The 55,580-nt window shown below is 63.0% G+C and carries 56 protein-coding genes and 2 tRNA genes (2 of these 58 running past the window's edge); 32 read left to right on the forward strand and 26 right to left on the reverse strand.

The annotated features are described in order from the left end of the window. Both BM059_RS14325 and ilvA read right to left on the reverse strand, forming a co-directional pair. Nucleotides 1–16, reverse strand: partial view of a DUF2269 domain-containing protein gene (locus BM059_RS14325; RefSeq protein ID WP_074939461.1) — the 5' portion only. Its footprint begins 425 nt before the window's first position; only the first 16 of its 441 coding nucleotides appear in the window; its start codon is at nt 14–16; the stop codon falls past the left edge of the window. Nucleotides 17–100: 84 nt separating this feature from the next. After that, complete coding sequence (ilvA, locus tag BM059_RS14330; protein WP_074939462.1) at nt 101–1,684, reverse strand: threonine ammonia-lyase, biosynthetic; 1,584 nt, start codon at nt 1,682–1,684, stop codon at nt 101–103. An 88-nt stretch (nt 1,685–1,772) separates the two neighbouring features. Here ilvA and rpiA point away from each other — a divergent pair, with 88 nt between their 5' ends. Beyond that, a complete protein-coding gene (rpiA, locus tag BM059_RS14335; RefSeq protein ID WP_037001222.1) occupies nt 1,773–2,444 on the forward strand; it encodes a ribose-5-phosphate isomerase RpiA in 672 nt (223 codons plus the stop codon). 83 nt (nt 2,445–2,527) lie between these two features. On the opposite strand, the gene BM059_RS14340 is transcribed toward rpiA, so the two are convergent. Both BM059_RS14340 and BM059_RS14345 read right to left on the reverse strand, forming a co-directional pair. Further along, nucleotides 2,528–2,863, reverse strand: coding sequence for a DUF3703 domain-containing protein (locus BM059_RS14340; protein WP_074939464.1), 336 nt, complete (start codon nt 2,861–2,863; stop codon nt 2,528–2,530). An 11-nt stretch (nt 2,864–2,874) separates the two neighbouring features. After that, the gene (locus BM059_RS14345; RefSeq protein WP_074939465.1) at nt 2,875–5,094 is read right to left on the reverse strand and encodes a heavy metal translocating P-type ATPase; all 2,220 of its coding nucleotides are present in this window, start codon (nt 5,092–5,094) and stop codon (nt 2,875–2,877) included. Between the two features lie 80 nt (nt 5,095–5,174). Here BM059_RS14345 and cadR point away from each other — a divergent pair, with 80 nt between their 5' ends. Then, on the forward strand, nt 5,175–5,627 hold the full coding sequence (gene cadR / locus BM059_RS14350; protein WP_074939467.1) for a Cd(II)/Pb(II)-responsive transcriptional regulator: 453 nt from the start codon (nt 5,175–5,177) through the stop codon (nt 5,625–5,627). Between the two features lie 61 nt (nt 5,628–5,688). Then, on the forward strand, nt 5,689–6,024 hold the full coding sequence (locus tag BM059_RS14355) for a YegP family protein (protein ID WP_074939468.1): 336 nt from the start codon (nt 5,689–5,691) through the stop codon (nt 6,022–6,024). Between the two features lie 185 nt (nt 6,025–6,209). On the opposite strand, the gene BM059_RS14360 is transcribed toward BM059_RS14355, so the two are convergent. The 5 genes from BM059_RS14360 to BM059_RS14380 form a co-directional block, all read right to left on the reverse strand. Then, nucleotides 6,210–7,124, reverse strand: a complete 915-nt coding sequence (locus tag BM059_RS14360) for an SdiA-regulated domain-containing protein (RefSeq protein ID WP_074939470.1) — start codon at nt 7,122–7,124, stop codon at nt 6,210–6,212. 71 nt (nt 7,125–7,195) lie between these two features. Beyond that, on the reverse strand, nt 7,196–7,543 hold the full coding sequence (locus tag BM059_RS14365; RefSeq protein WP_037001212.1) for a NirD/YgiW/YdeI family stress tolerance protein: 348 nt from the start codon (nt 7,541–7,543) through the stop codon (nt 7,196–7,198). Between the two features lie 102 nt (nt 7,544–7,645). Then, nucleotides 7,646–8,557 (reverse strand): SdiA-regulated domain-containing protein, encoded by a 912-nt coding sequence (locus BM059_RS14370; protein WP_074939471.1) that lies wholly within the window; start codon nt 8,555–8,557, stop codon nt 7,646–7,648. A 109-nt stretch (nt 8,558–8,666) separates the two neighbouring features. After that, a complete protein-coding gene (locus tag BM059_RS14375) occupies nt 8,667–9,332 on the reverse strand; it encodes a fumarylacetoacetate hydrolase family protein (RefSeq protein WP_074939473.1) in 666 nt (221 codons plus the stop codon). A gap of 126 nt (nt 9,333–9,458) precedes the next feature. Then, nucleotides 9,459–10,850 (reverse strand): FAD-binding oxidoreductase, encoded by a 1,392-nt coding sequence (locus BM059_RS14380; RefSeq protein ID WP_074939475.1) that lies wholly within the window; start codon nt 10,848–10,850, stop codon nt 9,459–9,461. Between the two features lie 181 nt (nt 10,851–11,031). Here BM059_RS14380 and serA point away from each other — a divergent pair, with 181 nt between their 5' ends. Next, entirely contained in the window at nt 11,032–12,261 is a 1,230-nt protein-coding gene (gene serA / locus BM059_RS14385; RefSeq protein WP_037001204.1) for a phosphoglycerate dehydrogenase, read from the forward strand. Nucleotides 12,262–12,503: 242 nt separating this feature from the next. On the opposite strand, the gene BM059_RS14390 is transcribed toward serA, so the two are convergent. Then, nucleotides 12,504–13,010, reverse strand: a complete 507-nt coding sequence (locus tag BM059_RS14390; protein WP_074939476.1) for a 2-thiouracil desulfurase family protein — start codon at nt 13,008–13,010, stop codon at nt 12,504–12,506. A 199-nt stretch (nt 13,011–13,209) separates the two neighbouring features. Here BM059_RS14390 and BM059_RS14395 point away from each other — a divergent pair, with 199 nt between their 5' ends. Further along, a complete protein-coding gene (locus BM059_RS14395; protein ID WP_074939478.1) occupies nt 13,210–13,746 on the forward strand; it encodes a DUF6160 family protein in 537 nt (178 codons plus the stop codon). Nucleotides 13,747–13,763: 17 nt separating this feature from the next. Here BM059_RS14395 and BM059_RS14400 read toward each other — a convergent pair whose 3' ends face one another. Next, entirely contained in the window at nt 13,764–14,387 is a 624-nt protein-coding gene (locus BM059_RS14400) for a 2OG-Fe(II) oxygenase (protein WP_037001199.1), read from the reverse strand. A gap of 121 nt (nt 14,388–14,508) precedes the next feature. Between BM059_RS14400 and BM059_RS14405 the strand changes: the two genes are divergently transcribed. Next, nucleotides 14,509–15,276, forward strand: coding sequence for a hypothetical protein (locus BM059_RS14405; RefSeq protein ID WP_074939479.1), 768 nt, complete (start codon nt 14,509–14,511; stop codon nt 15,274–15,276). A gap of 117 nt (nt 15,277–15,393) precedes the next feature. Here BM059_RS14405 and BM059_RS14410 read toward each other — a convergent pair whose 3' ends face one another. Continuing rightward, on the reverse strand, nt 15,394–16,335 hold the full coding sequence (locus tag BM059_RS14410; protein ID WP_037001194.1) for a phospholipase BipL: 942 nt from the start codon (nt 16,333–16,335) through the stop codon (nt 15,394–15,396). A 125-nt stretch (nt 16,336–16,460) separates the two neighbouring features. Between BM059_RS14410 and BM059_RS14415 the strand changes: the two genes are divergently transcribed. Beyond that, on the forward strand, nt 16,461–17,042 hold the full coding sequence (locus BM059_RS14415; protein ID WP_083413283.1) for a DUF6436 domain-containing protein: 582 nt from the start codon (nt 16,461–16,463) through the stop codon (nt 17,040–17,042). Nucleotides 17,043–17,047: 5 nt separating this feature from the next. Here the strand turns inward: BM059_RS14415 and BM059_RS14420 are convergent, their stop codons facing one another. After that, the gene (locus BM059_RS14420) at nt 17,048–18,076 is read right to left on the reverse strand and encodes an AraC family transcriptional regulator (RefSeq protein ID WP_074939482.1); all 1,029 of its coding nucleotides are present in this window, start codon (nt 18,074–18,076) and stop codon (nt 17,048–17,050) included. A 119-nt stretch (nt 18,077–18,195) separates the two neighbouring features. Between BM059_RS14420 and BM059_RS14425 the strand changes: the two genes are divergently transcribed. Next, nucleotides 18,196–20,574 (forward strand): penicillin acylase family protein, encoded by a 2,379-nt coding sequence (locus tag BM059_RS14425; RefSeq protein WP_074939483.1) that lies wholly within the window; start codon nt 18,196–18,198, stop codon nt 20,572–20,574. A 325-nt stretch (nt 20,575–20,899) separates the two neighbouring features. On the opposite strand, the gene BM059_RS14430 is transcribed toward BM059_RS14425, so the two are convergent. Further along, nucleotides 20,900–21,343: a hypothetical protein gene (locus tag BM059_RS14430; protein WP_074939485.1), complete on the reverse strand. Its 444-nt coding sequence runs from the start codon at nt 21,341–21,343 to the stop codon at nt 20,900–20,902. Between BM059_RS14430 and trmL the strand changes: the two genes are divergently transcribed. Next, nucleotides 21,342–21,809: a tRNA (uridine(34)/cytosine(34)/5-carboxymethylaminomethyluridine(34)-2'-O)-methyltransferase TrmL gene (gene trmL / locus BM059_RS14435; protein ID WP_037001181.1), complete on the forward strand. Its 468-nt coding sequence runs from the start codon at nt 21,342–21,344 to the stop codon at nt 21,807–21,809. The two genes, BM059_RS14430 and trmL, sit on opposite strands and share 2 nt — an antisense overlap. Before the next feature lie 97 nt (nt 21,810–21,906). On the opposite strand, the gene secB is transcribed toward trmL, so the two are convergent. From secB to BM059_RS14450, 3 genes are read right to left on the reverse strand one after another with little or no spacing between them, the layout of a single operon-like run. Further along, the gene (gene secB / locus BM059_RS14440; protein WP_074939487.1) at nt 21,907–22,392 is read right to left on the reverse strand and encodes a protein-export chaperone SecB; all 486 of its coding nucleotides are present in this window, start codon (nt 22,390–22,392) and stop codon (nt 21,907–21,909) included. A gap of 28 nt (nt 22,393–22,420) precedes the next feature. After that, complete coding sequence (grxC, locus tag BM059_RS14445; protein ID WP_037002286.1) at nt 22,421–22,681, reverse strand: glutaredoxin 3; 261 nt, start codon at nt 22,679–22,681, stop codon at nt 22,421–22,423. Between the two features lies 1 nt (nt 22,682). Beyond that, nucleotides 22,683–23,096 (reverse strand): rhodanese-like domain-containing protein, encoded by a 414-nt coding sequence (locus tag BM059_RS14450; protein ID WP_037002284.1) that lies wholly within the window; start codon nt 23,094–23,096, stop codon nt 22,683–22,685. A gap of 147 nt (nt 23,097–23,243) precedes the next feature. Here BM059_RS14450 and gpmI point away from each other — a divergent pair, with 147 nt between their 5' ends. From gpmI to BM059_RS14465, 3 genes are all read left to right on the forward strand, one after another. Next, on the forward strand, nt 23,244–24,776 hold the full coding sequence (gpmI, locus tag BM059_RS14455; protein ID WP_074939488.1) for a 2,3-bisphosphoglycerate-independent phosphoglycerate mutase: 1,533 nt from the start codon (nt 23,244–23,246) through the stop codon (nt 24,774–24,776). Between the two features lie 201 nt (nt 24,777–24,977). Further along, a complete protein-coding gene (locus BM059_RS14460) occupies nt 24,978–26,222 on the forward strand; it encodes a murein hydrolase activator EnvC family protein (RefSeq protein WP_037002279.1) in 1,245 nt (414 codons plus the stop codon). Nucleotides 26,223–26,270: 48 nt separating this feature from the next. Then, entirely contained in the window at nt 26,271–27,587 is a 1,317-nt protein-coding gene (locus BM059_RS14465; protein ID WP_074939490.1) for a S41 family peptidase, read from the forward strand. Nucleotides 27,588–27,757: 170 nt separating this feature from the next. Here the strand turns inward: BM059_RS14465 and BM059_RS14470 are convergent, their stop codons facing one another. The 9 genes from BM059_RS14470 to BM059_RS14510 form a co-directional block, all read right to left on the reverse strand. Further along, nucleotides 27,758–28,513 carry a substrate-binding periplasmic protein gene (locus BM059_RS14470; RefSeq protein ID WP_074939491.1) on the reverse strand — a complete coding sequence of 252 codons (756 nt, stop codon included), beginning with the start codon at nt 28,511–28,513 and terminating at the stop codon, nt 27,758–27,760. Nucleotides 28,514–28,647: 134 nt separating this feature from the next. After that, a complete protein-coding gene (locus BM059_RS14475; RefSeq protein WP_074939493.1) occupies nt 28,648–29,403 on the reverse strand; it encodes a substrate-binding periplasmic protein in 756 nt (251 codons plus the stop codon). Nucleotides 29,404–29,487: 84 nt separating this feature from the next. After that, entirely contained in the window at nt 29,488–30,222 is a 735-nt protein-coding gene (locus tag BM059_RS14480; protein WP_074939494.1) for a substrate-binding periplasmic protein, read from the reverse strand. 212 nt (nt 30,223–30,434) lie between these two features. Beyond that, on the reverse strand, nt 30,435–31,205 hold the full coding sequence (hisF, locus tag BM059_RS14485; RefSeq protein ID WP_074939496.1) for an imidazole glycerol phosphate synthase subunit HisF: 771 nt from the start codon (nt 31,203–31,205) through the stop codon (nt 30,435–30,437). A gap of 71 nt (nt 31,206–31,276) precedes the next feature. Further along, nucleotides 31,277–32,014, reverse strand: coding sequence for a 1-(5-phosphoribosyl)-5-[(5-phosphoribosylamino)methylideneamino]imidazole-4-carboxamide isomerase (gene hisA / locus BM059_RS14490; protein WP_074939497.1), 738 nt, complete (start codon nt 32,012–32,014; stop codon nt 31,277–31,279). Nucleotides 32,015–32,054: 40 nt separating this feature from the next. Further along, complete coding sequence (locus BM059_RS14495) at nt 32,055–32,309, reverse strand: DUF2164 domain-containing protein (protein ID WP_037002266.1); 255 nt, start codon at nt 32,307–32,309, stop codon at nt 32,055–32,057. Then, the gene (gene hisH, locus BM059_RS14500) at nt 32,309–32,947 is read right to left on the reverse strand and encodes an imidazole glycerol phosphate synthase subunit HisH (protein WP_037002264.1); all 639 of its coding nucleotides are present in this window, start codon (nt 32,945–32,947) and stop codon (nt 32,309–32,311) included. The genes BM059_RS14495 and hisH overlap by 1 nt, the downstream gene beginning before the upstream one ends. Then, a complete protein-coding gene (gene hisB, locus BM059_RS14505; RefSeq protein WP_037002262.1) occupies nt 32,948–33,541 on the reverse strand; it encodes an imidazoleglycerol-phosphate dehydratase HisB in 594 nt (197 codons plus the stop codon). Between the two features lie 146 nt (nt 33,542–33,687). Then, the gene (locus tag BM059_RS14510; protein WP_037002261.1) at nt 33,688–35,346 is read right to left on the reverse strand and encodes an OFA family MFS transporter; all 1,659 of its coding nucleotides are present in this window, start codon (nt 35,344–35,346) and stop codon (nt 33,688–33,690) included. A gap of 374 nt (nt 35,347–35,720) precedes the next feature. Here BM059_RS14510 and BM059_RS14515 point away from each other — a divergent pair, with 374 nt between their 5' ends. The 20 genes from BM059_RS14515 to BM059_RS14610 form a co-directional block, all read left to right on the forward strand. Next, the gene (locus BM059_RS14515; protein ID WP_074939499.1) at nt 35,721–37,946 is read left to right on the forward strand and encodes an AsmA family protein; all 2,226 of its coding nucleotides are present in this window, start codon (nt 35,721–35,723) and stop codon (nt 37,944–37,946) included. After that, nucleotides 37,943–39,010, forward strand: coding sequence for an A/G-specific adenine glycosylase (gene mutY / locus BM059_RS14520; RefSeq protein ID WP_074939500.1), 1,068 nt, complete (start codon nt 37,943–37,945; stop codon nt 39,008–39,010). The genes BM059_RS14515 and mutY overlap by 4 nt, the downstream gene beginning before the upstream one ends. Continuing rightward, nucleotides 39,007–39,279, forward strand: coding sequence for an oxidative damage protection protein (locus tag BM059_RS14525; RefSeq protein ID WP_037002256.1), 273 nt, complete (start codon nt 39,007–39,009; stop codon nt 39,277–39,279). The genes mutY and BM059_RS14525 overlap by 4 nt, the downstream gene beginning before the upstream one ends. A gap of 189 nt (nt 39,280–39,468) precedes the next feature. After that, nucleotides 39,469–39,544 (forward strand) — tRNA-Phe (locus BM059_RS14530). Nucleotides 39,545–39,962: 418 nt separating this feature from the next. Further along, nucleotides 39,963–40,736, forward strand: a complete 774-nt coding sequence (locus BM059_RS14535; protein ID WP_037002255.1) for an ABC transporter ATP-binding protein — start codon at nt 39,963–39,965, stop codon at nt 40,734–40,736. Nucleotides 40,737–40,751: 15 nt separating this feature from the next. Continuing rightward, the gene (locus BM059_RS14540) at nt 40,752–41,504 is read left to right on the forward strand and encodes an ABC transporter substrate-binding protein (RefSeq protein WP_037002252.1); all 753 of its coding nucleotides are present in this window, start codon (nt 40,752–40,754) and stop codon (nt 41,502–41,504) included. Nucleotides 41,505–41,558: 54 nt separating this feature from the next. Further along, nucleotides 41,559–42,254 carry an ABC transporter permease gene (locus BM059_RS14545; RefSeq protein WP_037002251.1) on the forward strand — a complete coding sequence of 232 codons (696 nt, stop codon included), beginning with the start codon at nt 41,559–41,561 and terminating at the stop codon, nt 42,252–42,254. Between the two features lie 77 nt (nt 42,255–42,331). Then, complete coding sequence (locus BM059_RS14550; RefSeq protein WP_037002289.1) at nt 42,332–43,021, forward strand: ABC transporter permease; 690 nt, start codon at nt 42,332–42,334, stop codon at nt 43,019–43,021. Nucleotides 43,022–43,073: 52 nt separating this feature from the next. Then, a complete protein-coding gene (locus tag BM059_RS14555; protein WP_074939502.1) occupies nt 43,074–44,288 on the forward strand; it encodes a methyltransferase in 1,215 nt (404 codons plus the stop codon). A 293-nt stretch (nt 44,289–44,581) separates the two neighbouring features. Further along, a tRNA-Thr gene (locus BM059_RS14560) sits at nt 44,582–44,657 on the forward strand. A 133-nt stretch (nt 44,658–44,790) separates the two neighbouring features. Further along, on the forward strand, nt 44,791–45,852 hold the full coding sequence (gene rfbB, locus BM059_RS14565; RefSeq protein ID WP_074939503.1) for a dTDP-glucose 4,6-dehydratase: 1,062 nt from the start codon (nt 44,791–44,793) through the stop codon (nt 45,850–45,852). 87 nt (nt 45,853–45,939) lie between these two features. After that, nucleotides 45,940–46,812 (forward strand): glucose-1-phosphate thymidylyltransferase RfbA, encoded by an 873-nt coding sequence (rfbA, locus tag BM059_RS14570; protein ID WP_074939505.1) that lies wholly within the window; start codon nt 45,940–45,942, stop codon nt 46,810–46,812. Continuing rightward, nucleotides 46,809–47,357: a dTDP-4-dehydrorhamnose 3,5-epimerase gene (gene rfbC / locus BM059_RS14575; RefSeq protein ID WP_074939507.1), complete on the forward strand. Its 549-nt coding sequence runs from the start codon at nt 46,809–46,811 to the stop codon at nt 47,355–47,357. Before rfbA ends, rfbC begins: the two co-directional genes overlap by 4 nt. Beyond that, on the forward strand, nt 47,354–48,217 hold the full coding sequence (gene rfbD, locus BM059_RS14580) for a dTDP-4-dehydrorhamnose reductase (RefSeq protein WP_074939508.1): 864 nt from the start codon (nt 47,354–47,356) through the stop codon (nt 48,215–48,217). Before rfbC ends, rfbD begins: the two co-directional genes overlap by 4 nt. A gap of 90 nt (nt 48,218–48,307) precedes the next feature. Beyond that, entirely contained in the window at nt 48,308–50,122 is a 1,815-nt protein-coding gene (locus BM059_RS14585) for a sensor histidine kinase (RefSeq protein ID WP_074939510.1), read from the forward strand. Then, a complete protein-coding gene (locus BM059_RS14590; protein ID WP_037000088.1) occupies nt 50,119–51,504 on the forward strand; it encodes a sigma-54-dependent transcriptional regulator in 1,386 nt (461 codons plus the stop codon). Before BM059_RS14585 ends, BM059_RS14590 begins: the two co-directional genes overlap by 4 nt. Before the next feature lie 306 nt (nt 51,505–51,810). Further along, nucleotides 51,811–52,800, forward strand: a complete 990-nt coding sequence (gene dctP, locus BM059_RS14595) for a C4-dicarboxylate TRAP substrate-binding protein DctP (protein ID WP_074939511.1) — start codon at nt 51,811–51,813, stop codon at nt 52,798–52,800. Between the two features lie 140 nt (nt 52,801–52,940). Then, nucleotides 52,941–53,570, forward strand: coding sequence for a TRAP transporter small permease (locus BM059_RS14600; protein WP_074939513.1), 630 nt, complete (start codon nt 52,941–52,943; stop codon nt 53,568–53,570). Beyond that, the gene (dctM, locus tag BM059_RS14605) at nt 53,567–54,847 is read left to right on the forward strand and encodes a C4-dicarboxylate TRAP transporter large permease protein DctM (protein ID WP_074939516.1); all 1,281 of its coding nucleotides are present in this window, start codon (nt 53,567–53,569) and stop codon (nt 54,845–54,847) included. The genes BM059_RS14600 and dctM overlap by 4 nt, the downstream gene beginning before the upstream one ends. A gap of 194 nt (nt 54,848–55,041) precedes the next feature. Next, a protein-coding gene (locus tag BM059_RS14610; RefSeq protein ID WP_074939517.1) for a DUF502 domain-containing protein crosses the window boundary here: on the forward strand, nt 55,042–55,580 show its 5' portion. It continues 133 nt past the right edge of the window; the window shows 539 of its 672 coding nt (coding positions 1–539); its start codon is at nt 55,042–55,044; its stop codon lies off the right edge, out of view.

The following is a 55,580-nucleotide window of genomic DNA, read 5'->3' on the forward strand; positions in this document are numbered from 1 at the left end:
GCAGATAGTGTTCCATCGAGGCTTCCTTTTATTCGGCTACTAAGTAGGGCGGGTGCAACCCGCCAGAACGCGGCGGCGGGTAAACCCGCCCTACCCGTGCTCAGCCGAGAAACAGCTTGTAGGCCGGATTCTCGCTTTCATCCCAGTAGGGATAACCGATGGCATCCAGCGCCGCCGGTACCAGGTGCCGCTCGTCTTCCGGCACCTGCAGCGCGGCCAGCACACGACCATCGGCAGCGCCATGGTTACGGTAGTGGAACATCGAGATGTTCCAGCGTCCGCCCAGCTTCTGCAGGAAGTTGAACAGCGCACCCGGCCGCTCGGGGAATTCGAAACGCAGCACCATCTCGTCACCCACGCCGGCAGCATGGCCACCGACCATATGGCGGATATGCAGCTTGGCCAGCTCGTTGTCAGTCAGGTCCAGTACCGGAAAACCCTGGGCGCGCAGGCCCTCGACCAGCGCGGCACGCGGATCGTTTTCCGGGTGAGTCTGCACGCCGACGAAGATGTGCGCTTCGCGGTCGGTATGGAAGCGATAGTTGAATTCGGTGATCTGGCGCTTGCCCACCGCTTCGCAGAAGGCTTTGAAGCTACCCGGCTGCTCGGGAATGGTCACGGCGATGATCGCCTCGCGCTTCTCGCCCAGTTCGGCGCGCTCGGCAACATGGCGCAGACGGTCGAAGTTGACGTTGGCGCCTGAGTCGATGCCCAGTAGCACCTCGCCGGTGACGCCCTGGCGCTCGACGTACTTCTTGATCCCGGCCACGGCCAGTGCACCGGCCGGCTCGGTGATCGAGCGGGTGTCGTCGTAGATGTCCTTGATCGCTGCGCAGATCTCGTCGGTGCTGACGGTGATCACTTCATCGACATGATCCTTGCAGATGTCGAAGGTGTGCTGGCCGATCTGCGCCACCGCTACGCCATCGGCAAACAGCCCGACCGTCGGCAGCACCACGCGCTCACCAGCCGCCATGGCGGCCTGCAGGCAATTGGAATCGTCCGGCTCGACGCCGATCACCTTGATCTCCGGGCGCAGGTACTTCACGTACGCCGCGATGCCGGCGATCAGGCCGCCGCCGCCCACCGGCACGAAGATGGCGTCGATACGGCCCTGGTGCTGGCGCAGCAGTTCCATGGCCACGGTGCCTTGGCCGGCGATCACCAGCGGATCGTCGTACGGGTGGATATAGGTGTAGCCCTTCTCTTCCACCAGTTTCAGCGAATGCGCCAGCGCCTCAGGGAAGGCGTCGCCGTGCAGCACCACCTTGCCACCGCGCGAACGCACGCCCTGCACCTTCAGCTCCGGGGTGGTGCGCGGCATGACGATGGTCGCCTTCACGCCCAGGTGCTTGGCGGCCAGGGCCAGGCCCTGCGCGTGATTACCGGCCGAGGCGGTGACCACGCCGCGCGCCAGCTCCTCAGGCGACAGTTGCGCCAGCTTGTTGTAGGCGCCACGAATCTTGAACGAGTACACCGGCTGCAGATCCTCGCGCTTGAGCAGAATCTGGTTGCCCAGTCGCTCACTGAGCTGACGGGCGGGTTGCAGCGGGGTTTCCACCGCGACGTCGTAGACGCGCGAGGTGAGGATCTTCTTCACGTACTGTTCGAGCATGGCGATTTCGCAGGCGTTCGGGCTTGGAGGGACTGCCGAGTCTACCCCAGCGTCACGCCGGGCGACCATACGAAACGCACGGGTTTTGCCCCGTCAGCACAGCACTTGCGGCTATAATTCGCGCCTTGTTCCCCATCCTCCCAGGCATTCCCCCGCGATGAACCAGGATCAGCTGAAACAGGCTGTGGCCCAGGCCGCCGTCGACCATATTCTCCCGCGCCTCGACAGCAAGAGCATCGTCGGCGTCGGCACCGGCTCCACCGCCAACTTCTTCATCGACGCGCTAGCCAAGCACAAGATGGAGTTCGACGGTGCCGTGGCCAGTTCCGAAGCCACCGCCGCACGCCTGAAAGGCCATGGCATCCCGGTATACGACCTCAACGCCGTCAGCGACCTGGAGTTCTACGTCGACGGCGCCGACGAGAGCGACGAACACCTGAACCTGATCAAGGGCGGCGGCGCCGCGCTGACTCGCGAGAAGATCGTCGCAGCCGTAGCCAAGACCTTCATCTGCATTGCCGACGCCAGCAAGCTGGTGCCGGTGCTGGGCGAGTTCCCGCTGCCGGTGGAAGTCATCCCCATGGCGCGCAGCCATGTGGCGCGCGAGCTGGTGAAACTGGGCGGTGATCCGGTGTACCGCGAAGGCGTGCTGACCGACAACGGCAATATCATTCTCGACGTGCACAACATGTCGATCGTCGACCCGGTGAAGCTGGAAGCGGACATCAATGCCATCGTCGGCGTGGTCACCAACGGCCTGTTCGCCGCCCGCTCGGCCGACCTACTGCTGCTTGGCACCGCTGACGGCGTGAAAGAACTCAAACGCTAGAACCTAGCCCGGATGAAATCCGGGGATGCCTGACGCAATGCTCCCGGATTGCATCCGGGCTACGGAGCCTGCCAATGCGCCGCCTACTCCAGCAAGCGGCGCAGTTCCTCGCTTATCGGCATCGGTTGAAACGCACTGACCCGCGCCCGCCCGGTGTTACCGATGGGCACCCAGATACGCGAGAACAGCAAGGCTGCGACGATCCTCGGAATCTGACCTGACACCTCGCGCATATCCCCCAGCTGCCAGCCAGCCCGCAGCATCAACCAATGCGAACGCGCATGCAGCCAAGGGCGACGCTGGGTGAGGATATGCGCGCGCTCCAGCCACATCAGGGCTTCGGCGTTGCGACGGTCACCAAGAGCCCGCGTCGCCTGGGCGAAGACTTCATCGATGGCCTTGCTCAGTTCCACATGCATGGTGGCCTCCCTCATTTGCGCAGCAGGCGCAGGCCGTTGAACACCACCAGCAGGCTCACGCCCATGTCGGCGAACACCGCCATCCACATGGTCGCCTCGCCTGCCAGGGTCATGCCCAGGAATATCGCCTTGATGCCCAACGCCAACACGATGTTCTGCAGCAGTATCGCGTGGGTCTGCCGGGACAGACGGACGAAGGCCGGGATCTTGCGCAGATCATCGTCCATCAGCGCGACATCTGCAGTCTCGATGGCGGTGTCGGTGCCGGCAGCGCCCATGGCGAAACCGATTTCGGCCTTGGCCAGCGCCGGGGCATCGTTGATGCCATCACCAACCATGCCGACGACCTTACCCTGCGCCTGGCGCGCCTCGACCCAGGCCAGTTTGTCCGCTGGCAGCAGGTCGCCACGCGCCTCGTCGACGCCGACCTGCTCGGCGATGGCCGCAGCGGTATGGGCGTTATCGCCGGTGAGCATACAGGTGCGCACGCCCAGTTCGTGCAGTTCGGCGACTGCCTCGCGGCTGGTCTGCCGCACCGTGTCAGCGACGGCGAAGAGCATCAACGCGCGCTGCTCGTTGCACAGCACCACCACGCTCTTGCCCTGGCGCTCCAGCGCCTCCAGACGCTCTTCCAACTGCGCGGAGCAGAGCCCGAGGTCTTCGACCAGGCGATGGTTACCTATATAGAGCAGCTTGCCATCGACTATGCCCTTGGTGCCGCGCCCTGGTAGCGCCTCGAAGCCCTCGACCTCATGCAGTGCCTGCCCCTGCTCTTGCGCGCGCAGAGCCAGTGCTCGGGAAACCGGGTGATCCGAGCGCGCGGCCAGGCTCGCTGCCCAGACGGCGTGGATCGGCTCATCCGTGTCCAGCAGATGAACACTGTCGGTCTGCACCGGCTTGCCGTGGGTCAGGGTGCCGGTCTTGTCCAGCGCCAGTTGGGCCAGGTGCCGACCGTTCTCCAGGTACACGCCGCCCTTGATCAGGATGCCCTTGCGCGCCGCCGCCGCCAGCCCGCTGACGATGGTCACCGGGGTAGATATCACCAACGCACAGGGGCAGGCCACCACCAGCAGCACCAGGGCGCGGTAGATCCAGTCGAACCAGGCGCCGCCGATGACCAGCGGCGGCAGCACGGCCACCGCCAGGGCGAAAGCGAACACCGCCGGGGTATAGATGCGCGAGAACTGATCGACGAAACGCTGGGTCGGAGCACGCGAGCCTTGCGCCTCCTCCACTGCATGGATGATTCGCGCCAGCGTGGTGTCGCGCGCCGCAGCGGTAACGCGAAACTCCAGTGAACCAGCTTCGTTGATGGTGCCAGCGAAGACCGGATCACCCGCACGTTTTTCCACCGGCAGGCTTTCTCCGGTGATCGGCGCCTGGTTGACCGTCGAAGAACCACCGACCACTTCACCATCGAGGCTGATGCGCTCACCAGGCCGCACGCGCACCACGGCGCCGAGGTCGATGGCCTGCACATCGACTTCCTGCCAGTTGCCGTCAGCCTGCTTCACCGTGGCACGCGGTGGCGCCAGATCCATCAGGCCGCGAATCGCGTTGCGCGCGCGATCCAGAGAGCGCGCCTCGATCAATTCCGCCAGGGTGAACAGCACCATGACCATCGCCGCCTCCGGCCACTGGCCGATCAACACGGCACCGGTCACGGCGATGCTCATCAGGGCGTTGATGTTGAGGTTGCGGTTCTTCAGGGCGATCCAGCCCTTTTTGTAGGTGTTCAACCCACACAGGCCGATGGCCGCGACGGCCAGCAGCGCCGCCAGCCAATCCGGACCTAGCGTGGCGAAATGCACGACCTCCGAAGCGGTTGCCAACACAGCGGCAAGCGTCAGCGGCCACCAGGGCTTTTTCGCAGGCGCAGCGACTGGCTGTGGCGCGGCGCTCTCACCCTCGACCTGCGGGGTAAAGCCCAATGCGCTGATGGCAGGTAGCACCTGCGCCAGGACGCCTTCGTCATGGCTCACAGTAAGCACGCGCTGCAGCAAGTTGAACTGCAGAGCGGCCACACCGGGCAGCCGGCCCAAGGCGTCGCGAATCAAGCGCTCCTCCGTGGGGCAGTCCATCTGCTCGATGCGGATGCGGGTATTCACCGCCCCAGCTAACGGCTCATCTGCCGACGGCGGCACGGGCTGGCGATCATGCTCACGGTGGTCGTGATCATGCTTGGCGTGTACGGGCGGCTGTTCGTGCGAATGGTCGCAGCAACGGCTCATGGCAAATCTCCCTGAGGTATCTGTTGCCGAGTACACACCCTGTAGTCACTATAGGGTCAAGCACCCAAGGAGGCGATTGAATGAAAATCGGAGAATTGGCGAAAAAAGCCGGCTGCCAGGTAGAGACCGTGCGCTACTACGAGCGCGAAGGCCTGCTACCGGCGCCCGCACGCAGCGAAGGCAACTACCGTCTGTACGGCGCCCCGCACCTGGAGCGCCTGGTGTTCATCCGCAATTGCCGCACCCTGGACATGACCCTGGAGGAGATTCAGCGCCTGCTGGCGCTGCGCGACCTGCCGCACGAGAGCTGTGCCGGCATCAACAGCCTGGTTGACGAACATATCGAGCACGTCGAGGCGCGCATCAACAGCCTGCTGGCTCTGCGCGACCAACTCGCCGAGTTGCGCGACCGTTGCAACGGCCCACAGGAAGCAGAGGACTGCGGCATTCTGCGCCAGCTCAATGTCAGCGGCGGCGTGCAGCCGTTACCGGACGACGGCCATACCCATGTCGGCAAGAGTCATTCACATTGATGGACTACGCTTGCAGAGCACCGCTTCGGCATACCGCCGGGCCCCCCGGGGAGAAATGAACATGTCTGGAAAGTTCGAGTTGAAACAGGCCAAAGACGGCCAGTTCCACTTCAACCTGCTGGCGAGCAACGGCCAGGTCATCCTCAGTAGCGAGATGTACAAGGCCAAGGACTCGGCGCTGAACGGCATCGAGTCGGTGAAGAAGAACTCACAACGCGAGGGCGCCTTCGAGACCAAGACCTCGAGCAACGACAAGCACTACTTCCTGCTCAAAGCCACCAATGGCCAGGTGGTCGGGCAGAGCCAGATGTATGCCAGTGCCGCCAGTTGCAAGAGCGGCATCGAATCGGTGCAGAAGAATGCACCTAATGCGCAAACGGATGACCAGACGGGCTAGCAGGCTGCTGAAAACGTAGACGAGGCAGGCAAGACAATACCGATGGCGGCCCCGCAAAAAACGGCCGAAAAACGGTCGGAGTCGCGCTCGACTTTACAAGCTGTAAATGAGCATTTTGACTGGGCTCGCACGCGAGGCCGTTTTTAACGCAGTATTGCCAACGCAGGCAGTTTTTCAGCGGCCTGCTAATCGTTCTGCTTCCTAAACACGTAGAACAGGTTCGGCTCGCTGATCAGGTAGAGGTTGCCGTCGTCATCGGTCGCCACACCTTCGGCCTGCGGCACACTGCGCTGCAGGCCATGCTGGCCACGCAGCAACGACAGGGTGCTGACAGGCTTGCCGTCGGCGTTTAATTCGATCACCAGGCGCGATTCATCCGACAGCGCCAGCAGATGTCCGGTCGCCGTATCGAAATCCAGGCTGGAGAGATCGCGCACGAACAACCGGGCGTCGCGCTTCGGGTCGGTATTGACCTGCAGCGCCAGCGGCTTGCTCTCGTCGACATGGGGGAAACCCAACACTTCGAAGATGCGCACCGGGTCGCGCTCCTTGGCTACCAGCAGACGCTGGTTCTTCGCATCGTAGGCCAGGCCCTCGAAACCCTTGTTGCCATTGCGGCCGATCCCCAGGGAAAGCTGCTGGAAGTCGGCGGCATCGATCACCCGCGTGGCGTCGTCTATACGTACCTTGACCAGACGCTGCTCGCGCTCGTCGGCGATCACGTAGACACCGGGCGCCACGTACTCGATAGCCTCGGGATCACCAAAACCCTCGAGGTCGATAGTGCGCTTGAGCTCACCGTCCAGGCTCATCTCGATCACCTTGGCCGGCTTGTTGGTAACGCTGAACAGACTGCGCCGATCCGGATCGTAGGTCAGCGCCGAGACATCACTGATATCGGCAATGGGCTTGGCCTCGATCACCACGCGGTAGTCGCCCAGCCACAGTGACTGCTCGCGCCACTGCGCACCGTGCTGCCACTCTTGCACGGAGAACCAGGCTCGCTCGAACAACCGATACTGCTGGCCCAGCACGGCTCCAATCAACAGCACGAACAACAGCAGATAAAGCCAGGGGTTGATGGAGAGCAGACGACGCATGATGAGTTTCTCTGACTACCACGGAAAAGCCCGCCACGGGCTTAACGTGGCGGGCGGGCGGAATATCGCGATCAGTTGATCAGTTCGACGCGATCGACATCGATCTCGCGGCTGTTGAAGTCCTTGTCGACTTCACCGGTCAGGCGCACCTTGGCGGTTTCCGAGACTTTCTGGCCCGGCCAGTCTTCATCATCGATTTCCACCTGGATGGTGCCGGTGGCGTCCTTGAACTCATAGAGTTCGTCCTGCAGACGCTTGACGATCTGGCCTTCCAGTACGACATGAGTGTCGTCGGCAGCTTGCAGTGCAGCAGATACGGTGGTGACCTGCGGGGTAGCACCCGGGCCGGTATAACCGGTGGCGAAAGCAGCAGTGCTGAGCAGCGGCAGAACCATCAGAGCGAGAGCGGTACGTTTCATGGTGTGAACCTCGTTGTTCGTAAGTGACGGGGTCAGATTAGTGCCGCTAGCTGAAGCCAGACTGAATCGACGCTTAAGCGAAACTGAATCCGTCACGGACGCTCAACCAGCATCCGGTGCCAGCTTGCTGAAGACATAGAACAGGTTGGGTTCGGCGACGATATAGATGTTGCCCTCCTCATCCATGGCTACGCCCTCGGCCTGCTTGATGCCTTGCTCCAGGCCGTTGAGACCGCCGGTAAGACTGAGAAAGCTGACCGGATGACCGCTGCGATCCAGTTCCAGCAGCATGCGCGACTCGTCGGACAGCACCAGCAGGTGACCCGTACGCTCATCGACGCTGAGCGAGGAAATGTCGCGCACGCCCAGATTGCCAGCCATCAGCGGCTGCAATTGACCTGCGTGACCACCCGGGAAAGGCAAACTGAACAAGCCCAGCGGACCGCGCTCCTTGCCAAGCAGCAGGCTGTGGCTACGCGAGTCCCAGCCCAGTCCTTCGAAACCCTTGTTGCCTGCCTCGGCGAACCCCAGGTCGAAGCCGGGAAAGTTGGCTGCGTCCAGTTCGAGATCGTCGTCACCCAGGGTGAAGGTCGTCAGTTGGCGACGGCGCTCGTCGACGATGGCCATGCGGCCGTTGTCCATCATCTCCACGCCTTCAGGGTCGGCGAAACCCTTGAGCTCGATCCGGCGCAGCACTTCACCTTCGCGCGACAACTCCACCAACAGCGGATGCTTGCCGGTGACGGTGAACAGCGTGCCGGTGAGTGGGTTGTAGGTCAGCCCCGAGGTCTCGTCCTTCTCCAGGCCGGTCAGGGCCTTGGCCTGGATCACCGCGCGATAGCCCGGCAGCCAGACACTGGCCAGACGATCGATCAGCGGCGTCGAGCGCTCCTGCAACCATAACTGAGCACGGTCATCCCAATGCTGGGTCTGCGCCAAGGTGCCCAAAGCAACGACTACCAAGCCAGACAGCCAGTAGCGGGGGCGGCGAATCGTATGAAGGAGAGCGGGCATCGACGGCAACTCGGCTGCGTAATGGCAATCCGACATCCACTGTCGAGGGGGAGTTCCGCCGTCCGATGGACGGCGGCTGACTTCAGCGCTCGGGCACGCTGACTGCCTCTTATAGCACGCGGCTGGTGAAACTACTGTGGTCGACCAATTCCAACACCAGCTCATCGCCCTTGTTCAGCGCGCCAACGCCGACCGGCGTGCCGGTGAGGATGACGTCGCCCGGCTGCAGGGCGAAATGTCCGGCCATGTGCTGGATCATCGTGACGATGGGGTTGAGCATGTCGCGGCTGTTGCCGTCCTGACGGGTTTCGCCGTTGATCACCAGACGAATGCCGATATCGGCCAGGTCCTCGATGGCATCGCCCGGCACGAAGGGCGCCAGTACGCAGGCACCGTCGAAGCTCTTGGCGATTTCCCAGGGATAGCCCTTCTCCTTGAGCTTGGCCTGCACGTCGCGCAGGGTCAGATCCAGGGCCGGGGCGAAGCCGCTGATGGCGTCACGCACTTCCTCGGCATCGGGTTTCTTCGAAAACGGCTTGCCGATCAGCACGGCGATTTCCGCCTCGTAATGCACCGAACCACGATCCTCGGGAATGGCGAAACCGCCATCGAGCGGCACCACACAGGAGCCCGGTTTGATGAACAGCAAAGGCTCGCTGGGCACCGGGTTATTTAGTTCCTTGGCGTGCTCGGCGTAGTTGCGGCCGATGCAAACGACCTTGCCAAGTGGAAAGTGGACGGTGGTTCCGTCGACGTACTGGTGCTGATAGCTCATCACCGACTCCTGTGTTGTTCGTATTGTGGATGGCTCGGCTTGTGGCCGGACGTCGTACCTTAAACGAGGTGGCGCCGTCGTGCACCGCATACGAAAACGCCCATCGGTCGGATGGGCGTTTTTTCGTCAGGCGAAGATCTTGCCGGGGTTCATGATTCCGTTGGGATCGAATACCGCCTTGATCGCTTTCATGCAGGCAATCTCGGCTGCCGAGCGGCTGTATTGCAGGTAGTCGCGCTTGGTCATGCCGACGCCGTGCTCGGCGCTGATCGAGCCGTTGTATTTCTCAACGGTCTCGAACACCCACTTGTTGACCAGCGCGCACTTGGTGAAGAAGTCTTCCTTAGCCAGATTCTCGGGCTTGAGAATATTCAGGTGCAGGTTGCCGTCACCGATATGGCCATACCAGAGCACATCGAAGTCCGGATAGTTGACCGAAACGATGTCATCGATGTCCTTGAGGAACGCCGGCACCTGACTGACGGTGACGGAGATGTCGTTCTTGTATGGCGTCCAGTGGCTGATGGTTTCGGAGATGTATTCACGCAGCTTCCACAGGTTCTGCAGTTGCTGCTCACTCTGGCTCATCACGCCGTCGAGCACCCAGCCTTGCTCCACGCAATGCTCGAAGGTGGCCAGGGCTTCGTTGGCCACGTCCTCATTCAATGCCTCGAACTCCAGCAGGGCATAGAACGGCGTGCGACTATCGAACGGCGCCGGCACATCGCCACGGCCGAGAATCTTCTCCAGGCAGCGGTCGGAGAAGAACTCGAAGGCGGTCAGATCGAGCTTGCCCTGGAAGGCATGCAGCACCGGCATGATCGAGTCGAAGTCAGGTGTGCCAAGTACCATCGCGGTGAGGTTCTTCGGTGCACGCTCCAGGCGCATGGTCGCTTCGACCACGAAGCCCAGCGTACCTTCCGCGCCGATGAACAGCTGGCGCAGGTCGTAGCCGGTGGCGTTCTTGATCAGGTCGCGGTTCAACTCCAGCAGCTCGCCAGTGCCGGTGACCACTTTCAGCCCGGCCACCCAGTTACGGGTCATGCCGTAGCGAATCACCTTGATTCCGCCGGCATTGGTGCCGATATTGCCGCCAATCTGGCTGGAACCGGACGAAGCGAAATCCACCGGGTAATAAAGGCCCTTCTCTTCAGCGAACAGTTGCAGCTGCTTGGTCACTACACCGGGCTGGCAGACCACAGTACGGTCGTATTCGTTGAATTCGACGATGCGGTTCATGTAGTCGAACGACACCACCACCTCGCCATTGGCCGCCACCGCAGCGGCGGACAGACCGGTGCGGCCGCCCGACGGCACCAGCGCGATCTTGTGCTGATTGGCCCAGCGTACGATGGCCTGCACCTGCTCGGTGGTCTTGGGGAAGACGATGGCAGAAGGTGCCGGGGCGAACTGCTTGGTCCAGTCCTTGCCGAAGGTTTCCAGGGAATCGGCATCGATCAGCACCTTGCCGGGCTCAACCAGGGTCTTCAGCTCTTCGATCTGGGCGGAGGTGGTCATCTACGGAACTCTCAAAGGATTCATGGTCGCCCTGAGAACCATTCAGGTCGCAACCGAGCATTGAAAAAGGCGAACATGCTAGCATACGCACCCCGCGAATCGAGCCATGCGGCGATTTGCGGGCGCTGGCTGAGTTTCTCGGCCCTTCCCTGACAACATCCCTGGGACAACAGGTACTCCGATGAGCAAGACCTCTCTCGACAAGAGCAAGATCAAGTTCCTTCTTCTCGAAGGCGTCCACCAGAATGCCGTGGACACTCTGAAGGCCGCCGGCTACAGCAACATCGAGTACCTCAAGGGCGCGCTGTCAGGCGAAGAGCTGAAAGAAAAGATCGCCGATGCCCACTTCATCGGTATCCGCTCGCGCACCCAGCTGACCGCCGAAGTCTTCGACTGTGCGAAGAAACTGGTCGCCGTCGGTTGCTTCTGCATCGGTACCAACCAGGTCGATCTGGACGCTGCCCGCGAGCGTGGCATCGCCGTATTCAATGCCCCCTACTCCAACACCCGTTCGGTGGCCGAGCTGGTGTTGGCCCAGGCCATCCTGCTGCTGCGCGGCATTCCCGAGAAGAACGCCTCCTGCCACCGTGGCGGCTGGATCAAGTCGGCAGCCAACTCCTTCGAAATCCGTGGCAAGAAGCTGGGTATCGTCGGCTATGGTTCCATCGGCACTCAGCTCTCGGTTCTGGCCGAAGCCATGGGCATGCAGGTGTTCTTCTACGATACCGTGACCAAACTGCCACTGGGCAACGCCACGCAGATCGGTGACCTGTACGAGCTGCTGGGCCTGTGCGACATCGTGTCCCTGCACGTACCGGAGCTGCCGTCCACCCAGTGGATGATCGGTGAGAAGGAAATCCGCGCGATGAAGAAAGGCGGCATCCTGATCAACGCTGCACGCGGCACCGTGGTCGAGCTGGACCACCTGGCCCAGGCGATCAAGGACGAGCACCTGATCGGCGCCGCCATCGACGTGTTCCCGGTCGAGCCCAAGTCCAACGACGAAGAGTTCGAAAGCCCGCTGCGTGGCCTGGATCGCGTGATCCTGACCCCGCACATTGGTGGTTCCACCGCAGAAGCCCAGGCCAACATCGGCCTGGAAGTGGCCGAGAAGCTGGTCAAGTACAGCGACAACGGTACTTCGGTGTCCTCGGTCAACTTCCCTGAAGTGGCCCTGCCGGCACACCCGGGCAAACACCGCCTGCTGCACATCCACGAGAACGTCCCTGGCGTGATGAGCGAGATCAACAAGGTCTTCGCCGACAACGGCATCAACATCTCCGGCCAGTTCCTGCAGACCAACGACAAGGTCGGCTATGTGGTGATCGACGTCGACGCCGAGTACTCCGACCTGGCGCTGGAGAAGCTGCAGCACGTCAATGGCACCATCCGCAGCCGCGTTCTGTTCTAAACCGGAGCTGCTGCGCGTCGGCGATACGGCGTTGGGAACGACCTCGGAGATGCTCATTTACTGACGCAAACTCCGCGCTCCTCGGTCGCTCCCGCCTTGTCTCGCTCTAGCTCGCGAGCCCCGGCGGTATGCAGAAATGAACAAAGGGAGGCTTCGGCCTCCCTTTTCTTTATCTCGCGGACGGATATGTAGGAGCGAGCTCTGCTCGCGAAGCTGCCCATGTTCGCGAGCAGAGCTCGCTCCTACGACTCTAAAGCGCCAATTTGTTCCAGCCGCGTCAATTCGGCTGCCGCTTCGTCCAACTGCGCCTCGTTGAACACCGTCACCCCGGCTCGCTTCAACAGGGCGGCGGTCACCCCCTCGCCCGACACGCGCAAACCGCTGAAGCTGCCATCGTAGTTCTCCAGATTGCCGCACGAGGGGCTGCGCGCCTTGAGCAGGGCAAGCTGGATGCCGTGCTCGCGCACCAGCGCCAGCGCCTGCTCGGCGCCGTCGACGAAGGCTGCCGTGACATCTTCACCATCAATCGTCAGGACTGGCAGCCGACCATCCAGTACTGCCCCACCCTGGCCGCCGCGGATTTCCGCAGGCGGGCGCGGGGTTGGCAAACCACCCGCCACTTCCGGGCAAAGCGCGACGACGCGCCCCTCGTCCAGCCACTGCTGAAGCTGGTCGAAAGGACCATGCGCACCACCGTCATAACGCACCCGATGCCCGAGCAGGCAGCGGCTGACCAGAATCTTCTGCATCGACACTCTCCATCAAGCTCGTCAGGGTAACCGCCGGTAACACCGCCGTCAGCCCTTTCTTCGGCAGCCCTCGAATGCCCCGCAAAGCCCGCCTGCCGCGACCTTGCGGCCTATCCTTCGGCGGGAAGCGGCGTTGCCCCATGGCATTGCGAAAGGAGCACAACCAGACTGGCGCAGACAATCAGGGAGGTTCCCGTCCATGTCCAAACCACTTCGCACGATTTTCCTGCCGCTGCTGTGCTGCACGGCGCTGCTCGCTTCTTCAGCCGAGGCCGCGCTGCAGGCGCTGGAAGATGAAAGCCTCAGTCAGATCAGTGGCCAGGCCGGCATCACCATCCGCCTCGACCTGATGGCGCGTATCGACGAAATCCGCTGGCAGGACGACGGCGGTAGCCTGGCGCTGCGTAACGTGAAGATCGACAACGGCTGCCTCAAGCCCAGCGATTGCGATGGCTATGCCCTGGCCCCCGCTCAATTAGGCGCCAGCGTGCCAATTCTGGGCCTGGAGGTGCCGACCCTGGAGGTGGATGTGGTCAAGGGCAGCAACGGTCAGAGCCAGCTGCAACTGAAACTGCCCAATCTGACCGCGATCAACCAGCAACTCGGCCCACTGGGCAAACTGGTGATCCGCGCGCGAGTGGCCAGTGATGTTTATATCGGCAATAGCAGCATTGGTAATGTCGCGCTGCGCGACCTGCGCGATATCAACGGCACCATCAAGGTCTGGGGCCACTGAACAGGGGACGCCGAGCCTTACAGCACGTCGGTGCCGCGACGCCTGAACCAGCCCGTCAGCGACAGCCGCTCGCGGGTGGCTGGCAGCACCTCGTGGGGCATATCGCCGGAGAGAAACAGCGCCAGGGTGCCAGCCTGGGGTAGCACGTCATGTTCGCGGCCATCGCTCAGATACAGGCGCAACGCCCCGCCCTGTTCGGCCTGCCAGCTGTCGTTCAGGTAGAGCACCGCCGACACCGCGCGCCGATCGTCGTCGCGAAAGCGGTCGAGATGACGCAGGTAAAAAGCCCCCGGCTCGTAGCAGGCGAAGTGGCACTCGTAGTCTTCCAACCCCAGAAACAGCGCCTGATTGAGGGCCTGGCGCAGGTCATCCATCAGATGCAGGTACTGGTCACAAGCCTGGTTCTGACCAGGCTCCAGCCATTGGATGCGGTCCCCGCGAATCCCTTCCTGCACCTGCTGGGCGCTGCCGCGACCAACACTGGCGGCACTCAGCTCGCCACGGCGCTCACGCTTATGGCACTCAGCAGCCAGTTCGCGGGTCAGACCCTCTGGGGCGAACAACGCCCGCTGCGACCAGCCCTGGCTGGCAAGGTCGTCGATAAGGCTGGAAAAGGGGTCTTGCTGGCGGGGTTCTGTCATGGCGCGATTGTACAGCGCCGGCTAGCCGCTAGACATAGCTCGACAAGCCCCTTTCAGCCACCGAAAATAGCGGGCCGCAGCACCTTGCGGCCGGCTCGGAAAGTTTGCCAAGGAGTTCTCGATGCGCGTTCTGTTTGCCCTGCTGCTGATTGGCCTGACCTTGCCGGCCCTGGCCGACGATCACCTGCGCCTGTATCAGGCTGCTGGCTGGCCGCAACAGCGCGAACATTTCAACCAGGCGCTCGACGCGGCCCAGCAGCGCTACCGCAGCACCCTGCCTCCGGCGGTGTTCCAGGCCCTGGTGGATAACAGCAATCACCGCTTCGCCGCTGCCGCCATCGACCAACGCGCACAAAACAGCCTGCGCCTGCAACTGGCCGACCCGCAGCCGGCGCTGACCTTCTTCGAATCCGCACTGGGTCGCAAGATCGTCGCCGCCGAGACGCTGGCCACACGCAGTGATCAACTGGCCAAGTACGCCAATGGCCTGCCACGTACCGATGCCGACGCCACTCGCCGTCTGCTGATTCGCCACCTGGCCCAGGCGCTGCCGGCGAAAGAGGCCGGCGCCGAAGTCAGCCTGGCGCTGGCCGGCGTCGCGGCCGACAGCCTCAGCCAGATGATTCCCGGCCTGCTCGGCGGTGGTCAGGCTCAGGGGCTGCTCAATGGCCAGCGCGAGCGCCTGATGACGCAGATCGAACAGGATCTGGACAACACCCTGCTGCACGTCTATCGCGACCTCAGCGACCCGGAGCTGGAGCAGTTCGTCGAGTTCGCCCAGTCCGATGCCGGAAAAGCCTATTACCAGGCCGCCCTGGAGTCGCTGCGGGCCGGCCTTGCCGTGGGCATGAGCAGCAATGAGCTGGAGCCGGCGCCGCAGGGCATCTGAAAACCAGCTTGAGTGGGGCTCTCATATAGGAGCGAATTCATTCGCGATCCTAGCGGTTTCGGCGCTAACGCCCATCGCGGATAAATCCGCTCCTACCTTTTCTGGGGCCGCAGGGAATCAAGCCAGGCGCTCGCGCAGGAAATCGAAGTAACGCCGACGCAACCCCTCGTTCTCGTTGGCCAGGTGGTGGCGCGCTTCGCTCAGCCGCAGGATCTGCGGCTGATGGAACTTGTCCTGCAGCACCGCGAGGTTGTAGCGCCAGTCCACGGTCATATCCGCCTCACCCTGGATGATCAGCGGGCTGTGCTGGCTGCGTCCGGCGGCCTCGATATGCGGCACCCACTTGGCCAGCGCACCGACCCAGGCGGTCGGCAGGCTGCGCGGCTGCAAGGGATCGAGGTGGTGCACGAAGTCGATGAAGGTGGCGTCGCTGGAGTTGTCGCTGAAGCGCCGCGGGATTTCGCGGACGAACCGGCTGAGCACCCGATAGCTGAGCTTCGACCAGCCCCAGGCGCGCGGGCGCACCAGCGGCGCCAGAAGAATGCTCTGCCCCAGCTCCGGGCGCTTGCCATCCGTGAGCAGGTAATCCAGCAATATTGCCCCGCCGGTGCTCTGCCCACACAGGTGCCAGGGCTGCGGCAGCCCCAGCTCGCCGGCCTGCTCGAACAGCCCGCCCAGCACCTGCTGATACTCGGCGAAATCACCGATGCTGGCGCGTGCACCGCTGGACAGCCCGTGCCCTGGCAGGTCACAGGCGAGCACGGCGAAGTTCATGCTCAGCGCCCAGTCGACCACATGCCGGTACAAGCCCATATGATCGTAATAGCCGTGCAGCAACAGCAGCGTGCCGCGCGGTTCGGCCGGCGCCCACAGCTGCACGGCAATCTGGTAACCAGCGGCATTGAAGCTACCGAGACGGTTGTCCAGCCCGGCAAAACGCGCAGCCAGGTCGAAACCGTAGAAGCTGCGATACGCCTGCAGCGCTGGCAAATCCAGGCGCGCTGCGGCCAAGGGTCGCAGCAAGGGGCGCAGTTGATCGGGCTGAAACGGCTCTGACATAAGACTTTCCATAGGTTGCGCGAGGCGCGCGGGCAATCCCGGCACCATCGCCTCGAATGCTGCGATATTCAGCTGCCCGACGCATCGTGGCAAGCTACACGCCCTTTTTACGCCCGGCCCGCCTCATGCCCCGCCTGTCACCCAAGAACCTGTTCGTCGCCCTGCTCGTCCTGGCCTGGCTGGTCGGCATGGCGCTGGCCTACCGCTGGTTCGAAACGCGTTACCTGCGCACCTTCGACGAACGCGCGGCGGTGTTCTCCGGCGCCGAGCTGCAACTGCCCACCGAGCTGAGCGGCCCCGGCGATATCCGCCTGGTGCATTTCTGGGACCCGGCCTGCCCGTGCAATGTCGGCAACCAGCAGCACCTGGCCGAGCTGATCGAACACTACACACCGCAAGGCGTGCAATTTCACGTCGTCCAGAAGCCCGGCAGCCAGGGCCGACTGCCCGCGGAGCTGGCCGCGCTGCAACCCATCGACGAGCTGCCAGGCAGCGCCAACCTGCCGGCCAGCCCCGCCGTGGCGATCTGGGACAAACAGGGTCAGCTGGCATACTTCGGCCCCTACAGCGAAGGCCTGGTCTGCAACTCGAGCAACAGCTTCATCGAACCCATACTCGAAGCGCTCGCGGCTGGGCGCAAGGTGAATGCCAGCAATACCCTGGCGGTGGGCTGTTTCTGCGAATGGGCCAAGCCCGACAACGACTGAGCCCTTCACTCGCCCATTGTCGCGCGGCGCGATAGCAAGCCACGCGGCGTGCCGCCCTGCCAACGGCGAAACGCCCGATAGAACGGCGATAGCTCGGCAAAGCCGCAGGCTCGCGCCACCTCGCGTATACCGAGCCCCTGATCCAGCAAGCGCAACGCGCGCAAGCGTCGTACCTCGTCGTGCAATGCACGAAAACTGCTGCCCTGCTCGCTCAATGAACGCTGCAACGCACTGCGGTTACTGTCCAGCGCCAAGGCACAGGCCTCGAGGCTACAGACCGTCCTCCCCAGGTTGACCTCCAGCCAGTAGCGCACCCGCACCAGCAGTTGGTTCTCCAGCAAACCGGCCAACTGCTTCTCGGCCTCCTCGCTGAGCACCTCGAACAATCGCGGGCTGGCACTGCGCGAGGGCCGCGAGAGCAGCGCCCGCGGCAAGATCAGCACATCGTGCGGCCGCGAGAAACGCGGCTCGACACCGAGCAGGCGACGATGCTCGGCAAAATTGCGCGGCGCGCGATGACGAAACTCCACCCCCAGCAGCGGCAACTCGCCGCCCGCGGACGCCAGCATCTTGGTCAGCAGCACGGCCAGACATTCCATCTGCTGCCGCAACGAGCCAACCTCGCGGTAATTGAGGTCGATCACCAGACGCGCTTCATCGCCCTGCTCCTCCAGCCGTGCAGCAAAACCGCCGGAGAGGATGTGCTGAAAACGCACGAAGGCTTGCAGGCCCTGGCGCAGGTCACGTGCTGCCAGTAGCAGGTAGCTGACCACGTCCATCGGCCGTGGCTGCATCACCTCACCCAGGTGCAGGCCGATGTCGACATCGCCGCTGATGCCCTCCAGCGCCTGCCAGAAGCGCGGCGCGTTATCGTGCTCCTCGCGCGCCTCCAGCAGCGGCGCTGCCAGTGCCACACCGGCGTAGGCGCGGCGGTAAGTGTCAGTCGGATCGAACCCCAGCGCGGCCAGTGCTTCGTAGAGCAAGCGGCGCAAGGTCGAGGAGTGAGTGAGGGCGACGAAGGCGTTATCGGGCATGAGCAGTCCAGACGAATTTGACCATAGACTTTCAGCCTTGAGGCATATGGTCAATGCCGACACTCAGACGCCCGCGCAAAATGCTCGCACGCTTGCCCCACAACAATAAGGATCGCTCGATGAAACGCTCCCTGACCGCCCTTGCCCTGGTGGTTGCTGCCACCGCTGGCGGCCTGACCTGGTACCTGCACGACAAGCAACCGCAGCGCGATGGCGAGTTGGTGCTCGCAGCCCTGCAGGCGCCGGTCACGGTCGACTACGACGAACGCGGCGTGCCGCACATCCGTGCCGAGAGCGAGGCGGACATGTATCGCGCCCTGGGTTTCGTGCACGCCCAGGATCGCCTGTTCCAGATGGAGCTATTGCGACGCCTGGCGCGCGGCGAACTGGCCGAAGTGCTCGGCGAGAAGCTGGTGCCCACCGACCGTCTGTTCCGCACCCTGGAAATCGGCCGCCATGCCGATACCTACGCGGCCCGCCTGGACGCCAACAGCCCGTCCACCCAGGCGCTGCTGCACTATCTCGAAGGGGTCAACCAGTACCAGGCCAGCCGCCCGCGTCCGCTGGAGTTCGACCTACTGGGTATCGAACCGCGTCCGTTCACCATCGCCGATACGCTCAGCGTCGCCGGCTACATGGCCTACAGCTTCGCCGCAGCCCTGCGCACGGAGCCAGTGATGACCCATATCCGCGACGAGCTGGGCGCGGACTATCTCAAGCTGTTCGACCTCGACTGGCATCCACAGGGCGTGGTCGGTACGTCCCTGGCCGCCAATGACTGGAAGGACCTCTCCGCCCTGGCCCAGCTCAGCAACAACGCCCTGGAGGGCAGTGGCCTGCCGCAGTTCGAAGGCAGCAACGCCTGGGCGGTATCCGGCAGCCGCACCGCCAGCGGCAAACCACTGCTGGCAGGTGACCCGCACATTCGCTTCTCGCTGCCGGCGGTGTGGTACGAAGCGCACCTGCAGGCGCCCGGTTACGAGCTGTATGGCTACCACCACGCGCTGATTCCCAGCGCCATGCTCGGCCACAATCGCGACTTCGCCTGGAGCCTGACCATGTTCCAGAACGACGATCTCGACCTGATCGCCGAGCGCGTCAACCCGGACAACGCCAATCAGGTCTGGTACCAGGGCAGCTGGGTCGACCTCGAACAGCGCACGGAGAGCATCAAGGTCAAAGGCACCGAACCGGTGGAGATCACCCTGCGCCGCTCCCCACACGGGCCGATCATCAACGATGCCCTGGGCCAGACCGTCGGCAGCACGCCGATCGCCATGTGGTGGGCCTTCCTCGAAACCGACAACCCGATGCTCGACGCCTTCTACCAACTCAACCGCGCCGACAGCCTGGACAAGGCCCGGGCCGCCGTCGAGAAAATCGAGGCCCCTGGCCTCAACGTGCTCTGGGCCGGCGCCAACGGTGACATCGGCTGGTGGGCCGCGGCCAAGCTGCCGCTGCGCCCGGACGGCGTCAACCCGATCTTCATTCTCGACGGCGCCAGCGCTGAAGCGGACAAACTCGGCTATCACCCCTTCAGCGCCAACCCGCAGGAAGAGAACCCGCAGCGCGGCTATATCCTCTCGGCCAACTACCAGCCGGTACCGGCCAGTGGCATCGAGATTCCTGGCTACTACAACCTGCCGGACCGCGGTCAGCGCCTCAACCAGCGTCTGAGCGATGCCTCGGTGAAGTGGGACACGCAGAACAGCCAGGCGCTGCAGTTGGACACCGGCACCGGCTACGGCCCGCGTCTGCTGGCACCGATCCTCGACGAACTGCGCGGCGCAGCAGCGAACGATGAGGAGCGCGCGCTGGTGGAGCAACTGGCCACGTGGAATGGCGACCACGAACTCGACTCCGTGGCCGCCACCCTGTTCAACCAGCTGACCTATCAGATCGCCCACGAAACCATGGCCGACGAGCTGGGCGATGTGTTCTTCGACAACCTGCTGCAGACCCGCATGCTCGACACCGCGCTACCGCGCCTGACCGCCAATGCCGATTCGCCCTGGTGGAATCGTCAGGGCAGCGAGCAGCGCGAAAGTCGCGCGCAGATCGTCGCCGACGCTTGGCGCGCCAGCCTGGAACATCTGCGCAGCGTGCTGGGTAATGATGCCGCGGCCTGGACCTGGGGCCGCGGCCACACCCTCACCCACAACCATCCGCTTGGCCAGCAGCAGCCGCTGGCCTGGCTGCTCAACGTCGGCCCGCTGGCCGCACCAGGCGGTCATGAGACGCCGAACAACCTCTCGCACAAGGTCGGGCCGGCGCCCTGGCCGGTGGTTTACGGCCCCTCGACTCGACGCCTGATCGACCTGGGTGACGCCGACCAGGCCTTGGGCGGCATCCCCGTGGGCCAGAGCGGCGTGCCGTTTGATGCCCACTATGGCGATCAGGCGGCCGCCCACGTGGCCGGCGAGTATCAGCCGCAGCACCTGAGCGATGCCGACGTCAAAGCCAATAGCCAGGGCACGCTGCAGCTACTGCCGCGCTGACAGCGGGAACACAGCGTGGTGCGCCAGCGGTGCATCACGCTGCACGCTGGTGCACATCGGCGCTGAAAATGGCGCCACATGTCCTCGCCAGAGGACCTAAGCCCCGAAAAACCGGGCCTTGCGACGCCGGCAATAAAACTGGCACACGCCCTGCATAGGCTAAGGCAATCCCAGTTTCGGGGACCTTGGTACAGGCAGGCCGGGGAATCCCCTTCTTTATTCGACGCCACCGTGCGTCATGTGCAACGCGCCGCCGCTCGGCCAACGAGCACGGCGCCGCCCGTTTCGGGGACCTTGGTACAGGCAGGCCGGGGAATCCCCTTCTTTATTTGGGACGCAGTGCCAACCGCGCACGCCAACGTCCATCCACTTGCGCGCCGCGCCACTCCCCGTCCAGCGGACGGGGTGATACCAGCACCAGCAGCAGATCCCGCCCGTCGCGCTCTACACGCCAGTTCACTAGGCCCAACGGCAGCTTGAGCTGGCCATCACGCACTTTCCCGTAGACATCCTCGTAGCGATACACCAGCGCACCGTCGACATGCTCGGCCTGGGCCTGCGGCTCACGGTTGAGCCAGAGCTGCAGGCCTTGCTCCCAGGGCTCGACCGCCTCGATATGCAGGCGCGGCGGATCGAACAGACGACCGAGCATCAGGCCAACGAGGAAGGCAATCAGCATCACCGATGCCATAAAACGCCAGCGTAAACGCGGGCGCGGATCTTCTGGCGGCGTAGAATGGCGCTCGTCCCAGTGCTCGGAGTGCTGCATGTTCCACGTCATCCTCTTTCAACCGGAAATTCCGCCCAATACCGGCAACATTATCAGGCTGTGCGCCAACAGCGGCTGCCAGCTGCACCTGATCGAGCCACTGGGCTTCGAACTGGACGACAAGCGCCTGCGTCGCGCCGGCCTGGATTATCACGAATACGCCACGCTCAAGCGCCATGCCGACCTGCAGAGCTGCCTCGACAGCCTGGGCCAACCGCGCCTGTTCGCCTTCACCACCAAGGGCTCGCAACCATTTCACGAGATCGCCTACCAGCCCGGTGACGCCTTCCTGTTCGGCCCGGAAAGCCGCGGCCTGCCCGAGGAGGTACGCAACGCGCTACCACCAGAGCAACGCGTGCGCCTGCCGATGCGCGCCGGTTGCCGCAGTCTCAACCTCTCCAACACCGTGGCCGTGACGGTTTACGAGGCCTGGCGGCAGAACGGTTTCGCCGATGGTGATCTGTAGGGTGCGCTGTGCGCACCGACCACTCGGCCTGATCATGATCACGCACAACAAAAAAAGCGCCCCGAGGGGCGCTTTTTCATGCAACCGAACCGAGCGCTTAGTGAGCGGTGGTTTCGCCAGCTTGCTGCATGCGCTGCAGCTCCTGGGCGTACAGCGCGTCGAAGTTCACCGGTGACAGCATCAGCGCCGGGAACGAGCCACGGATCACCAGGCTGTCCAGCGCTTCACGGGCATACGGGAACAGGATGTTCGGGCAGAAGGCGCCGAGGGTGTGGCTCATGGAAGCAGCATCCAGGCCCTTGATCAGGAAGATGCCGGCCTGCTGCACTTCAGCGATGAAGGCGACTTCTTCGCCATTCTTCACGGTCACCGACAGGGTCAGCACCACTTCGTGGAAGTCACCTTCCAGGGCCTTCTGGCGGGTGTTCAGATCAAGGCCGACGCTCGGCGTCCACTCCTGGCGGAAGATTTCCGGGCTTTTCGGCGCTTCGAAGGACAGGTCCTTGACGTAGATGCGCTGCAGGGAGAATTGCGGATTCTGCGAATCGTCAGCGGCTGCGCCGCTGTTGGCTTGCTCGGTCATGGCGTTTGCCTTCCTTAACGTTGAGGTTTCAAGCGGGGCTCTGCAGCAGCGCATCGAGCTTGCCAGCGCGCTCCAGGGCATAGAGGTCGTCACAGCCACCCACATGGGTGCTGCCGATCCAGATTTGCGGCACCGAGGTGCGCCCAGCCTTGCGGGTCATCTCCGCGCGGATGGCCGGCTGACCGTCGACGCGAATTTCCTCGAAGTCCACCCCTTTGCTGGCCAACAGTTGCTTGGCACGCATGCAGTAGGGGCACCAGTCGCTGGAGTAGACGACCACACTGGCCATGTCACTTCACCAGCGGCAGGTTGTCGCCACGCCAGGTAGCGATGCCACCGGACAGCTTGGCGGCGGTGAAGCCAGCCTTCTTCAGCTCGCGGGCGATGCTGCCGGCCTGCTGGCCCATGGCGTCGACGACGACGATGGTCTTGGCCTTGTGCTTCTCCAGCTCGGCGATGCGCGCCACCACCTTGTCGTAGGGGATGTGCAGCGAATCGACGATATGGCCAGCGGAGAAGTCCTTCTGCGCACGCACGTCGAGCACCACGCCCTTGTCGCTGTTGACCAGCGCGGTGAGCTCGCGGCTCGACAGGCTCTGCCCGCCCTTGCGCGTTTCGGTGATGATCAGCAACACCAGCAGAACGGCGAACAATCCACTCAGTACATAGTGATTAATGATGAATTCAATCAGGTGAGCGAGCATCTATAGGATCCAGGGCGGTAAAATGCCGGCCAGTATACACAGCCCCACAGGTCGGCCAAACCCCGTCTGGCAGTGACGCGCCAGGCGCTTGGCCCTAAAATGCCGGGCTGTTTCATTGCCCCCTCAGACGCAGAGCGAGCCAGTTCAATGAGTGCCACGCCAAAACCCTTGGTTCTGATCATCCTCGACGGCTTCGGTCACAGCGACAAACCCGAGTACAACGCCATCTACGCCGCCAACACGCCGGTGTACGACCGCCTGCGTGCCACCTACCCGCACGGCCTGATCTCCGGCAGCGGCATGGACGTCGGTTTGCCCGATGGGCAGATGGGCAACTCGGAAGTCGGCCACATGAACCTCGGTGCCGGTCGCGTGGTGTACCAGGACTTCACCCGCGTGACCAAGGCGATCCGTGACGGCGAATTCTTTGACAACACCACCATCAACCGGGCTGTGGACAAGGCCGTGGCTGCCGGCAAAGCCGTGCACATTCTTGGCCTGCTCTCCGATGGCGGCGTACACAGCCATCAGGATCACATCGTCGCCATGGCCGAACTGGCCGCCAAGCGCGGCGCCGAGAAGATCTACCTGCACGCCTTCCTCGATGGCCGCGACACGCCGCCGAAAAGCGCGCAGCCGTCCATCGAGCTGCTCGACGCCGCCTTCGCCCGCCTTGGCAAGGGCCGCATCGCCAGCCTTACTGGCCGCTACTTCGCCATGGACCGCGACAACCGCTGGGACCGCGTCGAGCAGGCCTACCACCTGATCGTCGACGGCGCCGGCCAGTTCAACGCTGCCAACGCCGTCGAAGGTCTGCAGGCTGCCTACGAGCGCGGCGAGAGCGACGAATTCGTCAAGGCCACCACCATCGGCACGCCGGTGCAGGTCGAAGATGGCGACGCCGTGGTGTTCATGAACTTTCGCGCCGACCGTGCCCGCGAGCTGACTCGCGCCTTCGTCGAACCCGGCTTCAAGGAGTTCGCGCGCAAGCGCGCACCGCAGGTCGGCTTCGTCATGCTTACCCAGTACGCGGCGAGCATCCCAGCCCCCAGCGCCTTCGCTCCGGAAGCCCTGACCAACGTGCTCGGCGAATACCTGGCGAAGAACGGCAAAACCCAGCTGCGCATCGCCGAAACCGAGAAATACGCCCACGTCACCTTCTTCTTCTCCGGCGGCCGTGAAGAGCCGTTCGAGGGCGAAGAGCGCATCCTCATCCCCTCGCCGAACGTCGCCACCTACGACCTGCAGCCAGAGATGAGCGCGCCGGAAGTCACCGACAAGATCGTCGATGCCATCGAGAACCAGCGCTACGACGTGATCATCGTCAACTACGCCAACGGCGACATGGTCGGCCACACCGGCGTGTTCGAGGCAGCGGTCAAGGCCGTGGAAACCCTCGACAGCTGTGTCGGCCGCATCGCCGAGGCGCTGGAGAAAGTCGGCGGCGAAGCGCTGATCACCGCCGACCACGGCAACGTCGAGCAAATGGAAGACGAGTGCACCGGCCAGGCGCACACCGCGCACACCTGCGAACCGGTACCGTTCATCTACGTCGGCCAGCGCCCGGCACGCATCCGCGAAGGCGGCGTGCTGGCCGACGTGGCGCCGACGCTGCTCAAGCTGATGGGCCTGCCGCAACCAAGCGAGATGACCGGCAAGACCATCGTCGAGCTGCAATAAGGTGTAGGACGTACCGGGACGCCGGCCGCTCGTAGCGCAGCGAACAGTACGCCATCTCGCGAAAGCCAGATGGCGTACTGCCTTCGGCGAGTACACCCTACAATCTTTCGCTCTCCTTGCAGCTTGTGGCCTGCAGCTTGCCGCTGCTTTTTTAGGCATACTAGGCGCCATCCGCTACCCCTCTCAGGTACCGCCTCGCCCATGCTTCGCATCTTTGCCCTGATTCTGCTCAGCAGCCTGATCGCTCCAGCCATCGCCGATCAGCGCGCCGACACCCAGCGCCAGCTGGAAGCCGCGCGCCAGGACGTCGCCGAGCTGAAGAAGCTGCTGGAGAAACTGCAGTTGGAGAAATCCGGCGTGCAGCAGCAATTGAAGAAGACCGAGACCGAGATGGGTGATCTGGAAGGTCAGGTCAAGGACCTGCAGCGCGAACTCAAGGGCAGCGAGCAGGAAATCCAGCGCCTGGACCAGGAGAAAAAAAAACTCCAGGGCGCGCGCACTGAACAGCAACGGCTGATCGCCATTCAGGCCCGCGCGGCCTATCAGAGTGGTCGCCAGGAATACGTCAAGCTGCTACTCAACCAGCAGAACCCGGAAAAATTCTCACGCACCCTCACCTACTACGACTACCTCAGTCAGGCCCGACTTGAGCAGCTCGCGGCGTTCAACGAAACCCTGCGCCAGTTGGCCAACGTCGAGCAGGAAATCACCAGCCACCAGGCCCAGCTGCAGGCGCAGAAGGCGGGCCTGGACGAACGTCACGCCAAGCTCGCCGAGGCGCGCAAGGAGCGCCAGCAGGCCCTGGCCAAGCTCAACCGCGACTTCAGCACGCGTGATCAGCGGCTCAAGGCGCGCCAGCAGGAGCAGGCCGAACTGGGCCGCGTACTGAAGACCATCGAAGAGACCCTGGCCCGCCAGGCGCGCGAGGCCGAGGAAGCGCGCAAGCGCGAACTCGCCGCCGCACGCGAGGCCCAGACACGAGACCGCGGCCAGCGTCCCGTTGATGGCCCCATGGTCAGCTCTGGCGCGGTCTATGGCGGGCCTTTCGCCAGTGCGCGCGGTAAGCTGCCGTGGCCAGTCGATGGCCGATTGGTAGCACGCTACGGAACCCCTCGCGGCGGCGACGCTCGTACTAAATGGGACGGCGTGCTGATCGGCGCGCCCGCTGGCAGTCAGGTACGCGCCGTGCATGGTGGTCGCGTGGTATTCGCCGACTGGTTGCGTGGCGCTGGTCTGTTGGTCATTCTCGACCATGGCAACGGTTATCTGAGCCTGTATGGCCACAACCAGAACCTGCTCAAGAGTGCCGGAGACGTTGTCAAGGCCGGCGACCCCATCGCCACCGTTGGTAGCAGCGGTGGCCAGGAAACATCGGCACTGTACTTCGCGATTCGCCAGAACGGTCGCCCGAGTGATCCGGCACAGTGGTGCCGCGCGCAGGGATAATCAGGCTTAGAGCCTGGTAGCGCCTCATCCATTTTAGGAGTTGTGTTCATGCCCCATCGCTTTCGCCCCACCTGCCTGGCTCTGGCCCTCGGGCTGCTGCTCGGCGCTCCAGCCCTGCACGCTGCCGAGCCTGCCCCCGCGCCGGCACCGGCGGCAAGCGCCAAGGCCCCTCTGCCGCTGGACGATCTGCGCACCTTCGCCGAGGTGATGGACCGCATCAAGGCCGCTTACGTCGAGCCGGTCAGCGACAAGACCCTGCTGGAAAATGCCATCAAGGGCATGCTCAGCAACCTCGACCCGCACTCGGCCTACCTCGAGCCGGAAGCCTTCGCCGAACTGCAGGAAAGCACCAGCGGTGAATTCGGCGGCCTGGGTATCGAGGTCGGCATGGAAGATGGTTTCGTCAAGGTGGTGTCGCCCATCGACGACACGCCCGCCTCGAAAGCCGGCATCCAGCCCGGCGACCTGATCGTCAAGATCGACGGCCAGCCGACCAAGGGCCTGTCGATGATGGAAGCCGTGGACAAGATGCGCGGCAAGGCCGGTAGCAAGATCGAGCTGACCCTGGTGCGTGACGGCGGTCGCCCGTTCGACCTGACCCTGACCCGCGCCGTGATCAAGGTACGCAGCGTGAAGAGCCAGATGCTCGAAGACGGCTACGGCTATCTGCGCATCTCGCAATTCCAGGTCAACACCGGTGAGGAAGTGGGCAAGGCGCTGACCAAGCTGCGCCAGGAAAACGGCAACAAGAAGCTGCGCGGCCTGGTCATGGACCTGCGCAACAACCCGGGCGGCGTGCTGCAAGCCGCCGTGGAAGTGGCTGACCACTTCCTCAAGAGCGGGCTGATCGTCTACACCGAAGGCCGCCTGGCCAACTCTGAGCTGCGCTTCAACGCCGACCCGGCCGACGCCAGTGAAGGCGTGCCGCTGGTGGTACTGATCAACGGCGGTAGTGCCTCGGCCTCGGAAATCGTCGCTGGCGCCCTGCAGGACCACAAACGTGCAGTGCTGATGGGCACCGACAGCTTCGGCAAAGGCTCGGTACAGACCGTGCTACCGCTGAACAACGACCGCGCGCTGAAGTTGACCACGGCGCTGTACTTCACGCCGAACGGTCGCTCGATCCAGGCTCAGGGCATCGTGCCTGACATCGAGGTGGCACGCGCCAAGCTCACTCGCGAGCAGGACAGCGAAGGCATCAAGGAAGCCGACCTGCAGGGTCACCTGGGCAATGGCAACGGCGGCGCCGACCGCCCGAGCAAGGCTGCCCAGGCGACACGTACCGAACGCCCGCAAGACGACGACTACCAACTGAGCCAGGCGCTAAACCTGCTCAAGGGCCTGAGCGTCACACGCGGCAACTGAGGCGAGCAAGCCACACGAAAAAGCCCGGACAACTGTCCGGGCTTTTTCTTGGCAACGCGTTTTGTGGCGACCTCACACCCGTAGGGTGCGCCGTGCGCTCCAGCTGTATCGCTGGCGCCAATATCGGTGCGCAAGGCCTGGGCGACCCCGCGTACACCTACCAGTTTGGATTACAGGTAGTTCTCGGTAATGTCGTCGATGAAACCGTCGGCACGCATCTCATCCAGTGCCTTCTGCAGACGCTCGACCACTTCGTCCGGGGTGTCCTTGTTCAGCGCCAGGTACAGTTCGGCATCGTTGAAACGCAGCACGGTGTTGAGGCCACTGACGTCTTCCTGCTTGGCCAGGTAGCGACCGACCGGGTCAGTGGTGGCCCACAGGTCGATCTGCCCGCGCACCAGCTTCTTCACATTTTCCTGATCACGCAGAGCGTTGATCGGCGCCAGGCCCTGGCTTTCCAGGTGCTGGCTGACCGCATCGTTCTTGTACGCGCCAACGCGGTACTTGGCAGAGTCCTTGAGGCTCGACACCTTGATGTCGTTACCCGGCGCCGCGAGCAGCACCCAGCCGGTCTTGGCCAGCGGGCCGACCCATTTGAATAGCGGCTTGCGCTCTTCGGTATAGGTGGTGGAGAACAGCCCGTAGTTGGGTTTGTCCAGCGTCAGGCGATACAGGCGATCCCAGGGAAAGCGCAGGGTCAGGGTGTAGCCGATACCGGCACGCTTGAACATCTCACGCACGATGTCGGCACTGATGCCGTCGATGCCGTCGTCACGGGCGAAGTTCTTGTCGTCCACCGCCATGTTGAAAGGCGGGAAATTCTCGGTCAGCAGCACCACCTTGTAATCCTGTGGCAACTCCGCGTGGGCGGAACCGCAGAGCATGAACAAGGCGACAAACAGGCTTTTCTTCAGAGTATTCAGCATAAGACGTACCGCTCGCATGATTTGTGGTTATGGCTAGCGACATCCTTGCATGGGCCCGAGCCCGGTCATTGGCACTCAGTGGCTCCGCCATCCATGGCATGCGAACGGCTTGTGACCGGTCGCGTGTTCGGTGCTTACAGGTAGCTGTTCAGAGTCTTCTCGACGAAGCCTTCGGCGCGCATCTGATCCAGCGCTGCCTGCAGCTTGGCGACGATCTCGTCAGGCATTTCCTTGTTCAATGCCAGGTACAGCTCGGCACTGTCGAAGCGTAAAACGTTCTTCAGCCCGGAGATGCCTTCCTGCTTGGCCAGGTAGCGACCGGCCGGATCGCCCGTGGCCCAGAGGTCGATCTGTCCGGCCATCAGCTTGCGTGCATTTTCCTGGTCACGCAGCGACGTGCTGTGCTCCACGCCCTTGTCGGTCAGGTATTCGGAGATGGCATCGCCCTTGTAGGCGCCGATGCGATAGGACCTGGCCTCATCCAGGCTGGCCAGGTTGATCGGGCTGTCGCCCTGAGCCAGCAGCACCCAATCATCCGGGCCGATGGGGCCGACCCACTTGAACAGTTGTTCGCGCTCCGGCAGGCGCGCGGTAACGAACACGCCATAGCCCGGTTTTTCCAGGGCCAGCTTATAGATGCGATCCCAGGGGAAGCGCAGAGTCAGGTTGTACTTGACCCCGGCGCGCTTGAACATTTCCTTGACGATATCCACGGCGATGCCGTTGATGTTGTCTTCGTGGGCGAAGTTCTTGCCATTGATCGCCATGTTGTATGGCGGGAAGTTCTCGGTGAGCAGGACCACATTGTAGTTCGGGTCCACTTCAGCGCGCGCGGCACTGGCCAGCACCACAAGGGTGCCGCCCAGCGCGATCAGCAGGCGTTTGAACATGGCGTTTCTCTTTCTATTAAAAGGCAGACCGCATCAGAATAACCGCCATGCCCTCCCCGGCCCAGCGATTACTGGCAGTGTGCCTCAGTAGCGCGCCTCGATGCTCTTCAACGCACCCTCGGCCCGCAGCGAGTCCAATGCACGCTGCAACTTCTGCACCAGCTCATCCGGGGTTTGCAGGTTGAGCGCCAGGTACAGGTCGGCCTTGTGCAGGTGCTGCACCACCTTGAGGTTTTCCATGCCCTCCTGACGCGCGACGAAACGCCCCGCCTGGTCCGACGTGACCCACAGATCGATCTGTCCGCGCTCCAGCTTGCGCACGTTCTCGGTATCGCGCAGCGCCGTCTGCACTTCTATGCCCTTGTCCAGCAGGAACTGGGTCTTGGCATCGCCCTTGTAACCGCCAATACGATAACGCCGTGCATCCTCCAGCGCGCCCAACTGGATGGCGCTGTCGCCCTTGGCGAACAGCACCCAGTCGTTGCTGGCGATCGGGCCAACCCACTTGAACAGCTTCTCGCGCTCAGACGTGCGCGCCGTGGAGAACAGACCATAGCCAGCATCGTCCAGGGTCTGCTGGTACACGCGCTGCCAGGGAAAGCGCAGGATCAGTTGGCAATCGACCTCAGCTCGCTCGCAGACCGCGCGCAGGATATCGGCACTGATACCGGTGACGTTGTCGTCGCGTGCGAAGTTGTTGCCACTGGCCGACATGTTGAAGGGCGGCAGGTTCTCGGTCAGCAGCACCAGCGGTTCTGCACGCGCGAGACTGAGGCCACATGACAGGGCGAGGATGGTCACGAATCGAAGAAGGAACATGAAGACTCCGTGTCGAAAATGCTCGGCAAAAGATGACCCTCCGCAATCGCGGGGAGCAAGGATTCAGGGATATGCAGGTAATGCTAGCGGGATCGCTGGCACTTTGCCGTCGACTCGCCCGCAGCTTTGAGCGAAAGCAGCGTCATCCGGGCGGTTCAGGCGACTGGCAGGGCCGCTCAGAGCCGCCTGTGCGGCCCGAGCGACGCGACCGCTCAGCGCACCACGATGCCGCGACTGGCCAGGTAGGCCTTGGCTTCCGGCACGGTGTATTCACCGAAGTGGAAGATGCTCGCGGCCAGCACGGCATCAGCCTTGCCTTCGAGGATGCCGTCGGCCAGGTGCTGCAGGTTGCCGACGCCACCGGAGGCGATCACCGGCACGCGTACGGCCTCGCTGATGGCGCGGGTCACACCGAGGTCGTAGCCGCTCTTCACACCATCCTGATCCATGCTGGTGAGCAGGATCTCGCCCGCGCCCAGGTCTTGCATCTTGCGCGCCCACTCCACGGCATCCAGGCCGGTCGGCTTGCGCCCACCATGAGTAAAGATTTCCCAGCGACCCGGCTCGCCCGGCGCCGACACACGCTTGGCGTCGATGGCAACGACGATGCACTGCGAACCGAAGCGCGCCGCAGCTTCGCCGACGAAATCGGGGTTGAACACGGCGGCGGTGTTGATCGAGACCTTGTCGGCACCGGCATTGAGCAGATTGCGAATGTCCTGCACGGTGCGCACGCCGCCACCGACGGTCAGCGGGATGAACACCTGGCTGGCCATGCGCTCGACGGTGTGCAGGGTGGTGTCACGGCCATCGACGCTGGCGGTGATGTCGAGGAAGGTGATCTCGTCGGCACCCTGCTCATCGTAGCGACGCGCGATCTCCACCGGATCGCCGGCATCGCGGATGTTCTCGAACTTGACGCCCTTGACCACGCGGCCGTTGTCCACGTCGAGGCAAGGAATAATGCGTTTGGCCAGTGCCATGTCGACTCTCTCGTAGGGTGCGCCGCGCGCACCGATAAACCGTCAGCGGTGCGCACCGCGCACCCTACCCATTAACCCTTGAAGCTGTCGCAGAATGCCTGCGCTTCAGCCACGTCCAGGGTGCCTTCGTAAATGGCACGACCGGTGATGGCGCCGATGATGCCGGGCGAGCGTGCCAGCAGCAGCTTCTCGATGTCACCGAGGTTATGGATACCGCCGGAAGCGATCACCGGGATGCGGCTGGCGGCAGCCAGCGCGGCGGTGGCTTCGACGTTGCAGCCCTGCATCATGCCGTCTTTGGCGATGTCGGTATAAACGATGGCGGACACACCGTCAGCCTCGAAACGCTTGGCCAGGTCGGTGGCCTGCACGCTGGACACTTCAGCCCAGCCGTCGGTGGCGACGAAACCGTCCTTGGCATCCAGGCCGACGATCACCTTGCCTGGGAAGGCCTTGCACGCTTGCGTGACGAACTCGGGTTCTTTCACGGCCTTGGTGCCGATGATCACGTAGCTGACGCCGGCGCGCACGTAGTGCTCGATGGTCTCCAGGGTACGGATGCCACCACCAATCTGGATCGGCAGGTTCGGGTAACGCTTGGCGATGGCGGTGACCACCTCGCCATTGACCGGCTGGCCCTCGAAGGCGCCATTGAGGTCGACCAGGTGCAGGCGACGGCAACCGCCCTCGACCCACTTGGCGGCCATGCTTACCGGGTCATCGGAGAACACCGTGGAGTCTTCCATACGGCCCTGGCGCAGACGCACGCAGGCGCCGTCCTTGAGATCGATAGCGGGGATAATCAGCATCGGTTGAACCTGCTCAAGTCTTGAAAACGAAAAAGAAGGGTCAGCTCTTTTCGAGCGCCCAAAGGTCACTCTCGATGCTGTCGAACCTGTCTTTCAGGTGCGCCTGCACATCGAGAATCGCCTTGTTGTAATAGTGCGGCGCCAGCTCGCGGGTGATCAGGTCGAGCACTTCCTGCACCTCGAAGGTGCCCAGTTGCAGCTCGAAACGCTCATCGAGAAAGCGTTGCAGCATCAGCAGCGCGGCCTGCTCCTGAGCAGGCTCGAGCGCGAGGCTGGGAACCTTGGCGCGAGCCATTACCAGCGGCCATCCCAGGCGATGAAGTTCTGCAGCAGCTGCAGGCCATGGGTATGGCTCTTCTCCGGGTGGAACTGCACGGCGAAGCGCGAGCCCTCGGCCAGCGCAGCGGCGAAGTCCTTGCCGTAATGACCACGACCGACCACCTGCTGCGGCTTGCCGGCCTCGATGTAGTAGCTGTGCACGAAGTAGAAGCGCGCATCGTCCGGAATGTCGTGCCACAACGGGTGCTTGACCGCCTGGCTGACCTGGTTCCAGCCCATGTGCGGCACCTTCAGACGCTCGCCATCCTCGGCCAGATCCTTGCCGAAGAAGCGCACCTGGCCAGGGAACAAGCCGATGCAATCGACGCCATCGTTCTCTTCACTGCGTTCGAGCAGTGCCTGCATACCGACGCAGATGCCGAGAAACGGACGGTCGGCGCTGACTTCACGCACCAGCTCGTCGAAGCCCAGGCGCTTGATCTCGGCCATACAGTCGCGAATCGCACCGACGCCGGGGAACACCACGCGATCGGCTTCGCGGATCACCTTGGCGTCGCTGGTCACCAGCACACGGCCAGCACCCACGTGTTCCAGCGCCTTGGCCACCGAGTGCAGGTTGCCCATGCCATAGTCGATTACGGCTACCGTCTGCATTTACAGGCAGCCCTTGGTCGACGGCATCTGCCCGGCCATGCGCGGGTCCAGCTCCACGGCCATGCGCAGCGCGCGGCCGAAGGCTTTGAACACGGTTTCGATCTGGTGGTGGGTGTTGTGCCCACGCAGGTTGTCGATGTGCAGGCTGACCAGCGCGTGGTTGACGAAGCCCTGGAAGAACTCCTGGAACAGGTCGACATCGAAGCCACCGACCACCGCACGGGTGAACGGCACGTGCATCTGCAAGCCTGGACGACCGGAGAAGTCGATCACCACGCGCGACAGCGCTTCGTCCAGCGGCACGTAGGAATGGCCGTAACGGGTCATGCCCTTCTTGTCGCCAATGGCCTTGGTGAAGGCCTGGCCGAGGGTGATGCCGACGTCCTCGACGGTGTGGTGGTCGTCGATATGCAGATCACCCTTGCACTCGATATCGAGATCGATCAGACCATGACGGGCGATCTGGTCGAGCATGTGCTCGAGAAAAGGCACGCCAATATCAAACTTGGCCTTACCGGTGCCATCCAGGTTGATCGAGACCTTGACCTGGGTCTCCAGGGTGTTGCGCTCGACGAATGCCGTACGTTCGGCCATCACCAGCTCCACGGATTACTAACGGAAAAAGGCCAGCATTATAGGCGTGCCGAGGCGGCAACGGCTACCGGCGATGGTCGGACGGGCAGAAACGGAAAAGCCCGCTCAGGCGCCAGGCCTGAGCGGGCTTTTCAAGAAGCACGACGTTACTGGAATAGCACGACGGTCTTCTGCAGGGTGATCCACACACCCCAGGCCAGCGGAATACCCACCACCAGCCAGGCGGCGACTGCCACAGGCTTGCTCGACGGATCAGCCGACCACTCCAGCTCACTCGCGGCCGGCGCCGACTTCTCGCCATGGGCACGCTCGGCGGCCAGCTCGGCCTCGGTCATGAAGTACTTCGGCGCCACCGGACGCACCAGGGCGTTGCAGATGAAACCCAGCACCAGCAGGCCGGCGAGGATGTACAGCGTGATGTCGTAGGCGGCGGCCTTCTCCACACCGATGCTCAACTGATACTCACGCAGGTAGTTGACCAGCACCGGGCCGAGCACACCAGCGACCGCCCAGGCGGTCAGCAGGCGACCGTGGATCGCACCGACCATCTGCGTACCGAACAGGTCGGCCAGGTAGGCCGGCACGGTGGCGAAACCGCCGCCATACATCGACAGGATGATGCAGAACGCCAGCACGAACAGCGCCAGGCTGCCCAGATGGCCGAGCATCGGTACCGAGGCGTAAAGCGCGAAGCCCAGACCGAAGAACACGAAGTAGGTGCCCTTGCGACCGATGAAGTCCGAGCAGGAGGCCCAGAAGAAACGGCCACCGATGTTGAACAGACTGAGCAGGCCGGTGAAGCCGGCGGCAATGGCAGCAATCTCGGCCAGTTGCGTAGCACTCAGCTCGTTGAACGACAGGTCGACACCGATCAGCTTGCCGGCGAAGACTTCCTGCAGCAGTGGCGACGCCATGCCGATGATGCCGATACCAGCCGACACGTTCAGGCACAGTACGGCCCAGACCAGCCAGAACTGCGGGGTCTTCCACGCGGTATTAACGTGTACGTGGCCCTTGGTGATCATCGCGTTGTTGGCCTTGGCTGCCGGAGCGGTCCAGCCTGCTGGTTTCCAGCCAGTCGGCGGTACGCGGTAGGACAGTGCGCCACCCATCATGAAGATGAAGTAGATCACCGCCATGACCACGAAGCTCTGCCACACGCCCACACCTTCAGCCGACGCGAAGTGGTTCATCAGTATCGCCGCCAGCGGCGCACCGACCATCGCACCACCGCCGAAGCCCATGATCGCCATGCCGGTAGCCATGCCGCGCTTGTCCGGGAACCACTTGATCAAGGTCGATACCGGCGAGATGTAGCCCAGGCCGAGACCGATACCACCGATCACCCCCGAGCCCAGCCACAGCAGCCAGATCTGGTGGGTATAGATACCCAGCGCGGAAATCAGCAGACCGCCGCACCAGCACAGCGCGGAAACTACGCCAGCCTTGCGCGGGCCGGCATGTTCCAGCCAGCCACCCCAGATGGCGGCCGAGCAGCCGAGGAAAACGAAGAACAGGGTGTAGATCCAGCCGAGCATGGAAATCTGCCAGTCGCAGTTGCTGGCGAAGATCTGCTCGAAGAAACCCATTTCCGGGGCACAGGCAGTGGCTGCAGTAATACCGACAGCCTTGGACAGCGGCAGCCAGAATACCGAGAAGCCATAGGCCATGCCGATACACAGGTGAATAGCGAGAGCGGCTGGCGGAACCAGCCAACGGTTGAAGCCGGGGCGCGCGATGATGCGTTCCTTGGAAAGGAATGCAGGCTTCGCCGCAACACCGTCCAATGCAAAGGCGTCAGTCATAGGTGTGTTCTCTTCTTATGGTTACGAGCAAGCAAAGGCGACCGCATCAGCTCGCCAAGGCAAAAGCTTGCGGAGAGTAGCACCAAGGCGCGACAAATCGCCGCGCCAGAAGTCATTTTTTATCAACTTATGCAGATTTTTTGCTTTTCCCGCAAAAAACCAAAAGAGCCTATCTATTGCGTGATAGATAGCATCGATACAGCGGCCGATTTGCCGCACTCCACACTCCAGGGAACCGCTCGAACCCTTTCCGATCCAAGCTCGAGTCGATCCCCGTTCATAGCCCTTACCGCGACCGGGCATGGCGGCATGACGCTATAATCGGCAATCTTCTGCACCCCGCCATTCCAGCTCTCGAAACCAAGGACCCGTCCATGAAAGCGTTAGGCAAGATCCTGGGCCTTTTCTTTCTCGGCTTGCTGCTGATCGTAGTGGCGCTGCTGTTCGCCCTGACTCACCTGTTCGACCCCAACGACTACAAGGACGAGATTCGCCAGATCGCCCACGACAAGGCCAATCTCGACCTGCAGCTCAAGGGCGATATCGGCTGGAGTCTGTTTCCCTGGCTGGGCCTGGAGCTGACCGACGCCACCCTGGCCAGCGCCGATACGCCGGACAAGCCCTTCGCCGACCTGCGCATGATTGGCCTGTCGGTACGTGTGCTGCCGCTGCTGCGCAAGGAAGTGCAGATGAGCGATATCCGCGTCGACGGCCTCAACCTCAACCTGCAGCGCGACGACAAAGGCCATGGCAACTGGGAAGGCATCGGCCGCCCCGCCCAGGCCAGCGCGCCACAGCAAACGCCCAGCGAGCCGGCAGCGAGCGAAACCACGCCACCCAGCCAGCCGAGTGAAAAACCCGCCAGCCAGCCGCTGAAACTGGACATCGACAGCCTGACCCTGAGCAACTCGCGGGTCGACTACAGCGACGCGCAGAAAGGCCAGCAATTCACCGTCGAGAACATCGAGCTGAAAACCGGCGCGATTCGCGAAGGTGCCAGCATCCCGGTCAAATTCAGCGCGTTCTTCGGTACCAACCAGCCGGTGCTGCGCGCGCGCAGCGAAGTGGAAGGCCAGCTGCGCTTCGACCGCGCCCTCAAGCGCTATCAGTTCGAAGACCTGAAACTGGCTGGTGAAGCGTCGGGTGAGCCACTCAAAGGCAAGACCCTCACCTTCTCGGCCCAGGGCCAGCTGCTGCTCGACCAGGCAGCCAACATCGCCGAGTGGAACGGCCTCAAGCTGTCCGCCAACCAGTTGCGCGCCCTTGGCGAAATCAAGGCCCGCGAGCTGGACAAGGACGCCAAGATATCCGGCGGGCTGTCCATCGCCTCGCTCAACCTGCGTGAATTCCTCGAAGGTGTCGGCGTCGAGCTACCGGCCATGCAGGCCAGCGATAGCCTCAGCCAGTTCGAGCTGGTCAGCCGCCTGAATGGCTCGAGCAAGGGCATGATGTTCGAAGAGCTCAACCTCAAGCTCGACGGCAGCACCTTCACCGGCAACCTCGGCGTGGCTGACTTCGCCAAGCAGGCGCTGCGTGCCGACCTCAAGGGCGACAAGTTCGACCTCGACCGCTACCTGCCGCCGAAGGCCAAGAACGGCGCCACCGCCGCGCGCAAGGCCGAAGTCAAGGAGAGCATCGCCGGCGCCGGCAAGGACGGCACCACAGCGCTGCCCAATGCACCGACCCAGCAGGCCTGGAGCAACGAGAAAGTGCTGCCGGTGGATCAGTTGCGCAAACTCGACCTGCAACTGGCGCTCAGCCTCGGCCAGCTTACCTACGACAAGCAGCCCTTCACCGACGTCAACTTCAAGGCCAATGGCCGAGGTGGCCTGATCACCCTGGAGGAAGCACGCGGCAAAATGCAGGGCGGCAGTTTCGTCGGCAGCGGGCGCATCGACGTGCGCCAGGCCGAACCGATGCTCAGCATGGAGAAACGCCTGGGCCGCATACCGCTGGAGCCGCTGCTGAAGAAGGACGATCAGCCTTCGCCGATCAAGGGTCTGCTCGACCTCGATGCCAAGTTCAACACCCGCGGCAACAGCCAGAAGGAGTGGGTCGAGGCGCTCAATGGCAACGCCAGCTTCGTCCTCAACGACGGCGTGCTGGTCGACGCCAACCTGGAGCAGCAGTTGTGCCGCGGCATCGCCACCCTCAACCGCAAGGCGCTGAGCAACCCGCCTACCGGCAAGGACACGCCCTTCCGCGAACTCAAGGGCAGCCTCAGCGTGCGCGACGGCGTCGCCCACAACCCGGACCTCAAGGCCCAGGTACCGGGCCTTGCAGTCAGCGGTAACGGCGACCTCGATCTGCGTGTGCTGGGCCTAGACTACAAGGTCGGCATCACCATCGAAGGTGACAACCGCGAAATGCCCGACCCAGCCTGCCAGGTCAACGAGCGCTATGTCGGCATCGAATGGCCGCTGCGCTGCCGTGGTCCGCTGGAGCTGGGCGCTAAGGCCTGCCGCCTGGATCAGGACGGCCTGGGCAAGATCGCCGCACGCCTGGCCGGCAACAAGCTGACCGAGAAACTGGAAGAGAAACTCGGCGACAAGGTCAGCCCGGATCTGAAAGACGCACTCAAGGGCCTGTTCAACCGATGAGCCCCGAGCAGTTCAACGGCGCCGTGCTGGCCTGGTACGACCAGCACGGCCGCAAGGATCTGCCCTGGCAGCAGAACATCACCCCGTATCGCGTCTGGGTCTCGGAAATCATGCTGCAGCAGACCCAGGTCAGCACCGTGCTCGGCTATTTCGACCGCTTCATGGCCGCCTTGCCGACCGTGAAAGATCTGGCCGAAGCACCCGAGGATGAAGTGCTGCACCTGTGGACGGGCCTGGGCTACTACACCCGCGCGCGCAACCTGCAGAAGACCGCGCAGATCGTCATGCGCGAGCATGGCGGCGAGTTTCCCCGCAGCGTCGACGCGCTCAGCGACCTGCCCGGCATCGGCCGCTCCACCGCCGGCGCCATCGCCAGCCTGAGCATGGGCGTACGCGCACCGATTCTCGACGGCAACGTCAAGCGCGTACTGGCGCGCTACGTGGCGCAGGAGGGGTATCCGGGCGAACCGAAAGTGGCCAAACAGCTGTGGGACGTGGCCGAGCGCCTCACCCCGCACGAACGGGTCAACCACTACACCCAGGCGATGATGGACCTCGGTGCCACCCTCTGCACCCGCAGCAAACCCACCTGCCTGCTGTGCCCGGTGCGCAGCGGCTGCCAGGCGCATCTGCTCGGCCTGGAAATCCGCTACCCGGTCTCCAAGCCGCGCAAGGCGCTGCCACAGAAACGCACGCTGATGCCGCTGCTGGTCAACGAGGCAGGCGACATCCTGCTCTATCGCCGCCCCTCGACCGGGCTGTGGGGTGGACTGTGGAGCCTGCCGGAGCTGGACGACCTCGATCAGCTCGCAGACCTCGGCCAGCAGCAACAGCTCGAACTCGGCGAACGCCGCGAACTGGAAGGCCTGACCCACACCTTCAGCCACTTCCAGCTGGCCATCGAACCCTGGCTGATCGAGGCAACCGAACAGCCGGGCCGCATGGCCGAGGCCGACTGGCTCTGGTATAACCTCGCCACCCCGCCGCGCCTGGGCCTCGCCGCCCCGGTGAAGAAGCTGCTGAAACGCGCGGCGCAAGTCATTACCGCTGGAGAACCGACATGACCCGCACCGTGCTGTGCCGCAAACACAAACAGGAACTGCCCGGCCTGGATCGCGCGCCCTACCCCGGCCCCAAAGGCGAAGACATCTTCGCCAACGTCTCCAAGCAGGCCTGGGACGAGTGGCAGAAGCACCAGACCATGCTGATCAACGAGCGTCGCCTGAACATGATGAACGCCGAAGATCGCAAGTTCCTCCAGGCCGAGATGGACAAATTCCTTTCCGGCGAGGAATACGCCCAGGCCGAAGGCTACGTACCGCCAAGCGAATAAGACTGCTTGCGGGAGGGGCTTTAGCCGCGACGGTGGCTGGTAACCCTGCATACCAGCTACCAAGACGCTCGAGCGCGGTGCGCACGGCGCACCCTACCCGTCACGAACCTAAGCGCCCGAAATAATTAAATATTTTTCAAACCCACGCTTGACACTGATCCTTCAAATCCGTCTAATAGCGCCCCGTTGGCCCAGGTAGCTCAGTTGGTAGAGCAGGGGATTGAAAATCCCCGTGTCGGCGGTTCGATTCCGTCCCTGGGCACCATGAATACCGAAACCCTCGACACCACTGGTGCCGGGGGTTTTCTTTTTCTGCCCCTCCAACTGTCCTCTTAGGGTCGGCACCGACTCAAATACAAGTGACCTACCCTGCAAATACGAGTGACCTCTGAGCAAATGCAGGTGACCTCGGCGTAAATACGAGCGACCTCTCCAACGCATTGCTCAAAACATGAGCAGCACCTCGAGGATATGGTCGAGCCGTACTTGAACGACGTACGTTGATTGGCTCGTTTTGCATCTGCGCGACAACCTGCTGTAACCAGGCGACACCCTGACCGTAGAGCAAGCCATAGGCCAGCAAACGGCTTGGCGGTCACGGAAACGCTATGCTAGCTTGGCCGCCAGCCAGGATGGCCCGCCGTACGCCGGAGCGCATTCGAAGAAGAAGAGGACACCACCCCATGGCCGAGGCGACGCCCGCGCTGGAAATCCGCAACCTGCACAAACGCTACGGCGATCTCGAAGTGCTCAAGGGTATTTCCCTGACGGCCAAAGACGGCGACGTCATCTCGATTCTCGGCTCCTCCGGCTCCGGTAAGTCCACCTTCCTGCGTTGCATCAATCTGCTGGAAAACCCACACAAGGGTCAGATTTTCGTCGCTGGCGAGGAGCTCAAGCTCAAGGCCGCGAAGAACGGCGAACTGATTGCCGCCGACAACAGGCAGATCAACCGCCTGCGCAGCGAGATCGGTTTCGTCTTCCAGAATTTCAATCTGTGGCCGCACATGAGCGTGCTCGACAACATCATCGAGGCGCCGCGTCGCGTGCTCGGCCAGAGCAAGGCCGAAGCCATCGAGGTGGCCGAAGCGCTACTGGCCAAGGTCGGCATCGCCGACAAACGCCATGTCTATCCCAACCAGCTTTCCGGCGGCCAGCAGCAACGCGCGGCCATCGCCCGCACCCTGGCCATGCAGCCGAAGGTGATCCTGTTCGATGAGCCAACTTCGGCCCTCGACCCGGAAATGGTACAAGAAGTGCTTAATGTGATTCGCGCGCTTGCCGATGAGGGTCGCACCATGCTGCTGGTTACCCATGAAATGAGTTTCGCTCGCCAGGTTTCCAGCGAGGTGGTGTTCCTCCATCAGGGCCTGGTCGAGGAACAGGGGCCACCCGCTCAGGTGTTCGACAACCCGAATTCGGCACGCTGTAAACAATTCATGTCCAGCAATCGCTAACACGGAGCAACATGCATGCAGAACTATAAGAAGATCCTGCTGGCCGCAGCCGCCACCCTGGCTTTCGGCACCAGCGCTGTCGCAGCTGACAAACTGAAACTCGGCACCGAAGGTGCCTACCCTCCCTTCAACCTGATCGACGCCAGCGGCAAGGTCACCGGCTTCGACGTGGAAATCGGCCAGGCGCTGTGCGCCAAGATGAAAGCCGAGTGCGAAGTGGTCACTTCCGACTGGGATGGCATCATCCCGGCCCTGAACGCCAAGAAGTTCGACTTCCTGATCGCCTCCATGTCAATCACCGAAGAGCGTCAGGCAGCGGTCGATTTCACCGAGCCGTACTACACCAACAAGCTGCAGTTCATCGCACCGAAGTCGGCCGACTTCAAGACCGATGCCGGCAGTCTCAAAGGCAAGGTGATCGGTGCTCAGCGCGCCACCATCGCCGGCACCTGGCTGGAAGACAACCTGGGCAAAGTGGTCGACATCAAGCTGTATGACACCCAGGAAAACGCCTACCTCGATCTGTCCTCGGGCCGCCTCGATGGCGTACTGGCCGACACCTTCGTCAACTGGGAGTGGCTCAAGAGCGATGCCGGCAAAGAGTTCGAATTCAAGGGCGACCCGGTATTCGACAACGACAAGATCGGCATCGCCGTGCGCAAGGGTGACCCGCTGCGCGAGAAGCTGAACACCGCTCTGCAAGCCATCATCGAAGACGGCACCTACAAGCAGATCAACGACAAGTACTTCCCGTTCAGCATCTACTGATGACCTGAAGGCACCGCGCCGCCCATTGGGCGGCGCAGTTGCCCGAGCCCTCCGATGATTTTCGAACTCCACGGATTCGGCCCCGCCCTGGCCGCCGGCACCCTGATGACCATCAAGCTAGCGCTTTGTGCGCTGTCTGTGGGTCTGGTGCTCGGCCTGCTCGGCGCGCTGGCCAAGACTTCGCCGTACAAGCCGCTGCAGTGGCTCGGCGGCAGCTATTCCACCTTAGTACGCGGCGTGCCCGAACTGCTCTGGGTACTGCTGATCTACTTCGGTACGGTTGGCTTGATGCGCAGCCTGGCCGACTTGCTTGGCGTCGAGAGCCTCGAACTCTCCGCCTTCGCCGCGGGCACCATCGCCCTCGGCCTGTGTTTCGGCGCCTATGCCACCGAAGTGTTTCGTGGCGCCATCCTGGCGATCCCCAAAGGCCATCGCGAAGCCGGTCAGGCGCTCGGCATGTCCAAGGGGCGCATTCTCTGGAAGCTGATCCTGCCGCAGATGTGGCGCATCGCCCTGCCCGGTCTGGGCAACCTGTTCATGATTCTGATGAAGGACACCGCGCTGGTGTCGGTGATCGGCCTGGAAGAGATCATGCGCCGCTCGCAGATCGCGGTGACCGCCAGCAAGGAGCCTTTCACCTTCTATATGGTTGCGGCCTTCATCTACCTGGGCCTGACCGTTCTCGCCATGATCGGCCTGCATTTCCTCGAGAAGCGCGCCAGCCGCGGCTTCGTCCGGAGCGCCTCATGAGAAAGAACGCCGCTATCGTCGCCTGGCTCGCCGCCGGCCTTCTCGTTGCTTACGGGCTTTGGTCGAGCCTTTCCAGCCTGAACTGGACAGTTATCATCAAGTGGCTGCCACGCCTGTCCGAAGGCGCGCTGCTGACCCTGGAGCTGGTGGCCATCGCCGTCGTCGCCGGCCTGATCCTCGCCCTGCCAATGGGTATCGCCCGCGCCTCCAAGCACTGGTACGTACGCGCCGTTCCTTATGGCTACATCTTCTTCTTCCGCGGCACACCACTGCTGGTGCAACTGTTCCTGGTCTACTACGGCCTGGCGCAGTTCGATGCGGTGCGCCAGGGGCCGCTGTGGCCCTATCTGCGCGATCCGTACTGGTGCGCGATCCTCACCATGACCCTGCACACCGCCGCCTATATCGCAGAGATCCTGCGCGGCGCCATCCAGGCAGTACCACCGGGTGAAGTGGAGGCAGCGCGTGCGCTGGGCATGTCGCGCGCACAGGCGATGCTCTATATCATCCTGCCGCGTGCCGCGCGCATCGGCCTGCCGGCCTACAGCAACGAAGTGATCCTGATGCTCAAGGCCAGCGCCCTGGCCAGCACCGTGACGCTGCTCGAGCTGACCGGTATGGCGCGCACCATCATCGCGCGCACCTACCTGCCGGTGGAGATCTTCTTCGCCGCAGGGTTGTTCTATCTGGTCATCGCCTTCGTACTGGTGCGCGCCTTCCGCCTGCTCGAACGCTGGCTACGCGTCGACGCCTGCCAGGGTCGTTAAGCCATCCGGGCCGTCTATAGTGACGGCCCGCTCTGATCAGCTACGTAAACCCATGCCCGAGCCCATCCTCACCCCAGGCGACCTGCTCGCTCGCTTCCAGGCACTGGATGGCTTTCTTCTGCAGCATCAGGCGCTCTGGCGCCCACGGCCGTTTCATCACCTGCAATTACCCTGGGAAGTGGAACTACCAGAGCTTGCTAGCTGGCTGCGCAGCCGCTCTCTGGAACAAGCAGAGGCCAGCGACAACAACCCCTTTGCCCTCGCCGCGCCATCCCCCTTTCCCGACCTAGCCCACCAGGCGCAGACACTCAGCCTGCTGGGCGAGATGCCGGGCATGCACAGCCCGCCGCGCACGCATGCCCTAAGCGTCGACGTTCCCGGAAGAAAATTGGCGCAGATCCAGGCCTTTGCCAATCACCTGCAGTTTCGCAAGCGCCCCCAGCACTGGCTCGACTGGTGCTCCGGCAAGGGCCACCTCGGCCGCTGGCTGACCAAAGCTGATCAGCGCCTGACGTGCCTGGAGCACGACCCGGCGCTGATCGAGTCAGGTAGCGCAATGAGCAAACGCCTGGGGCTGGACGCTACGCATGTACAGCAGGACGTACTTGCCGATGACTGCAACGCACGCCTGCAGAAAGAGCACACCCCGGTTGCATTGCACGCTTGCGGCGACCTGCATGTACGCCTGCTGCAACTGGCCAGTCGCAACGGCTGCACTCAACTGGCGGTGGCGCCCTGCTGTTACAACCGCATCGCCACCCTGCGATACCAACCACTCTCGGCCGCAGCGCAGGCTTCAGCCCTGCAGCTTTCACCCGACGATCTGGGTTTACCGTTGAGCGAAACCGTCACGGCCGGCGCGCGCGTGCGCAGACAGCGCAACCAGTCGATGGCCTGGCGCCTGGCCTTCGACCTGCTGCAACGCCAACTACGTGGCATCGATGAATACCTGCCGACACCGTCGCTGCCCAGCGACTGGTTCAGCAAACCTTTCGCCAGCTTCTGCCATGACCTCGCCGAGCTACGTGATGTGCCAACGCCTGGCGAGCAAGACTGGCCAGCACTGGAAGCTCAGGGCTGGCAACGCCTGGCCGATGTGCGCAATCTGGAACTGCTGCGCAACCTGTTCCGCCGGCCGCTGGAACTCTGGCTACTGCTCGACCGCGCCCTGTACCTGCAAGAACAAGGCTACAACGTGAAACTGGGTACATTCTGTGATTACCAACTGAGCCCGCGCAACCTGCTGCTGCTGGCCGAGCGCGCCTGAGTTGCACACAGAAGCTGTGGATAACTCTGTTGATCCTTTCTGGGCAAATGCGGCAAAGCCAGCCGGGAATTGCCCCGCAGACATCTGATCATTTTTCGAGCATCCAGATAAACTACGTGAAAACAAAGAGTTGCGAAAAAGCGTGATCAAGTGCACGGCGCCGGTGCGCGACTATCGCAAACGCCTTCTCTTTGTGCATAAGCAATAAGCTACTGATAGCCGAGCCCGTAAAAACCTGGCGCGAAGGTGGCTTTACTCAGGCCGACGAATGGATATAATGGCGGCCCTTCAGTGCCGGTATAGCTCAGCTGGTAGAGCAACTGACTTGTAATCAGTAGGTCCCGGGTTCGACTCCTGGTGCCGGCACCATCTAATATCCAAGGCCTGCTTTCACGCAGGCCTTTTTTGTTTTTGCACTGCCCATATCCGCCGCTTGTTCATTGCACTTACCGCACTCGGATCGTGGGTATGGCGAAAGGTTACATTGCGAGGTTATGAGCAGATGCGCATCCTTATCACCGGCGGCGCCGGCTTCATCGGTTCGGCTCTGATTCGTCATCTGATTCAGGACACCGAACACGAGGTACTCAACCTCGACAAACTTACCTATGCAGGCAATCTGGAGTCCCTCACACCAGTCGCTTACAACCCGCGCTACCGTTTCGTCCAAGCCGACATCGCCGATAGCGAGCGCGTCGCCGCGACGCTGGCCGAATTCCAGCCCGAGGCCATCATGCACCTGGCCGCCGAGTCCCATGTCGACCGCTCCATTGATGGCCCAGCTGCGTTCATCCAGACCAATATCGTCGGTACTTACAGCCTGCTGGAAAGCACCCGCGCCTATTGGCTGGGTCTGGATGCAGAACGCAAGGCAGCCTTTCGCTTCCACCACATTTCCACCGATGAGGTGTATGGCGACCTGCACGGTGTCGATGACCTCTTCACCGAAACCACATCCTATGCGCCCAGCTCACCTTATTCGGCGAGCAAGGCGGCGTCCGACCACCTGGTGCGCGCCTGGCAGCGCACCTACGGTCTACCGGTGCTGATCACCAACTGTTCGAACAACTACGGCCCCTACCACTTCCCCGAGAAGCTGATCCCGCTAATGATCCTCAATGCCCTGGCAGGCAAGCCGCTGCCGGTGTACGGCAACGGCCAGCAGGTACGCGATTGGCTGTACGTGGAAGATCACGCACGTGCACTGCTCAAGGTGGTCAGCGAAGGCGAGGTCGGTGAGACCTACAACATTGGTGGACATAACGAGCAGAAGAACCTCGATGTGGTGACAGCCATCTGCGCCCTGCTGGAGGAACTGGCACCGCAGAAGCCTGTAGGCATCTCGCGCTATGAAGAACTGATCACTTATGTACAGGATCGCCCTGGTCACGACCTGCGCTACGCCATCGACGCCAGCAAGATCGAGCGCGAGCTGGGCTGGGTGCCAGAGGAAACCTTCGAAAGCGGTTTGCGCAAGACGGTGCAGTGGTACCTGGACAACCTTGACTGGTGCCGCCGCGTGCAAGATGGCAGCTATCAGGGCCAGCGGCTCGGCGCCCTCTAGAGTTCAAGACGTAGGGCGGGCACAACCCGCCAGCCAGGCAGCGGCGGGTTGTACCCGCCCTACGCATCGACAAGGAACACAGAACACATGAAAGGCATCATCCTCGCCGGCGGCTCCGGCACTCGCCTGCACCCCATTACCCTCGGTGTATCCAAGCAACTGCTGCCGATCTATGACAAGCCGATGATCTACTATCCGCTGTCGGTGCTGATGCTGGCCGGCATTCGCGAGATTCTGATCATTTCCACCCCCGAAGACCTGCCCAACTTTCGCAAGATGCTAGGCGACGGCAGCCAGTTCGGCATCGAACTGCAGTATGCCGAGCAACCGTCTCCAGACGGCCTGGCGCAAGCCTTCCTGATCGGCGAGTCGTTCATCGGCAATGACTCGGTGTGCCTGATCCTCGGGGACAACATCTTCCATGGTCAGCACTTCACAGAGAAACTACAGCGCGCAGCCAGTCATGGCAGCGGCGCCACGGTCTTCGGCTACTGGGTCAGCGACCCGGAGCGCTTTGGCGTGGTGGAGTTCGATGCCGCCGGCAATGCACTGTCGATCGAGGAGAAGCCGGCCAAACCCAAGTCCAGCTTTGCCGTGACCGGCCTGTATTTCTACGACAACGATGTGGTGCAGATCGCCAAGGCGGTGAAACCATCGCCACGCGGCGAGCTGGAAATCACCGATGTGAACAATGCTTACCTGGCCCGTGGCGACCTGCGCGTGGAGCGTTTCGGCCGCGGCTTCGCCTGGCTCGACACCGGTACCCATGACAGCCTGCTCGATGCTTCGCACTACGTGCAGACAGTGGAAAAACGCCAGGGTCTGAAGGTAGCCTGCCTCGAAGAGATCGCCTACCAGCAAGGCTGGATCGACCGCGAGAAGCTACTCGTATGCGCCAAGGCGCTGGGCAAGACCGGCTACGGTCAGTACCTGTACAAACTGGCGGAGGAGTCGCAGTGAAAGTCATCGCAACCGCACTGCCAGAAGTGCTGATACTCGAACCTCAGGTATTCGGTGACGAGCGCGGCTTCTTCTACGAAAGCTTCAATGCGCGCCGTTTTGCCGATGCTACCGGCGTATCCCGTGAATTCGTTCAGGACAACCATTCGCGCTCCGCTCGCGGCGTCCTGCGCGGCCTGCATTACCAGCTGCAGCAGGCCCAGGGCAAGCTGGTGCGCGTCAGTGCCGGCGAGGTCTACGATGTCGCGGTCGATGTACGCCGCAATTCGCCGAACTTCGGCAAATGGGTCGGCGTGCACCTGTCTGCCGAGAACAAGCGCCAGCTGTGGGTGCCGGAAGGTTTCGCCCATGGTTTCCTGGTACTCAGCGAATATGCCGAGTTTCTCTACAAGACCACCGACTACTACGCCCCAGCACATGAGCGCTGCATCCGCTGGGACGATGCGCAACTGGCCATCGACTGGCCACTCGATGGGCTTACGCCACAACTCTCGGCCAAGGACCAGCAGGGTCTGAGCCTGGCTGGGGCTGAGACCTTCGCATGAAGATTCTGATCAGCGGCCACACCGGCCAGGTCGCTCGTGAACTGCAGTTGGCCCTGCGCAAGCATGAACTGGTTAGCCTCGGCCGCCAGGCATTCGATCTGTCGCGTCCGGACAGCCTGCGCGAAACCATCCTGCGCGAACGCCCTACCCTGGTGATCAATGCCGCCGCCTACACCGCCGTCGACCAGGCTGAACAGGAGCGCGAGCTGGCCTTTGCCGTCAATGCCGAAGCGCCTGGCGTCATGGCCGATGCCTGCTTCGAGCTGGACATCCCGCTGATCCACTACTCCACCGACTATGTCTTCGACGGCAGAAAGGCCACGCCTTACCGCGAAGCAGATACGCCACACCCGCTGGGCGTCTATGGCGCCAGCAAGGCGGCCGGCGAGCAGGCGCTGCGCATCAGCGGCTGCGACCACCTGATCCTGCGCACCAGCTGGGTCTACTCGCAGCACGGGCGCAACTTCCTACTGACCATGCAGCGCCTGCTGCAGGAGCGCGAGGAGCTCAGTGTGGTCGACGACCAGATCGGCGCACCGACCTGGGCCGGCAGCATCGCCAGCACCACCGCCGAGCTGATCGACAAGTGGCAGCAGGGGCGCCATCACTGGGGCACCTACCACCTGACCTGCCAGGGCGAGACCAGTTGGTTCGGCTTCGCCAGCGCCATCGCCGAACGCTTGCGTGCGGCCGGCAAGCCCTGCGCCAGACTTCGCCCCATCGCCAGCAGCGAGTACCCGACACCGGCGCAACGCCCGCTCAATTCACGCCTGGATGGCGAGCGCCTGGAGCAGGACTGGCAGGTTCGCCTGTCGGACTGGCGCACGGCACTGGACGCCTGCCTGCAGCGCATGAACTGACGCCCTGCGTTTCATCAGTCGCGGCGGGCACACGTCACCGGCCGCGCGCTGAACGTGCATAATGCGCCGATCATTTCTGCACGGTTTGCCATGAGCACGAACACAGCCACTCCCCGACGCCTGCGCTGGCGCAGCCTTGTGCTGCTGGCACTACTGCTTGCGCCACTGCTGTGGCCGGTGCACTTTCTGGCCGAGCGCTATTACCGCGAAGTGCTGATCGAGCAGAACCGGCAGACCCTCGACCTGTACGTGGCCAACCTGCTCGGCACGTTGCGCCGCTACGAGGTTCTGCCGCAGATTCTTGGCGACCTCCCAGGCCTGCGCGCGGCCCTGCATGCACCTGAAGACCCCGCAGCGCTGGACAACGCCAACCGCCTGCTGGCCCGCGTGAAAAGCCAGACCGGCGCTGACGTGATCTACCTGATGAACCCACGCGGCATAACCCTGGCAGCCTCCAACTGGGACAAACCCGACAGCTTCGTCGCCGGCAATTTCGCCTTCCGCCCTTACTTTCGTGAAGCGTTGGCCGGCCGTCTGGGCCGTTTCTTTGGCCTGGGCACGACCTCCGGCAAGCGCGGTTACTACTTCGCCTACCCGGTGCGCGAGGACGAGCACAACATCGGCGCGCTGGTGGTCAAGGTCGACCTCGACCACACGGAAACACTGTGGGGCAACACCCCGGAACAACTGCTGGTTACCGATACCAATGGCGTGGTCATTCTCACCTCGCGTCCCGACTGGCGCTTTCACGCCAGCCGTCCGCTCGATCGCGTCGAGCAATCGGCCATCGCCGCCAACCAGCCCTACCCGACCCAGGCGCCACCGCTGCTGGATATTGACCCCAACGCCTGGCTGACGCAGAGCCGCGCCCTGGAAGAAACCGGCTGGACGGTGAGCATCCTCGCCCCACGCATACTCCTCGACCGCCCAGTACGCAGTGCCGTGGCCGTGGGTGCGGCAGCCCTGCTGGCACTGCTGTTGCTGCTTGGCCTGCTGATACTGCGCCGCCGCCACTACCTCGAACGCATCGCCCTCGATGCTCGCGCCAAGGCCGAACTGGAGCAACGCGTCGCCGAACGCACGCAGGATCTGGAATTGCTCAACAGCCGCCTCAAGCAGGAAGTGCTCGAGCGTGAGCAGGCGCAGCAGGAGCTGGTGCGTGCCCAGGATGAACTGGTCCAGGCCGGCAAGCTGTCGGCGCTCGGCACCATGAGCGCCAGCATCAGCCACGAGCTCAATCAGCCGCTGGGGGCGATCCGCAGCTACGCGGAAAACGCCAGCACCTTGCTCGATCATCAGCGCAGCGACGATGCTCGCGCCAACCTCAAGTTGATCAGCGAACTGACCGAGCGCATGGCCTCGATCATCGCTCACCTGCGCGCCTTCGCTCGCCGCGACCGTCACGCACCCGAGCGGGTCGCCCTGCAGCCGGCACTGGACGATGCCCTGTCGCTGCTGGCCAAACGCCGCCGGGCCATGGATGTGGAGCTGATCCGCGACCTGCCGGACGCCACCCTGTGGGTCCAGGCCGGCGAGACGCGGCTGCGCCAGGTGCTCGGCAATCTGCTCGGCAACGCGCTCGACGCGCTGGTCGACAAGGCACCGCCACGGCGCATCTGGATCAGCGTCGAGCATCAGGCCGATCACCTTGAGTTACTGCTGCGTGACAATGGCCCCGGTTTCTCTGCCGAGTCCCTGGCACGCGCACGCGAACCCTTCTTCACCACCAAGACCAGCGCTCAGGGCCTTGGGCTGGGCCTGGCCATCTGCGACAGCCTGGTACGCGCGCTGGACGGCGAACTGTTACTGGCCAATCATCCGGCCGGCGGCGCGCTGATCACCCTGCGCCTGCGCCTGGCCAGCCCCGGCGTCAACCTGCAACCCTCAGAGGACCCTTCGCCATGACCAGCGACAGCGCCATCGACAGCCGCATTCAGGTACTGCTGATCGACGACGACGCCCATCTGCGCCAGGCGCTCAGCCAGACGCTCGATCTGGCCGGGCTCAAGGTCCTCAGCCTGGGCGATGCGCAGGGCCTGGCCGCGCGCATTCCCGTTGGCTGGCCAGGCGTGGTGGTCAGTGATATCCGCATGCCGGGCATCGACGGCCTGCAACTGCTGCAGCAATTACGTGAGCGCGACGCCGAACTGCCGGTGCTGCTGATCACCGGTCATGGCGACGTGCCGCTGGCCGTGCAAGCGATGCGCGCAGGAGCCTATGACTTCCTGGAAAAGCCCTTCGCCAACGATGACCTGCTCGACAGCGTGCGCCGCGCGCTGGAACTGCGCCGTCTGGTGCTGGACAACCGCAGCCTGCGCATGGCGCTCAATGACCGTCAGCAACTGTCCAGCCGCCTGGTTGGCCAGTCACCTGCCATGCAGCGCCTGCGCGAACAGATCGGCGCACTGGCCGGTATCGCCACCGACGTCCTGATTCTTGGCGAGACCGGCGCCGGTAAAGAAGTGGTCGCACGCGCGCTGCACGACCTTTCCAACCGCCGCGAAGGGCCCTTCGTCGCCATAAACGCCGGCGCACTGGCCGAATCGGTGGTGGAAAGCGAGCTGTTCGGCCACGAGGCCGGCGCCTTTACCGGCGCGCAGAAGCGGCGGATTGGCAAGTTCGAATTCGCCAACGGCGGCACCCTGTTTCTCGACGAGATCGAGAGCATGAGCATGGACGTGCAGGTCAAGCTGCTGCGCCTGCTACAGGAGCGTGTGGTCGAACGACTGGGTGGCAACCAGTTGATCCCGCTGGACATCCGCGTCATCGCCGCGACCAAGGAAGATCTGCGTCAGGCCGCCGATGCCGGCCGTTTCCGCGCTGACCTGTACTACCGCCTCAACGTCGCGCCGCTGTCCATCCCGCCGCTGCGCGAACGCGGCGAGGATGCCCTGCTGCTGTTCCAGCACTTCGCCGATGGGGCGGCTGCCCGCCACGCCCTGGCACCACGCGAACTGCAACCGGGGCAGCGCGCGCTGTTACTGCGTCATCCCTGGCCGGGCAACGTGCGTGAATTGCAGAACGCTGCCGAGCGCTTCGCGCTGGGCCTGGAACTGGCACTCGACAGCAATGCGCCAAACCTGCCACCGGTCAATGGCGGGCTCAGCGAGCAGGTCGAAGCCTTCGAACGCGCACTGATCGCCGCCGAACTGAGCCGCCCGCACGGCTCGCTGCGCAGCTTGGCCGAAGCACTGGGTGTGCCGCGCAAGACCCTGCACGACAAACTGCGCAAACATGGGCTGAATTTCTCCGGCGCTGGCGGAAGCTCGCCAGAGGACTTCGACTGACTGGCGACAAACCGCCAAATCCATCCCTGAAAATCTCCCTGCTGCGGGCTCATACGCCCGCTCGAATTTCGGCAAAAGGCCAGCAAAGCCCACAGCCATGGGCCTTTGCACGGCACGCAAGGTCAGCACAGCGCAGACTGGCACAAGGGTTGCTCTAGGCTAACGTCAAGCGAACCCACAAGTACAAGTCCAGGCGTCGCTAATGCCACCGGCGTTTTTCTCCAAGCCGCCTAGACTTGCTCTTGTCCGTTCGTCAGCAGCGCCCCCGGCGCAAATGCGATAAACACAACAAGAGGAAGCATCCGCATGTTCAAACTGACTGCCAAGGCGCTGGCTTGCGCCCTGTCCCTGTCCATCGCTGGCGTGGTTCACGCTGCCGACCCGATCGTCATCAAGTTCTCCCACGTGGTTGCCGAGCACACCCCGAAAGGTCAGGGTGCCGTTCTGTTCAAGCAACTGGCTGAAGAGCGCCTGGGCGACAAGGTCAAGGTAGAGGTCTATCCGAACTCCTCGCTGTTCGGCGACGGCAAGGAAATGGAAGCGCTGCTGCTCGGCGACGTCCAGATCATCGCCCCGTCCCTGGCCAAGTTCGAGCATTACACCAAGCAGCTGCAGGTATTCGATCTGCCGTTCCTGTTCGATGACATGGCTGCAGTCGATCGCTTCCAGAAAGGTCCGGAAGGCCAGAAACTGCTGACCTCCATGACCGACAAGGGCATCACCGGCCTGGCCTACTGGCACAACGGCCTGAAGCAGCTGTCGGCCAACAAGGCGCTGCTGGAGCCGAAAGACGCCCGTGGTCTGAAATTCCGCGTACAGGCTTCTGCCGTACTGGAAGAGCAGTTCAAGGCCGTGCGTGCCAACCCGCGCAAAATGAGCTTCGCCGAGGTTTACCAAGGCCTGCAGACTGGCGTGGTCAACGGTGCCGAGAACCCGTACTCGAACATCTACAGCCAGAAGATGCACGAAGTGCAGAAGTACATCACCGAGTCCAACCATGGCCTGCTGGACTACATGCTGATCACCAACACCAAGTTCTGGGAAGGTCTGCCGGCTGACGTACGCGACGAGCTGAACAAGATCATCGCCGAGGTCACCGTCGAGGTGAACAAGCAGGCTGACGCCCTCAACGAAGGCGACAAGCAGCGCATCCTCGACGCTGGCACCACCGAGATCCTGACCCTGACTCCTGAGCAGCGCGGCCAATGGCGCGACGCCATGCAGCCGGTGTGGAAGAAGTTCGAAGGTGAGATCGGCGCTGATCTCATCAAGGCCGCGCAAGCTGCCAACCAGTAATAAGGCCGGAGAGCCGTAGGGTGGGCAAAGCGTTGTTGCTCTGACCCACCACGACGCCCGCGATGGGCGTCGATCAATGCAGTAACCGGTGGGCCGGCTACCGTCCCACCCTACGCCCTTTCCATTCGGGAGAACCGACCATGAACGCCTTGCGGCGCGTCTGGGAGCACTTCGAGGAAGGCTTCATCGCTTTCCTCCTGGCGGCCATGACGCTGATCACATTCGTCTACGTGATCCTCAACAACTTCTACACCCTGTTCTATTGGCTGGGTGACACCTTCGGCGGTAACGAGTTTCTGCTCGGCATCGGCGACTCCATTCTCGACATGGCCCAGGCGATGACCTGGAGCAATGCCCTGACCAAGGCCCTGTTCGGCTGGCTGATCTTCTTCGGCCTGGCCTACGGCGTGCGCACCGCCGGCCACATCGGCGTCGACGCCCTGGTCAAACTCGCCCCGCGCGGCGTCCAGCGCGTTATCGGCATCATCGCCTGCTCGGCCTGCCTGGGCTACGCCGGTCTGATCGCTGTCGGCAGCTTCGATTGGGTGCACACCCTGTTCAAGGCCGGCATCGGCGCCGAAGACCTCGGCCACTACGGCGTGCAGCAATGGCACATCGGCATGATCGTGCCGTTCGGTTACGCCATGGTGTTCGTCCGCTTCCTGGAAATCTTCGTCCGTATCCTGCGCAACGAGCAGACCGGTCTCGGCCTGGCTGACGAAGCCGCCGATGCGCTGAAAATCAATGAGCACGAGGAGCCCAAGCAATGACCGTTCTGTTCCTCTTCCTGCTGCTGTTTTTGCTGATGTTCATCGGCGTGCCGATCGCCGCGTCGCTGGGCCTGGCCGGCTCGATCACCATCATGCTGTTTAGCCCGGACTCGGTGCGCTCGCTGGCGATCAAGCTGTTCGAAACCTCCGAGCACTACACCCTGCTAGCGATCCCGTTCTTCCTGCTCTCCGGTGCGTTCATGACCACCGGTGGTGTGGCCAAGCGCCTGATCGACTTCGCCAACGCCTGCGTCGGCCACATCCGTGGCGGCCTGGCCATCGGTGCGGTACTGGCGTGCATGCTGTTCGCTGCGCTGTCCGGTTCGTCGCCGGCTACCGTGGCGGCCGTTGGCTCCATCGCCATCGCCGGTATGGTGCGTTCCGGTTACCCGCAGGCCTTCGGCGCCGGCATCGTCTGTAACGCCGGCACCCTGGGCATCCTGATTCCGCCGTCGATCGTGATGGTGGTGTACGCCGCCGCCACCGAGCAGTCGGTAGGCAAGCTGTTCATGGCTGGCGTGATCCCGGGCGTGATGCTCGGCCTGGTGCTGATGATCGCGATCTACATCGTCGCCCGCATCAAGAAGCTGCCGGCGCTGCCGCGCGCCAGCTTCCGCGAGTGGCTGCGTGCTGCGCGTGAGGCGTTCTGGGGCCTGCTGCTGATGGTGATCATCCTCGGCGGTATCTACACCGGCATGTTCACCCCGACCGAGGCCGCGGCCGTGGCGGCGGTCTACGCCGGCTTCGTCGCCCTGTTCGTGTACAAGGACCTGACCATCCGCGAGTGCCCGAAGGTGCTGCTGGAGTCCGGCAAGCTGACCATCATGCTGATGTTCATCATCGCCAACGCCATGCTCTTCGCGCACGTGCTGACCACCGAGCAGATTCCGCAGCAGATCACCGCCTGGGTGGTGGAGCTGGGCCTGCAGCCGTGGCAGTTCCTGCTGGTGGTGAACATCGTGCTGCTGATCGCCGGTGCCTTCATGGAGCCGTCGGCGATCATCCTGATCCTGGCGCCGATCCTGTTCCCGATCGCCATGCAACTGGGCATCGACCCAATCCACCTGGGCATCATCATGGTGGTGAACATGGAGATCGGCTTGATCACACCACCGGTGGGGCTGAACCTGTTCGTCACCTCGGCGGTGACGGGGATGCCGCTGACGGCGGTGATCCGCGCAGCGATGCCGTGGCTGATGCTGCTACTCAGCTTCCTGATGGTGATCACCTACATCCCAGCCGTGTCCATGGCCCTGCCGAATCTACTCGGCATGTAAGGATTCAAACGAACGCTGCTACTTCGGTACCCTGTGTACCCACTCCGCCCGGCCTTAGTGCCGGGTTTTTTTTGCGCAGCCATCTGACGAAAAGCGCTGTAGCCATTTCTCCTGCCCCGCGCGCAGACATGACTGCCTAGAATTGCCACGTCTGGCGTAAAGTCACCGCCACGATCGTCAAGGAAACTCTCTACATGCTCAGACGCAGCCTGAAATCCATCGTTACCACCTGGCTGACCGGCCTATTGTCCCTGCTCCCTCTGGCGCTCACCCTGGCCCTGCTTGCCTGGATATTCAGCCTGCTCAATCGCCTGGTCGGCCCTTCGACCTTGATCGGCCAACTATTCGCCGCCCTCGGCCAGCCGTTCTCCAGCAACAGCTACCTGGCTTATCTGCTGGGCAGTCTGGTGTTGCTGGCCAGCCTCTACCCACTGGGGCTGGCCGTGCAACTGGGGCTGCGCCGCCCGCTGTCTTGGCTGCTCGACCGCACCCTGCGGCGCACGCCATTGATCGGCAACTTCTACAACCTGGCTGATCGTTTCGTTGGCCTGCTGGACAAGAGTAAGAACCCAGACATCACCACCATGGCACCTGTCTGGTGCTTCTTCGGGGGTGACGGCGCTGCCGTGCTTGCCCTGCGCCCGAGCTCGGAAAGCGTGGAGCTGGAAGGCCGCGCCTACTGCGCCATCCTCATTCCTACCGCACCGATTCCAATCGGTGGCGGCCTGCTCTA

This window comes from Ectopseudomonas composti, from assembly GCF_900115475.1.
GTDB classification, from domain to species: Bacteria; Pseudomonadota; Gammaproteobacteria; order Pseudomonadales; family Pseudomonadaceae; genus Aquipseudomonas; species Aquipseudomonas composti.

Bases quoted from the DNA above. Each gene is read 5' to 3' on its own strand.
- ilvA (WP_074939462.1), bottom strand. From the start codon at position 1,684: ATGGTCGCCCGGCGTGACGCTGGGGTAGACTCGGCAGTCCCTCCAAGC.
- rpiA (WP_037001222.1), top strand. From the start codon at position 1,773: ATGAACCAGGATCAGCTGAAACAGGCTGTGGCCCAGGCCGCCGTCGAC.
- BM059_RS14340 (WP_074939464.1), bottom strand. From the start codon at position 2,863: ATGCATGTGGAACTGAGCAAGGCCATCGATGAAGTCTTCGCCCAGGCG.
- BM059_RS14345 (WP_074939465.1), bottom strand. From the start codon at position 5,094: ATGAGCCGTTGCTGCGACCATTCGCACGAACAGCCGCCCGTACACGCC.
- cadR (WP_074939467.1), top strand. From the start codon at position 5,175: ATGAAAATCGGAGAATTGGCGAAAAAAGCCGGCTGCCAGGTAGAGACC.
- BM059_RS14355 (WP_074939468.1), top strand. From the start codon at position 5,689: ATGTCTGGAAAGTTCGAGTTGAAACAGGCCAAAGACGGCCAGTTCCAC.
- BM059_RS14360 (WP_074939470.1), bottom strand. From the start codon at position 7,124: ATGCGTCGTCTGCTCTCCATCAACCCCTGGCTTTATCTGCTGTTGTTC.
- BM059_RS14365 (WP_037001212.1), bottom strand. From the start codon at position 7,543: ATGAAACGTACCGCTCTCGCTCTGATGGTTCTGCCGCTGCTCAGCACT.
- BM059_RS14370 (WP_074939471.1), bottom strand. From the start codon at position 8,557: ATGCCCGCTCTCCTTCATACGATTCGCCGCCCCCGCTACTGGCTGTCT.
- BM059_RS14375 (WP_074939473.1), bottom strand. From the start codon at position 9,332: ATGAGCTATCAGCACCAGTACGTCGACGGAACCACCGTCCACTTTCCA.
- BM059_RS14380 (WP_074939475.1), bottom strand. From the start codon at position 10,850: ATGACCACCTCCGCCCAGATCGAAGAGCTGAAGACCCTGGTTGAGCCC.
- serA (WP_037001204.1), top strand. From the start codon at position 11,032: ATGAGCAAGACCTCTCTCGACAAGAGCAAGATCAAGTTCCTTCTTCTC.
- BM059_RS14390 (WP_074939476.1), bottom strand. From the start codon at position 13,010: ATGCAGAAGATTCTGGTCAGCCGCTGCCTGCTCGGGCATCGGGTGCGT.
- BM059_RS14395 (WP_074939478.1), top strand. From the start codon at position 13,210: ATGTCCAAACCACTTCGCACGATTTTCCTGCCGCTGCTGTGCTGCACG.
- BM059_RS14400 (WP_037001199.1), bottom strand. From the start codon at position 14,387: ATGACAGAACCCCGCCAGCAAGACCCCTTTTCCAGCCTTATCGACGAC.
- BM059_RS14405 (WP_074939479.1), top strand. From the start codon at position 14,509: ATGCGCGTTCTGTTTGCCCTGCTGCTGATTGGCCTGACCTTGCCGGCC.
- BM059_RS14410 (WP_037001194.1), bottom strand. From the start codon at position 16,335: ATGTCAGAGCCGTTTCAGCCCGATCAACTGCGCCCCTTGCTGCGACCC.
- BM059_RS14415 (WP_083413283.1), top strand. From the start codon at position 16,461: ATGCCCCGCCTGTCACCCAAGAACCTGTTCGTCGCCCTGCTCGTCCTG.
- BM059_RS14420 (WP_074939482.1), bottom strand. From the start codon at position 18,076: ATGCCCGATAACGCCTTCGTCGCCCTCACTCACTCCTCGACCTTGCGC.
- BM059_RS14425 (WP_074939483.1), top strand. From the start codon at position 18,196: ATGAAACGCTCCCTGACCGCCCTTGCCCTGGTGGTTGCTGCCACCGCT.
- trmL (WP_037001181.1), top strand. From the start codon at position 21,342: ATGTTCCACGTCATCCTCTTTCAACCGGAAATTCCGCCCAATACCGGC.
- BM059_RS14430 (WP_074939485.1), bottom strand. From the start codon at position 21,343: ATGCAGCACTCCGAGCACTGGGACGAGCGCCATTCTACGCCGCCAGAA.
- secB (WP_074939487.1), bottom strand. From the start codon at position 22,392: ATGACCGAGCAAGCCAACAGCGGCGCAGCCGCTGACGATTCGCAGAAT.
- grxC (WP_037002286.1), bottom strand. From the start codon at position 22,681: ATGGCCAGTGTGGTCGTCTACTCCAGCGACTGGTGCCCCTACTGCATG.
- BM059_RS14450 (WP_037002284.1), bottom strand. From the start codon at position 23,096: ATGCTCGCTCACCTGATTGAATTCATCATTAATCACTATGTACTGAGT.
- gpmI (WP_074939488.1), top strand. From the start codon at position 23,244: ATGAGTGCCACGCCAAAACCCTTGGTTCTGATCATCCTCGACGGCTTC.
- BM059_RS14460 (WP_037002279.1), top strand. From the start codon at position 24,978: ATGCTTCGCATCTTTGCCCTGATTCTGCTCAGCAGCCTGATCGCTCCA.
- BM059_RS14465 (WP_074939490.1), top strand. From the start codon at position 26,271: ATGCCCCATCGCTTTCGCCCCACCTGCCTGGCTCTGGCCCTCGGGCTG.
- BM059_RS14470 (WP_074939491.1), bottom strand. From the start codon at position 28,513: ATGCTGAATACTCTGAAGAAAAGCCTGTTTGTCGCCTTGTTCATGCTC.
- BM059_RS14475 (WP_074939493.1), bottom strand. From the start codon at position 29,403: ATGTTCAAACGCCTGCTGATCGCGCTGGGCGGCACCCTTGTGGTGCTG.
- BM059_RS14480 (WP_074939494.1), bottom strand. From the start codon at position 30,222: ATGTTCCTTCTTCGATTCGTGACCATCCTCGCCCTGTCATGTGGCCTC.
- hisF (WP_074939496.1), bottom strand. From the start codon at position 31,205: ATGGCACTGGCCAAACGCATTATTCCTTGCCTCGACGTGGACAACGGC.
- hisA (WP_074939497.1), bottom strand. From the start codon at position 32,014: ATGCTGATTATCCCCGCTATCGATCTCAAGGACGGCGCCTGCGTGCGT.
- BM059_RS14495 (WP_037002266.1), bottom strand. From the start codon at position 32,309: ATGGCTCGCGCCAAGGTTCCCAGCCTCGCGCTCGAGCCTGCTCAGGAG.
- hisH (WP_037002264.1), bottom strand. From the start codon at position 32,947: ATGCAGACGGTAGCCGTAATCGACTATGGCATGGGCAACCTGCACTCG.
- hisB (WP_037002262.1), bottom strand. From the start codon at position 33,541: ATGGCCGAACGTACGGCATTCGTCGAGCGCAACACCCTGGAGACCCAG.
- BM059_RS14510 (WP_037002261.1), bottom strand. From the start codon at position 35,346: ATGACTGACGCCTTTGCATTGGACGGTGTTGCGGCGAAGCCTGCATTC.
- BM059_RS14515 (WP_074939499.1), top strand. From the start codon at position 35,721: ATGAAAGCGTTAGGCAAGATCCTGGGCCTTTTCTTTCTCGGCTTGCTG.
- mutY (WP_074939500.1), top strand. From the start codon at position 37,943: ATGAGCCCCGAGCAGTTCAACGGCGCCGTGCTGGCCTGGTACGACCAG.
- BM059_RS14525 (WP_037002256.1), top strand. From the start codon at position 39,007: ATGACCCGCACCGTGCTGTGCCGCAAACACAAACAGGAACTGCCCGGC.
- BM059_RS14535 (WP_037002255.1), top strand. From the start codon at position 39,963: ATGGCCGAGGCGACGCCCGCGCTGGAAATCCGCAACCTGCACAAACGC.
- BM059_RS14540 (WP_037002252.1), top strand. From the start codon at position 40,752: ATGCAGAACTATAAGAAGATCCTGCTGGCCGCAGCCGCCACCCTGGCT.
- BM059_RS14545 (WP_037002251.1), top strand. From the start codon at position 41,559: ATGATTTTCGAACTCCACGGATTCGGCCCCGCCCTGGCCGCCGGCACC.
- BM059_RS14555 (WP_074939502.1), top strand. From the start codon at position 43,074: ATGCCCGAGCCCATCCTCACCCCAGGCGACCTGCTCGCTCGCTTCCAG.
- rfbB (WP_074939503.1), top strand. From the start codon at position 44,791: ATGCGCATCCTTATCACCGGCGGCGCCGGCTTCATCGGTTCGGCTCTG.
- rfbA (WP_074939505.1), top strand. From the start codon at position 45,940: ATGAAAGGCATCATCCTCGCCGGCGGCTCCGGCACTCGCCTGCACCCC.
- rfbD (WP_074939508.1), top strand. From the start codon at position 47,354: ATGAAGATTCTGATCAGCGGCCACACCGGCCAGGTCGCTCGTGAACTG.
- BM059_RS14585 (WP_074939510.1), top strand. From the start codon at position 48,308: ATGAGCACGAACACAGCCACTCCCCGACGCCTGCGCTGGCGCAGCCTT.
- BM059_RS14590 (WP_037000088.1), top strand. From the start codon at position 50,119: ATGACCAGCGACAGCGCCATCGACAGCCGCATTCAGGTACTGCTGATC.
- dctP (WP_074939511.1), top strand. From the start codon at position 51,811: ATGTTCAAACTGACTGCCAAGGCGCTGGCTTGCGCCCTGTCCCTGTCC.
- BM059_RS14600 (WP_074939513.1), top strand. From the start codon at position 52,941: ATGAACGCCTTGCGGCGCGTCTGGGAGCACTTCGAGGAAGGCTTCATC.
- dctM (WP_074939516.1), top strand. From the start codon at position 53,567: ATGACCGTTCTGTTCCTCTTCCTGCTGCTGTTTTTGCTGATGTTCATC.